The organism is Streptomyces sp. NBC_01320 (assembly GCF_035974375.1).
Taxonomy (GTDB): Bacteria; Actinomycetota; Actinomycetes; order Streptomycetales; family Streptomycetaceae; genus Streptomyces; species Streptomyces yanii.
The window spans coordinates 573982-616489 of the sequence record NZ_CP108391.1; the positions used below are offsets into that span (position 1 = coordinate 573982).

At 66.4% G+C, this 42508-nt stretch carries 35 protein-coding genes and 8 pseudogenes (1 of these 43 cut by a window edge); 14 read left to right on the forward strand and 29 right to left on the reverse strand.

The window, feature by feature from the left end; genetic code table 11:
• A protein-coding gene (locus tag OG395_RS57715; RefSeq protein ID WP_327250120.1) for a Mu transposase C-terminal domain-containing protein crosses the window boundary here: on the forward strand, positions 1-230 show its final stretch. Its footprint begins 391 nt before the window's first position; 230 of the gene's 621 nt are visible here — the last part of the coding sequence; its start codon lies off the left edge, out of view; it ends in the stop codon at positions 228-230.
• Between the two features lie 74 nt (positions 231-304).
• Here OG395_RS57715 and OG395_RS57720 read toward each other — a convergent pair whose 3' ends face one another.
• The 10 genes and pseudogenes from OG395_RS57720 to OG395_RS57755 form a co-directional block, all read right to left on the reverse strand.
• A complete protein-coding gene (locus tag OG395_RS57720; protein WP_327250121.1) occupies positions 305-499 on the reverse strand; it encodes a hypothetical protein in 195 nt (64 codons plus the stop codon).
• Between the two features lie 159 nt (positions 500-658).
• A pseudogene (locus tag OG395_RS57725) lies at positions 659-889 on the reverse strand (ATP-binding protein); the annotation flags it as partial.
• Between the two features lie 731 nt (positions 890-1620).
• Entirely contained in the window at positions 1621-1848 is a 228-nt protein-coding gene (locus tag OG395_RS59085) for a hypothetical protein (protein ID WP_442818834.1), read from the reverse strand.
• Positions 1818-2843 (reverse strand): annotated as a pseudogene (arc, locus tag OG395_RS57730) (proteasome ATPase); the annotation flags it as partial. The pseudogene arc and the gene OG395_RS59085, both read right to left, overlap by 31 nt.
• Positions 2844-2880: 37 nt before the next feature.
• A complete protein-coding gene (locus OG395_RS57735; protein ID WP_327250122.1) occupies positions 2881-3123 on the reverse strand; it encodes a hypothetical protein in 243 nt (80 codons plus the stop codon).
• A 475-nt stretch (positions 3124-3598) separates the two neighbouring features.
• Entirely contained in the window at positions 3599-3961 is a 363-nt protein-coding gene (locus tag OG395_RS59090) for a lantibiotic dehydratase C-terminal domain-containing protein (RefSeq protein ID WP_442818835.1), read from the reverse strand.
• A gap of 86 nt (positions 3962-4047) precedes the next feature.
• On the reverse strand, positions 4048-5520 hold the full coding sequence (tnpC, locus tag OG395_RS57740; RefSeq protein WP_327249919.1) for an IS66 family transposase: 1473 nt from the start codon (positions 5518-5520) through the stop codon (positions 4048-4050).
• Positions 5521-5560: 40 nt separating this feature from the next.
• Positions 5561-8425 (reverse strand): lantibiotic dehydratase, encoded by a 2865-nt coding sequence (locus OG395_RS57745; RefSeq protein ID WP_327250123.1) that lies wholly within the window; start codon positions 8423-8425, stop codon positions 5561-5563.
• A gap of 15 nt (positions 8426-8440) precedes the next feature.
• Positions 8441-9775, reverse strand: a complete 1335-nt coding sequence (locus tag OG395_RS57750; RefSeq protein WP_327250124.1) for a lanthionine synthetase C family protein — start codon at positions 9773-9775, stop codon at positions 8441-8443.
• A 127-nt stretch (positions 9776-9902) separates the two neighbouring features.
• Complete coding sequence (locus OG395_RS57755) at positions 9903-10739, reverse strand: hypothetical protein (RefSeq protein ID WP_327250125.1); 837 nt, start codon at positions 10737-10739, stop codon at positions 9903-9905.
• A gap of 525 nt (positions 10740-11264) precedes the next feature.
• Here OG395_RS57755 and OG395_RS57760 point away from each other — a divergent pair.
• Positions 11265-11444: pseudogene (locus tag OG395_RS57760) on the forward strand (ISAs1 family transposase); the annotation flags it as partial.
• 18 nt (positions 11445-11462) lie between these two features.
• Here OG395_RS57760 and OG395_RS57765 read toward each other — a convergent pair.
• Together OG395_RS57765 and OG395_RS57770 are read right to left on the reverse strand one after the other, a co-directional pair.
• The gene (locus OG395_RS57765; RefSeq protein ID WP_327250186.1) at positions 11463-11642 is read right to left on the reverse strand and encodes a hypothetical protein; all 180 of its coding nucleotides are present in this window, start codon (positions 11640-11642) and stop codon (positions 11463-11465) included.
• Positions 11643-11752: 110 nt separating this feature from the next.
• Positions 11753-12484, reverse strand: coding sequence for a DDE-type integrase/transposase/recombinase (locus OG395_RS57770; protein WP_327250126.1), 732 nt, complete (start codon positions 12482-12484; stop codon positions 11753-11755).
• Positions 12485-12956: 472 nt separating this feature from the next.
• On the opposite strand from OG395_RS57770, the gene ltrA (OG395_RS57775) reads away from it, so the two are divergent.
• On the forward strand, positions 12957-14216 hold the full coding sequence (gene ltrA / locus OG395_RS57775) for a group II intron reverse transcriptase/maturase (protein WP_327250024.1): 1260 nt from the start codon (positions 12957-12959) through the stop codon (positions 14214-14216).
• Positions 14217-14252: 36 nt separating this feature from the next.
• Here the strand turns inward: ltrA (OG395_RS57775) and OG395_RS57780 are convergent, their stop codons facing one another.
• Both OG395_RS57780 and OG395_RS57785 read right to left on the reverse strand, forming a co-directional pair.
• Positions 14253-14696 carry a hypothetical protein gene (locus tag OG395_RS57780; protein WP_327250025.1) on the reverse strand — a complete coding sequence of 148 codons (444 nt, stop codon included), beginning with the start codon at positions 14694-14696 and terminating at the stop codon, positions 14253-14255.
• A 20-nt stretch (positions 14697-14716) separates the two neighbouring features.
• A complete protein-coding gene (locus tag OG395_RS57785; protein WP_327241097.1) occupies positions 14717-15100 on the reverse strand; it encodes a hypothetical protein in 384 nt (127 codons plus the stop codon).
• Between the two features lie 108 nt (positions 15101-15208).
• Here OG395_RS57785 and OG395_RS57790 point away from each other — a divergent pair, with 108 nt between their 5' ends.
• The 5 genes from OG395_RS57790 to OG395_RS57810 all read left to right on the forward strand — a co-directional run bounded on the left by OG395_RS57790 (position 15209) and on the right by OG395_RS57810 (position 22458).
• The gene (locus tag OG395_RS57790) at positions 15209-15781 is read left to right on the forward strand and encodes an ISAs1 family transposase (protein WP_442818848.1); all 573 of its coding nucleotides are present in this window, start codon (positions 15209-15211) and stop codon (positions 15779-15781) included.
• Positions 15782-16230: 449 nt separating this feature from the next.
• Positions 16231-16509 carry a transposase family protein gene (locus OG395_RS57795; RefSeq protein WP_327250127.1) on the forward strand — a complete coding sequence of 93 codons (279 nt, stop codon included), beginning with the start codon at positions 16231-16233 and terminating at the stop codon, positions 16507-16509.
• On the forward strand, positions 16497-17276 hold the full coding sequence (locus OG395_RS57800) for an ISAs1 family transposase (RefSeq protein WP_327250128.1): 780 nt from the start codon (positions 16497-16499) through the stop codon (positions 17274-17276). The genes OG395_RS57795 and OG395_RS57800 overlap by 13 nt, the downstream gene beginning before the upstream one ends.
• Positions 17277-17888: 612 nt before the next feature.
• Positions 17889-21452 carry a hypothetical protein gene (locus tag OG395_RS57805; RefSeq protein ID WP_327250129.1) on the forward strand — a complete coding sequence of 1188 codons (3564 nt, stop codon included), beginning with the start codon at positions 17889-17891 and terminating at the stop codon, positions 21450-21452.
• 286 nt (positions 21453-21738) lie between these two features.
• A complete protein-coding gene (locus OG395_RS57810) occupies positions 21739-22458 on the forward strand; it encodes an IS6 family transposase (protein ID WP_327250130.1) in 720 nt (239 codons plus the stop codon).
• Between the two features lie 288 nt (positions 22459-22746).
• On the opposite strand, the gene OG395_RS57815 is transcribed toward OG395_RS57810, so the two are convergent.
• The 6 genes from OG395_RS57815 to OG395_RS57840 form a co-directional block, all read right to left on the reverse strand.
• Complete coding sequence (locus OG395_RS57815) at positions 22747-22869, reverse strand: hypothetical protein (RefSeq protein WP_327250131.1); 123 nt, start codon at positions 22867-22869, stop codon at positions 22747-22749.
• A gap of 489 nt (positions 22870-23358) precedes the next feature.
• On the reverse strand, positions 23359-24438 hold the full coding sequence (locus OG395_RS57820; protein ID WP_327250132.1) for a hypothetical protein: 1080 nt from the start codon (positions 24436-24438) through the stop codon (positions 23359-23361).
• A 717-nt stretch (positions 24439-25155) separates the two neighbouring features.
• A complete protein-coding gene (locus OG395_RS57825; RefSeq protein WP_442818836.1) occupies positions 25156-25650 on the reverse strand; it encodes a DUF2231 domain-containing protein in 495 nt (164 codons plus the stop codon).
• Between the two features lie 282 nt (positions 25651-25932).
• Complete coding sequence (locus OG395_RS57830) at positions 25933-26991, reverse strand: hypothetical protein (protein ID WP_327250133.1); 1059 nt, start codon at positions 26989-26991, stop codon at positions 25933-25935.
• Between the two features lie 29 nt (positions 26992-27020).
• A complete protein-coding gene (locus tag OG395_RS57835; RefSeq protein WP_327250134.1) occupies positions 27021-27797 on the reverse strand; it encodes an ATP-binding protein in 777 nt (258 codons plus the stop codon).
• A complete protein-coding gene (locus OG395_RS57840) occupies positions 27787-28881 on the reverse strand; it encodes a Mu transposase C-terminal domain-containing protein (protein WP_327250135.1) in 1095 nt (364 codons plus the stop codon). Before OG395_RS57840 ends, OG395_RS57835 begins: the two co-directional genes overlap by 11 nt.
• 101 nt (positions 28882-28982) lie before the next feature.
• Here OG395_RS57840 and OG395_RS57845 point away from each other — a divergent pair, with 101 nt between their 5' ends.
• From OG395_RS57845 to OG395_RS57855, 3 genes and pseudogenes are all read left to right on the forward strand, one after another.
• A complete protein-coding gene (locus OG395_RS57845; RefSeq protein WP_327250136.1) occupies positions 28983-29594 on the forward strand; it encodes a hypothetical protein in 612 nt (203 codons plus the stop codon).
• A gap of 227 nt (positions 29595-29821) precedes the next feature.
• Positions 29822-29962 (forward strand): annotated as a pseudogene (locus tag OG395_RS57850) (IS6 family transposase); the annotation flags it as partial.
• A gap of 66 nt (positions 29963-30028) precedes the next feature.
• Complete coding sequence (locus tag OG395_RS57855; protein ID WP_327250137.1) at positions 30029-30340, forward strand: integrase core domain-containing protein; 312 nt, start codon at positions 30029-30031, stop codon at positions 30338-30340.
• Between the two features lie 150 nt (positions 30341-30490).
• On the opposite strand, the pseudogene OG395_RS57860 reads toward OG395_RS57855, so the two are convergent.
• Positions 30491-30667 (reverse strand): annotated as a pseudogene (locus OG395_RS57860) (IS256 family transposase); the annotation flags it as partial.
• 47 nt (positions 30668-30714) lie between these two features.
• Here OG395_RS57860 and OG395_RS57865 point away from each other — a divergent pair.
• A complete protein-coding gene (locus OG395_RS57865) occupies positions 30715-31872 on the forward strand; it encodes an IS30 family transposase (RefSeq protein WP_442818837.1) in 1158 nt (385 codons plus the stop codon).
• 29 nt (positions 31873-31901) lie between these two features.
• Here OG395_RS57865 and OG395_RS57870 read toward each other — a convergent pair.
• The 6 genes and pseudogenes from OG395_RS57870 to OG395_RS57890 all read right to left on the reverse strand — a co-directional run.
• Positions 31902-32357: pseudogene (locus OG395_RS57870) on the reverse strand (transposase); the annotation flags it as partial.
• Between the two features lie 606 nt (positions 32358-32963).
• A complete protein-coding gene (gene tpg, locus OG395_RS59095) occupies positions 32964-33362 on the reverse strand; it encodes a telomere-protecting terminal protein Tpg (protein ID WP_442818838.1) in 399 nt (132 codons plus the stop codon).
• Positions 33362-33418 (reverse strand): annotated as a pseudogene (locus OG395_RS59100) (hypothetical protein); the annotation flags it as partial. The gene tpg and the pseudogene OG395_RS59100, both read right to left, overlap by 1 nt.
• A 537-nt stretch (positions 33419-33955) precedes the next feature.
• The gene (locus tag OG395_RS59105) at positions 33956-34156 is read right to left on the reverse strand and encodes a hypothetical protein (protein ID WP_442818839.1); all 201 of its coding nucleotides are present in this window, start codon (positions 34154-34156) and stop codon (positions 33956-33958) included.
• Between the two features lie 46 nt (positions 34157-34202).
• Positions 34203-34664 carry a hypothetical protein gene (locus OG395_RS57885; RefSeq protein ID WP_327250140.1) on the reverse strand — a complete coding sequence of 154 codons (462 nt, stop codon included), beginning with the start codon at positions 34662-34664 and terminating at the stop codon, positions 34203-34205.
• A gap of 441 nt (positions 34665-35105) precedes the next feature.
• Positions 35106-35561: pseudogene (locus OG395_RS57890) on the reverse strand (helicase associated domain-containing protein); the annotation flags it as partial.
• Positions 35562-36343: 782 nt separating this feature from the next.
• Here OG395_RS57890 and ltrA (OG395_RS57895) point away from each other — a divergent pair.
• Positions 36344-37603 carry a group II intron reverse transcriptase/maturase gene (gene ltrA / locus OG395_RS57895; protein WP_327250141.1) on the forward strand — a complete coding sequence of 420 codons (1260 nt, stop codon included), beginning with the start codon at positions 36344-36346 and terminating at the stop codon, positions 37601-37603.
• A 227-nt stretch (positions 37604-37830) separates the two neighbouring features.
• Here ltrA (OG395_RS57895) and OG395_RS57900 read toward each other — a convergent pair whose 3' ends face one another.
• Positions 37831-38586, reverse strand: coding sequence for a hypothetical protein (locus OG395_RS57900; protein WP_327241061.1), 756 nt, complete (start codon positions 38584-38586; stop codon positions 37831-37833).
• Between OG395_RS57900 and OG395_RS59110 the strand changes: the two genes are divergently transcribed.
• Positions 38575-39048, forward strand: coding sequence for a mycothiol transferase (locus OG395_RS59110; protein WP_442818840.1), 474 nt, complete (start codon positions 38575-38577; stop codon positions 39046-39048). The two genes, OG395_RS57900 and OG395_RS59110, sit on opposite strands and share 12 nt — an antisense overlap.
• A 445-nt stretch (positions 39049-39493) precedes the next feature.
• Here the strand turns inward: OG395_RS59110 and OG395_RS57910 are convergent, their stop codons facing one another.
• Positions 39494-41956, reverse strand: a complete 2463-nt coding sequence (locus tag OG395_RS57910; protein ID WP_327250142.1) for a DEAD/DEAH box helicase — start codon at positions 41954-41956, stop codon at positions 39494-39496.
• Between the last annotated feature and the right edge of the window lie 552 nt (positions 41957-42508).

Below are 42508 nucleotides of genomic sequence, written 5' to 3' on the forward strand. Positions count from 1 at the left end.
GTCTCCGGGTCCGGGTGCGTTTCATGCCGCACCACGATCACCGCATCGAGGTGTTCGACGCCGCCACCGGCCGCTACCTGGGCCCTGCGACCCTCGCTGACCAAGCCAGACGACGTCCCGGACGACGAGGACTACACCCGGCGCTGGGTTCTGGCATGGATCGACGACCGCGGCTGGTTTACCTTCCTGGAGCCCGGCCCGGGCGAGTCCCTCGGCTCGTGCGTCAGTGAACTGCCGTCCTCGCTGATGGAGCTGCCCGAGGACGTCGCGGTCGCCGTCGCCGCCGCCCGCACCGCCCGGTCCGTCACCGTTTGAGGATGCCCGCCCGCAGCAGCAGCGCCTCCACCAACAGGTCGAACACCTCGCGCGGGCGGGGGGAGGCGGGCTCCGAGATGTACTGGAGGACCGCGCCGTCCACCGCGGCGATGTAACCGCGCGCCAACACCCGGGGGTCGACGTCGGAGTGCTCGCCTGCCGCGACCAGCGTCCGAATACGCACTGGAGAAAGCCACCTGATCGGGCTGTGCGGAAGCGCTAAGCCCAGCGCATGCCGAGCGTGGACAGCGCCTCGTGCCGTTCGGGGTCAGCTTGTCGGCCCGTCGGCGGGCGTTGTCGACGAACATGCCGAGCTTCACCCCGGCTTCATCCCCAGCGCCCAGAGAGTCCCGCTGACGTAGTCGAGGATCTGGGCTGCTGTCTCCACCACCAGATGGCGCCATGGCCTCCAGTCCTGGAAATCTCGGACGGGGACGACCGACCCGAGGACAGGACCGAGCATGAGTCCGACTGTCTCGGAGTCGAAGATCCGCGCGTCGGGCAGCGCGGCAGCCAACTCCTTCGAGGTGGTGGTCTTGCCGACGTCGAAGGTCCCGTTCAACCAGATGATCACGCCGGTGAGCCTTGCGACGTCGCTGCGGCACTGAGGAAAGACCCGCGATCTGGCGCATCATGCCTGAAGGCCGTGCTCACGGAGATGTCGTTGCAGGAGGAGGATCTCTCCGTGCGCGGCGGCCAGCCGCTGTTCGAGCTCTTGGACGCGCTCGCGGGGGAGGTGCGTTCCCGACGGGGGCTTCCAGTCCGTCGGACGCAGGCGAACGGCGGGCAGTAGCCCGCCGCAGCCTTCTTTCTGTGGACTCTAGGTGATACCTCCAAGGCCGCCGGAGATCAGCTCATGGGCCTCTGCAGCGATCTTGATGCCGTAGTAGACCATGGCCGAGAAAGCCGCCCCGATGGGGGCATGAACGCGCATCCGGACGCGCCATGCGCTGCGATGCGGCTTGCTCGGTCTCGGGCAGCGACATGACCCATGCGGACACTCGCGCCCGGTGGTACGTTCAACCATTGGGGTTCCTCGTAACAGGATGAGACTCCATTACCGGGGCAGGTGGCTTAGCCGAGCGACCTGCCCCATTGCTTGCCCTCTCGGGCGACCGATGCGCTTGCCCCTCGCATGGGGGCTCGATATGGAACCTACCTGGATCGTCCGCAAGTGAGCCCGATCTCTGTGGAGAATTTAGAACCCTCCCCGACACCGGTCCTCGAGTGCGCAAGTACCGCTCCTCGACGTAGTACTCCAGCTGGACCTGCACCGCGATGGAGTCCGGCCGCTACGGAGCGTGTTCAGATCCCGGACCGGGCCGATTCCGACGCGGCGGGCACCGGTGACGAGGGTGCGGATGAAGACGATCCGCTCGCCCTTCTTGCCGGAGATCCTGGCCCAGTCGCCGGGAGTGGTTCGGCGAGCCGTACCACTCGTTCCTCGTCGGTGTGGCCGATGACCAGGGCGCGCTCGCCGTCCTCAAGGATCTCCTTGAGGGTGACGATGTCCCCGGCCCGCTCGAATTCCATGGCCTCGACCACGTTGAGCGCTCGCCCTTCTTGCCGGAGATCCTGGCCCAGTCGTCGGGGTTGGTGGTGTTGGGAAGGTCCTCGTTCTCCTTGAACTCGTCCACGCACGCCTGGAGGAGATGGGAGACGCGAAGGCCCTTCTGGCCCTGGTCGAGGAAGGCCTTGATGGCCATCTTCTTGGCCCGGTCGACGATGTTCTGGATCATCGCGCCGGAGTTGAAGTCCTTGAAGTACAGGACTTCCTTGTCGCCGTTGGCGTACGTGACTTCGAGGAAGCGGTTCTCCTCGGACTCGGTGTACATCCGCTCGACGACGGACTGGATCATGGCGTGAGCTGCGGCTTCCTTGGAACCCGTGTGCTCGGCGAGATCGTCGGCGTGCAGCGGCAGCGAAGGCGTGAGGTACTTCGCGAAGATGTCCTTCGCCGCCTCCGCGTCCGGACGCTCGATCTTGATCTTCACATCGAGACGGCCGGGACGCAGGATCGCGGGATCGATCATGTCCTCGCGGTTGGAGGCGCCGATCACGATGACGTTCTCCAGGCCCTCCACGCCGTCGATCTCGGCGAGCAGCTGGGGGACGATGGTGTTCTCCACGTCCGAGCTGACGCCGGATCCGCGGGTGCGGAAGAGGGATTCCATCTCGTCGAAGAAGACGATGACGGGGGTACCCTCGCCGGCCTTTTCGCGGGCCCGCTGGAAGACGAGACGGATGTGCCGCTCGGTCTCACCGACGTACTTGTTGAGGAGCTCCGGGCCCTTGATGTTGAGGAAGTAGCTCTTTCCGGCGGGCTGGCCGGTGACTTCCGCGACCTTTTTGGCGAGGGAGTTGGCGACGGCCTTGGCGATGAGTGTCTTGCCGCAGCCGGGCGGACCGTAGAGCAGGATGCCCTTCGGTGGCCGCAGTTCGTGCTCCTTGAAAAGGTCGGGGTGGAGGTAGGGCAGCTCGACCGCGTCCCGGATCAGCTCGATCTGGTCGCCCAGGCCGCCGATCTTGCAGGGGCATTACAAGATCGCGATCTGTCCTGGTTGGTCAGGTGAGTCCGAGGGCCTGTAGGGGCCGGTGGTGGTCGCGGCCGGTGCGTCGCAGGGCGGCGGCGATGTTGGGGTGGCTGTCCTGGCGGAGGACGCCGATGGCGAGGTTGCGCAGGGTGGCCGTGGCGCGGGGCAGTGCTGCGGACCTTGGAGTCGTCCGTTCGGTCGCGGACGTGGTGGAGCTGGTTCTCGATATGCCAGTGGCCTCTGATCCAATCTGCCAGTTCAGCGGGCGTGGCATCGAAGACGTTCAGGCTGGTGACGAGGTAAGACGAGCTCGATCGTCAGCTTCCCGGCGGACAGGTCGCGGCGCCAGCGCATGACCTGGATCGCCTGATGGACTCGGCCAGGAGGCCACCCAGGCAGCGCTCTTCGCCTCGGATCGGGCTTCCTGTGGTCAGCCAACTTGTCTCGCACCACGAGGACGTTGGATCGGAGCCCGGTCCAATCCCGTACGTGGCGGACCTTGGAGTCGTCCGTTCGGTCGCGGACGTGGTGGAGCTGGTTCTCGATATGCCAGTGGCCTCTGATCCAATCTGCCAGTTCAGCGGGCGTGGCATCGAAGACGTTCAGGCTGGTGACGAGGTAAGACGAGCTCGATCGTCAGCTTCCCGGCGGACAGGTCGCGGCGCCAGCGCATGACCTGGATCGCCTGATGGACTCGGCCAGGAGGCCACCCAGGCAGCGCTCTTCGCCTCGGATCGGGCTTCCTGTGGTCAGCCAACTTGTCTCGCACCACGAGGACGTTGGATCGGAGCCCGGTCCAATCCCGTACGTGTTCGCAGCAGCAGCCCGAGGACCTGTTCCTCGGAAGGCCAGCTTGGGCCGAGCAGGCGGTTGCAACTCAGATGGACAAAGCTCGCGCATAGCTGCGGCAGGGGAATCGTCAATTCTCCGTTCTCTTCGAGAGCGTTGAGGCGCATCCGCACGGCGGCCAGCTCTTGTCGTCGTGCGGTGAGGGCGCGTTCCGCGACAGCGCCGCCTACTCGGGACTCCAGCACTTCCGGCTCTGCCAGGAGCCGGCGAAGGTCAGCCTTGCGCTGCCTGTACTCCGGCCCGCTCTCAGGGGCGGACGTCACGCGTTCCCGGTACCATCCGAGTCGCTCGGCTTGTAGGCATTCAGAAGGAATGCGGCTGACTGATGACGGTGTGTGAGACGTGCTGGTCAAGCGGCTTGTTCGATCGGGGGCATCCAGAGGTTGCCGGTAAAGGCGTGGTGGATGGCCTCGAAGGCGCTCAGGCCGTGCTTGCGGGCGGAGTCGAGGTAGGAGCGCACGGCGAGCCAGGCCGTCGCACCGTGTTCGGACTGGTGGCAGCCGGAGATCTTCAGCTGGGTCTTGACGGGCCGCAGCGCTCGCTCGCCGCAGTTGTTGGTGAAGGGCGTACGTCGGGGGTCGTCGGCGAACCGCAGGATCGAGTGGGCCTGGTCCCGCAGGCGTTCGAGCAGGTTGCGGGCCGGGGACTGTTTGCGGCCCGGTGCTCGGGGGTGCTCGGAGAGTCCGACGGTGATGCCGTGGTGGAAGGCGCCTTGGTGCAGCAGCAGGGCCTCGGGGGTGATCTCGCCGATCTCGCCGGCGCGTACCCGCAGGGCCTGGATGTTCAGCCCGGCCAGGGCCCAGCGGATCTGTTGGTGCCACTTCTGGTGGGGGAAGTCCTCCTCCGCGGCGGTCAGTTCACGGATCAGATGGGCACCGCACAACTGGTGGCTGCAGTGCGGATAGCCCGCATACAGCGACAGTGAGTCGTGGACCAGGACGCCCCGGTAGTGGGGCAGCACCCCGCCCGCGTCCGCCCCGGCGCGCGAGCGCGGGGCGAGATGGAGCAGGGTGAGGAGGTCGGTGCAGGCCACGTGCAGCCAGCGCCGCACGGAGCCGATCCGGGTGGTGGTCTCGTCCGCGTGCAGGACGTGCCCCATCACCAGCAGGGCCCGGATCAGGTTCACGGAGTCCGCGACCAGGCCGGCGGCCTCGGGAAGCAGGGAGGCGACCCAGCCGGTGGAGACCTCCGCCCCGGTCACATCCCTGACCAGCTGCGCGGTCCGCTCAACAGGAATGTGCTGGAAGACCAGCAGATAGACGGCGAGCGCGCGCAGGTTCGGCCCGTAGGAGGACGGGGACCCGGCGATCCGTCCGGGCATCGGCTGGGCGGTGATGGTGCCGCAGGCGCACCGGCAGCGGTGAGCCCGGTGCTCGGTGATCTTCACCGTGGACAGGGGAATGTCCCGGACCTGGCGCCGCTCGAAGCCGACGCTGTCGCCCTGGCCCAACGTGCTTCCGCAGCCGGTACAGGCCGCCGGGACATGGTCTTCGGTGGCATCGGGCCTGTCGGTCATGGCCAGACCGGACCCGCCGGAGCCGGGCTGACGGCCCCGCTTGCGTCCGCTCTTGGGCTGCGGCTTCTTCTCCGGACGGCCGAAGGTGTCCGAGGAGGGCGGCATCGAGGAGTTGCCCGAGTTGCGGCCAAGACGCCGCTCCAGCTCCGCCACCCGAGCCGTCAACCGCTCGTTGGCCACCGCGAGTTCGGCCGCCCGGGCCTCCGCCGCATCGGCCCGCGCCTCCGCCGCTGCCACCTGCCGCTGGAGCAGCCCGATCAGCATGAGGAGATCCTCACGCGATGCGGACTCCAGAGCGGACGACATGCACGGATCCTGCCGCACCCACACCACACCTGTCACATCGTCAGGAGACTGACGCACAGCCGACCTTCTGAATGCTTACCTCGGCTTCGCTCAATCCGAGTCCAGTGAGGAGGTCATCAATGCTGAGGACGGCCAATGTTGTGCGGTCGACCTCCGATCCTGCCTCCTGGCTTAGCCGCAACAGCTCCACGGCAGCGCGGCTGTCCGCCGCGAAGAGCGTCTCCGCTGCTGCGGTCCCGCCAGGCCCGCCGTAGCGGCTCACTTCGCGTTCGTAGGTGTCGAAGCAAAATCGGGAGCAGAGCCCGGCCCTGATGAGTTCCTGTGCCCAAGAACACAATTGGGGGAACAGCTCGCCGACCAGCCGATCGGGGTTACCGCGGAAGCGGAGCCGCACGTGGAAATCAGGGTCGGAGTACCGTACGAAGAACCAGTCCTGAGCCGAACCATTGGATCGAACCCATTGGCAGAAGTCAGGCATCGGACCCGCGATGAGATCTTTCTCGAAGGCGCGTGGGCAATAGAGCTTCGTGAAAAGCCACTCGCTGCCCGGTGGGCGCAGGCGGCTGGTCACGGCCGCCAGCGGTCGAGGCGTTGGTGGCGTGACGGCCGTGACGTTCCCAGTGGTCGTGCGGCGTAGTGACAGCGGAACCATGAGTTCCAGTACGTAGCGGCCTCCCGGACCTTCGGTCCAAGCCTGATGGGGCGCGGGAAGGGCTTCTTGTAGCAAGAGGTAGCTCCCCGGCGGCAGTCGGCGAATCTCGACGCGGAGTTCTTCGATCTGCGCGGCATTCTCAAGGTCGAGCAGCAGGCGGTTATCCCCGACTGTGAGGTATACGTACCTGGGTACCTGCCAGGCCACACGCCACTTCTGTAGCGCCGGTTCGAAGTCATCGGGAGATTCGGATGGCAGATGGTCGCCGAGGCGCCATCGGGCCAAGCTTAGTACGAGGCGTCCACGCTCCATGCGAGGAAGGAACGGAAAGTCCGCGGCTGGCCCCCAGTCGAAGTCGCTGAGGTGGGTGACGCCGTCCTGTCGGAGGTCTTCGAGGAAACGGCACGCGGCGGGCGCCTGAGACGTGTTCAGCATGTGGCCTGCGCAGGGAATCACATCGGTGTTCCTGGCTGGCCAGCGGACATAGAAACGGCCGTCGCGGACTCCCACCGCCAATTCGTTCAGCGGGATCACGTTCCGGGAGGAATCGTCCCCCGTCGTGCCGACCGTGATCTCATGGTCGCGCGCCAAGGGGCGGATTGTCACGTTGGCTGAGCGGAACCGATGTGGCAGATAGGAAACTTCAGCCCATAGAGCGTTGGGGGCATGAGCCTGTTCGGCGCGGGCGGAGTGACGTAGCACCGCTTCGGCGTCGGGACCGAGCAGCCCGGCGAAGCGGCCCAGGTTCCGTCCCGCCGCTTGCGCTCCGACATTGGGCCCCAGGACGATGCTGAATTCGCCGGCATCGATCGCCGCCGCTGAGTCCGCAACGACGAATAGCGAGATGTCAAGGGACGGGGGAAGTGTGGCTGTGCCGGGGGAGCGGTTGTCCAGTCGTGCCAGAGTGTCATCGTCCAGTTGGACGACGAGGCGGCGCTCGCGGAGAGCGTCGAGAGCGAGGTCGCGTAGCGTGAGCTGCCGCGTCGCATACCTGCTGGGGTCCATTCCAGCTGGTAGACCGCCCTGACCCCAAACTGAGGGCGGACCGAGCCCAAAATCCGGGTTGAGCACTTCCAAGAGCCCGACCTCGCAGCCTGGACCGTAACGGTGCTCGAATGCTTGCCGGTAAGCATCGATGTGGGCAGGTCCCCTGGGCCAGGGTGTCAGTCGAAGGAGCAGCTCGGCGGCGGCAACAGCCTCCTGTGCGACAGTGTCGCCAATGCAGCAACCATCGAGCGTGAACGCCATGTCAACCTGCGCCGTGGATTCGGCCTGAACGGTAGTGGCCGACCTGGCCAGCGTCACCAGATCGCGAAACTTCGTCGGTTGTTGCTCAACAGGTAGAGCATCCCAGATTGCCATGGCGCTCAGCACTCGTTCGAGTAGTGCTCGAGCCTCCACGGCCGCTGGGATGCCGTCGAGCCGCTGCGCCACGTACCGGGCCGGGCAGGCCACGGTGAGGGGCGGACGGAGGTCGGTCAGGAGGATTGTCTGCTCCCACAAACTCGTGATCATTCTTTCGACTTTGTCCGAGGTCGCCCCGGGGACCGAGAGCAGGTCAGCGACGAGCCGGTGATATGGGACAGGGGAACGGGCGATTGTGAGTGTGCGGCGCACCGCTTCCGTAGCGCGGAACGAGACAGAATCTTCTGGCGTAGTCGCCCGGCCGCCTGGTGCTGGCTCCGTCAGGAACACCCGGCCGGCGTGGATGAACGCGTTGGAGTTGGCGAAGAAGTGTAGATCCTTGCGGATCTCTGGCTGTGCTTCCAAGGCGAAGACAAGTTGCAGCAGCCACTCCATGTCCGGTCTGGTTTGGGTTTGCGGTGCGTGCGAAGCGAGGGCGATATTGGTGCGTGATCCCCATCGGGCAAGCGCGACTCCAGCGAACATCCCGTACGGTGTCGGCCGGGTCGACATCCGGATCATGTAGCGCAGGAGCTTGCCATGAAGGGCAGCGAACTCCCCCTCGTTAGCCTCTGCTCGCTCCATGGCATCGAACAGGTCGCGGCTGCCGACGGCGAGGGCACTGCGGATGCGAGGATCGCGTCGCAAGAGAGTGTCGCTCTCCAAAGTCTGCGGGCCCTGGCCAGCGTCCCCCTCACCGACCTTCGCCGACCCGCCCAGGGAGAGATATGCCTCGACCGGCAACAGTGGCGCGCGGACCAGCACCGCATCCAGGACCTCGTACAGGGTGCTTACCCCAGACTTCGACGTGCGGGTATCCCGGTTATGTCCGACGCTCCGAATCACCACGGTGAGGTCCTTCCATTAGGAGAGAAGAAACACCCGGTCCCACGTAGGCTCTACACCGGTACCTGCGGCCAGGAGCGCCAGCGCCACGCCCGGCGAGCCGGTCAATAGGCCCGGCCGGTCGACCCGCCCCCCACTCGGTTCCACGTCGCGGTATCCGAGCAGGGAATCGGGCTCGTACAGCGCGAGCAGCTGCTCGATCAGCCCGGCCGCCGACCGGGCGAACAGCGGAAGTCCGGTGTCGTGCGCGAAGCGCAGCGTGATCTGCAGCAAACCGGCCGCGCCGTGGCAGAACGTGGGCGAGCCAATGCCGCGCTCTTCCGTGGGCCGCCGGTAGACCGCCGCCATTGCGTCGATCGCGCTCTCACGCCACGTGGGCTCGTTCAAGGCCCGGCCAGCCAGCCAGAGGGAACGCGCCACGCCCGGGTTGCCGTAGCACCATGCGGTGCGGCTTGTGTCCGGTCGGCCGTACTCCCCGTCGGCGGTTAGGGGAACCATCGTTGGCCAGTCCGCATCCCCGGCACTGTCCAGCCGCTGTGCCACTAGCCAGCAGGCCAACCGCTCGACGGCGTCGCGTAGCCCCGGAACGTGAACGCCCCCTTCTATGGCCAGCGCCATCAGCGCCAGAGGGCCGGGGATTCCGTGCGCGAGCCCACAGTTGAGATTGCCGTAGGGATACCGGCTCGCGAGCGACTCGTCGCCCATCAGGCGGGCTGGGGTGTGCCAACGGGGGATGCCTTCCTCCTGCCCGGTCATCGAGACCAGGCCACGCAGGACAGCCAGCAGCGCCCCGGTAGGACCGTCCTGCTCTTTCCGGCTCAGTAGGTAGGTGCCTATCCCGGTGATACCGGCTATCAGGTCGAACTGGCCGTACGCCAGGCCAAACTGCTGGAGTGCTGGATCCTGGGCGAGCGCCACCGCCCGGGGCAGGAGAGCACCCTCGATGGTCGTCAACAGCTTCCGGTAGCGCGTTCCTTCTCGGGACAGCGACCGGGCGGCGAACGCGAGGCCGCTCATTCCCTCGAAGAGACCTGCGGACGGCCATGCCATCCGCTCGATTCCGCCCGCTGCTGCCTCGAGGTAACCGTGGCCGGTGACATCCCAGCCATCGTCCGGGAAGCAGGAGTCGAGGTATCCGCACATGAGTGCCAGACCCGTATCCCCCTGAGCCAGGCTGTGGGGCTCCCAGCTGGCGGACGGCGGAAAGTCTGTTTGCTGTACCGACGCATTCACCGCGGCCGCGACCCGCTTCCTGCTGCGCAGGCGATCGGCCACCTCCAGGCCTACGACCACCGCCGGAGCCAACTGGTCCGTCGCGAGCCCGGGGGCCCACACCTTGGTTGCTTCAGGCAAGACAACTCCTCAGCGCCGCTCTGGGGTAGCGGCCAACGGTGAGGCAGACCGCCAGCTGGGCGGACAGCCCGCATAGTGGTCCAGCGGGCACGGCAGGCGGCGTTGGTGCGTGGTCTGATCACACATGTCAACAACCCACAACGGTGCGCGGAATGCAATGCACAAGCGGTGACGTCTGGTGGCAGGCCATCTGGTCGCACATGGTCAAGACGGTGTCGTGGAAGGGTACGCAATACACCAGCGGTGATGTGTGGGGCTGACAGGCCCACTGGCCGCACAAGGTCAGGCAGGTCCGGCAGGTCGCCTGGTCGCATTGGGTCTGGCACGTGTCGCACGTATGGCAGGTGTCCTGCTGGCACTGGGTCTGGCACGTGTTGCAGGTCTGGCAGGTTCCTTGCTGGCACTGGGTGTTACACGTGCCCGTAGCGCATCCATGGCAGGTGTTCCAGCCATATTGCGTAGGACAGAGGCCGCCGCAGGAGGCACCGCACGTGTTGTATGTGTCGTCCGGCGGGATGGTCAGCGGGTGCACGGCGGAGGCCATGCCTGGAGAGCCCAGCCTGACATCGAGGTCGAACTCGTCGCCTGGCTGTCCCGTCGTAGCCCAGGTGTATTCGACGGATGCGTCCCGCGTGACGCTCACGCTGGTCGCATCCAGCCCGATGAAAGGTTGCCGGTCGGCGGGGATCGGCTCGGTGGCGACGACGTCCTCGGCCTTGAACTCCGCGTATTGGTCTAGTTTCCTGGAGAAATACAGCCGCTTGTACCCTTCGCGGTCGCTGTTGCCCAACAGCCCGAGAAGGGTGATGACGCGTTGAGGCGGCGTGGCCGGATCGGGCCTGAACCGTTCGACGTACGGGTCTTGGCGCATTTCGTCGCCGTCCGCTTCGTTACGGTGAGACTCTCGTTCCTCATCCACCTTGCCCTCACCCGATTCCCAGGCGCGCCGCTGTCGGCCGGTCACGCCGTTCGGTATTGGCAGGCGACTGTCCTCAGTGCTCAAGAAGAGCTGAGCGGGTTCGGCGCCCAAAAGGCTCGACCCATTCCTAGAGCCTCCGCACCGGTTCCCAAACGGGTGGATCAGCTCGTTGGGACATGCCAACACAGATAGCGATGACCACCGAACAAGGCGTGAGCTCGGTCCTCTAATTGGCAGGTTCTTCTATTCCACGACAACACAGCTCCTTCAACTGTGCAACCGGCAGACCAGTCTGCTCCCAGGTCGGGGCGGTTGCATGATCGGGGTTTGGGCGGTTCGCCGGAGGTGACGTCTCGTCAGGGCTGAGGGCCCCGCATAGCAGTGCAGGCACGGCGCCGGTGATCATGTGGTTGTCGAGACCCATGAGCGCCGAGCGAGACCGTGCCTGCCCCTTCATCATCGCCCATCCCTGCCCTGTTGCGTCAACTGCCTGCCCACCGCACACCTCTGTCCGAGCGGGAAGCCACTGACCTGCGCTGTTGCCTGCGCCTGGTGCCTGATCCGCGCGGGGTGCGAGGGCGGCGGTATCCGGCCCTCGCGCTGTTGACCGCCGCGGTCGCGGCCGTGCTGGCCGGCTCCCGTTCGCTGGCGGCGATCGGCGAGTGGATAGCCGATGCCCCCGGCTCGGTCCTGGCCGCACTCGGCTTTCGTCCCGATCCGCTCACCGGTGTCCTGCACCCGCCCCATGCGTCGACCGTGCGGCGGCTGCTAGAGCGTGTCGACGGTGACCAACTCGACGCCGTCATCAGCATCTTCCTGACCGCCCGGAGTCGGCCCGATGCGTCCGATCAGGCCGCGCGGCAGGCTATCGCGGTCGACGGCAAGACACTGCGCGGCTCCCGCACCCGCACCAGGCGCGCCATCCAGCTCCTGGCGGCGATGGACCACCGCGGCACGGTCCTGGCCCAGCGGCAGATCGCGACCAAGAGCAACGAAATCCCCGCCTTCCAGCCCCTGCTCGACCGGTGGATTTCAAGTCCAGTGAGACGTTTGTGTGGCTATGAGATCTGTGGTGTGGTTTCCCTGCGCTTGGCGGGGTCGTTGATCCACGCTTGCTGGGGTATCTCGGGCGGTGTGGGGCGGCGACCGAAGCGTTCGGGGTGGCGGGCGAACGCTTCGGCGAGCGTGACGGCTCTCTGGGCGCGGACCTCCTCGGCGGTGCCGAAGTGGACGCTGGCGGGCGTGTGCCATCCAATGCCCGAGTGCCGGTGCTCGTGGTTGTAGTACGCGATGAACGCGTCGAACCAATCACGGGCGTGGGCCAGGGAATCGAACCGCTCGGGGTGGTCGGACATGTACTTGGTGGTCTTGAAATGGGCCTCGCTGTAGGGGTTGTCATTGGAGACTTTCGGCCGGGAATGGCTGCGGGTGACGCCGAGGTCGATCAGCAGCTGGGATACCTTCTTGGAGGTCATTGAGGTGCCCCGGTCGGCGTGGACGGTCTCGGGCACGATGCCGTTGCGCTCGATGGTGTCCCGGATCAACTCCTCGGCACGCTCTGCTGATTCGGCGCGTTCGACGGTGTGGCCGACGATGTAGCGGCTGAAGATGTCGATGACGACGTAGGCGTGGTACCAGGTGCCCTTGGCCGGTCCGGCGAGCTTGGTGATGTCCCTTGTGTCCTGAACACGGAAAGGAAGCGCGTATAGGCGGCTTTCTGTAAGTGATGCTGTACGGATGATGAAGGTTTCGTTGGCCCTTCGAAGTCGCCCTGCGGGGGGAGATTTCAAACCGCCTCATGCTGCGTTGGCTGAAGACCGTCGTGGTGAGCGATGAGGAAAAGGCATCGGAAGAGATGTCAGGTGGGGACCGGGAAGACGAACGCAAGTGAATCGCTGCTGACGTGTCGTAAAACAATCAGGTGGCGTCAAAACCGGGGTGTGGGATAGACCCCGGGATGAGCCTGACGGGAGCCCGTCTATTGGTCAGGTGGCGTCCGGCATGTAGGCGACGTGAGCCCGGTCTGCGGCGTCCGTACGGAACAGGAGAAGGCAGGTCCCGGTACTGTCCGGCGCTCGGCGGTGGACGAGAGGGAGAACTTCGAGCAGCGGAATCTGCAAGGAGCTGAGTACCGACCCGGGTCCTGCTGGCGGACCGGCCCGTAGTAGTGGGGATGCCCCTGTAACGGGGGCGGAGCGAAGGGGCCGGGTCGTTCGTGACTGTGTTGATCGCGTCAACCGGAAGCACTCCGGGAGGAATTCGGTGGGCCAGTTGAAGTCGAGGACCAAGCCGTTTGAAATTTCCAAGTGGGAGATCAAGGAGGCATGGGAGGAAGTCAGGGCGAACAAAGGCGCCCCGGGAGTGGGCGGGCAGAGTATCGATGACTTCGAGAAGGATCTGAGAGGTAATCTCTACAAGATCTGGAACCGGATGTCATCGGGCTCATACTTCCCGCCTCCGGTGCGCGCGGTGGAAATTCCAAAGTCGCAAGGAAGCGGCACGAGAATGCTCGGCATTCCCGCTGTCGCGGACCGCGTGGCGCAGACCGTCGTGGCCCGGCACCTGATGCGGCGGGTGGATCCAGTGTTCCACTCGGACAGCTATGGGTATCGGCCGGGGCGGTCCGCCTTGGACGCCGTGGAGAAGTGTCGGGAACGCTGCTGGAAACGGGATTGGGTCGTCGAATTCGACATCGCCCGGTTCTTCGACAGCGTGCCCTGGGATCTCCTGGTCAAGGCGGTGGAGGCTCACACCGACGCCGTTTGGGTGAAGTTGTACGTGCGCAGGTGGCTCGCCGCCCTGCTCGTCATGCCCGACGGCTCCCTGCTGCAACGGGAGCGCGGAACCCCACAAGGGGCTCCGGTCTCACCGGTGATGGCGAATCTGTTCTTGCACTACGCGTTCGACCTCTGGATGGACCGGGAGTTCCCGTCCGTCCAGTTCGAGCGGTATGCCGATGACGCGGTCATGCACTGCGTCACGGAGCGTCAGGCCCGCGAGGTCCTGGACGCGCTGCGGAACAGGATGGTCGAGGTCGGGCTGGAACTGCACCCGGACAAGACCCGGATCGTGTACTGCAAGGACGCCAGGCGTCGCGGCTCGCACGAGCACGAGGCGTTCACGTTCCTGGGCTACACCTTCCGCGCCAGAATGAGCCGCGACCGGCAGGGAGTTCAGTTCCTGTCGTTCACGCCAGCCGTCAGCAAGGAAGCCCTGAAGAAGATGGGGCGGGAGGTGCGGTCCTGGAGGCTGCACACCCGCTCGGACCTGTCCTTCGTGCAGCTCGCCCGCAGGATCAACCCTGTGGTGGCGGGCTGGGTCAACTACTACAGCCGGTTCCGGCCGTGGGAGATGAACCCCGTCCTCAGGCGCATCAATGCCTATCTGGTGCGCTGGATCCGGCGGAAGTACGAGCGGTTGGCGCCGAAGCGCAAGGCCATCGCGAAGTTCCAGGAGATTGTGAAGCGATACCCGAGGATGTTCGCGCACTGGCGAGTGACGATGGCGATCTCGGTGGTCTGACGATCAGGGCGACAAGAGCCGTGTAACGGGAGACTGTTACGCACGGTTCTGTGAGGGCCGGGAGGTGAGATTCCTCCCGGCTACTCGGCAGGTGAAGACCTGGGATGGGGCGGTGGCGACCAGTTCGGGCACGGTCTTGGCCGGGTGGGTGGCCTGACGGCGACGCTCGCCGGACTGGCCCTTGTCACGCAGGATCCGGTACATCGTGGAGACCGAGCAGTGATAGCGGCCCGCGTCCAGCTCACGGGCCCAGATCTGCGCGGGCGGCAGCTCCACGTACTCGGCGCTGTTCATCAATTCCAGTACTGCCGCACGCTCTTGATCCGTCAGCGCCGAGGGCTGGGCCTGGACGTGGGAGCGGGGCGTGCGGTCGGTCGGGGGCTTGAGCCTGCGGTAGTGGGTGGCCCGGGAGCGGCCTGTCAGCCGGCACGCGGCCGTGATGCCCAGCTGGCCCTGAACGCCGGTGAACGCGGTGTCCATCACGGGGTCGGTGGCGTGTTTCAGTCCGCGCTCTCGGAGATCATTTCCAAGAGCGCGGAGGCTTTTCCCATCACCTCGAGTGCGGCCTTGTTCCGGGCCAGGTCCTTCTGCAGCCGCTCCACCTGCTGTCGCAGCTTCTCGTTCTCCACCTCCGCGGCGGACTTCTTCGTGCGGGCGGGGCTGGTCCGGCGGTCGACCAGGTTTTCCAGGGCCCCGGCATCCCGGGCGGCCCGCCACTCCTTGACATGCGAGTGGTAGAGGCGTTCCCGGCGCAGGACCGCGCCCTTCTCGTTCCTGGGCGCGGCGTCGTACTCGGCGACGATCCGCAGTTTGTACTCCGAGGTGAAGGTACGGCGCTTCGGCCTCGGTGCCGGGTCGGACCCGACGGGCTCAGTGCTGGGCATAAGGGGCGGTTCTCCTGTCGTGCCCTCTCAGGCTAACCCCGCAGAACGGGACGTCTCACCCGAGGCTGACAGAGAGGGACGGCCTCGACCTGCGGGGAGCGGGACGCCCTGCACACCCAGCACGACCACGGCTCCTACCTGCGCTCCCGGGGCGCCCACTACCTCGCGGTCGTGAAGAAGAACCATCCCGGCCTGTACACCCAGGTCAAGAAGCTGCCCTGGCGGGACATGCCCCCGGATCACTACACCCGCCGCCGGGCCCACGGACGGGATGAGATCCGCCGCTTGAAAGTCGCCGCCTTCCACAGCATCGACTACCCCGGCGCCCGCCAGGCGATCCAGGTCGTGCGCCGCCGCCACGACCTGGCCACGGGCAAGCTGACCATCGAACGCGTCTACCTCGTCACCAGCCTGGGCCTCTTCGACGCGACCCCGGCCGAACTCGCCTCCTGGATCAGAGGCCACTGGCACATCGAAAACCACCTGCACCACGTTCGTGACCGCACATTCCGCGAGGACGACTCCAAGGTCCGCACCGGCACCCTGCCCCGCGCGATGGCCAGCCTGCGAAACCTCGCCATCAGCGTCCTGAGACAAGACGGCCAGACCAACATCGCCGCTGCCCTCCGCCGCACCGGCCGCGACTACACCCGCCCGCTCCAGCTCCTCGGCCTCACCTGACAAAACCGGTCAGATCGCGATCATGCAATGCCCCTGCCCGGGAGAGGGCTCGGGTTCGCACCGCGCTGGAGGCCAGCTCAGTCTGAGACCGTCCATGAATTTTTCCGTGCCAGCGGCGCCAACAACCCCCGCAGGTCAGGGGCATTGCGTGATTGGGATTGGTCCGGTTCGCCGGTCTCGTGAGTGACGTGGCGTCATGTCCGTTGTGGGGCAAGGGGCCCGGGAGAGCAGAGCAGGCACGGTGCTGGTGATCATGTGGTTGTCGAGACCCATGAGAACCGAGCGAGACCGTGCCTGCCCGAACATCATCGCCCATCCCTTCCGCACTGGAGCAACTGGGCTCCCCGACTGATCCCCTCACCTCAAGCGATGTCGCTGACCTGCGGCGATTCCTGATCCTGGTTACCGATCCCCGCGATGCGCGAGGACTGCGGTATCCGGCCCTCGCGTTGCTGTGCGCAGCCGTCTCGGCGGTGCTGACCGGCGCTCGCTCGCTCATCGCGATCAGCGAGTGGATCACGGATGCCCCGCAACATGTGCTGGGCGTCCTCGGCTTCGCTGCCGATCCACTTACCGGTCTGCGGCCGGTGCCGCACGCCGCAACCGTGCGCCGCCTGCTGCAGCGTGTGGACGGTGACGCGCTGGACGCGGCGATCAGCGCGTATCTGCAGGCCAGAACGCCGCCCCGGTCGAGCCGGAGGCGGAGAAACGGCCGGTGCGACGGGTGATCGCGGTCGACGGCAAGGTGGTCCGCGGATCGCGAACCCGGGCGGCCGCGGCGATCCAGCTGCTGGCGGCGATGGACCACCACGGCGTGGTCCTGGCCCAGCGGCAGGTCGCTTCCAAGAGCAACGAGATCCCCTCCTTCGCGCCGTTGCTGGACGGTCTCGAGCTGGAGAACACGGTGGTGACCGCCGACGCCCTGCACACCCAGCACGACCACGGGGCCTATCTGACCAGTCGCGGCGCGCACTACGTGGCCGTCGTGAAGAAGAACCATCCGGGCCTGTACGCCCAGGTCAGGAAGCTGCCCTGGCGGGACATCCCGCTCGGGCACCGCGCTCGCGACCACGCCCACCACCGCGACGAGATCCGCCGGCTCAAGGTCGCCGCGTTCAGCCACCTCGACTACCCCGGCGCCCGCCAGGCGATCCAAGTCGTACGGTGGCGACGCGACTTGAGCACCAGGAAGCTGACCATCGAGCGCGCCTACCTGATCACCAGCCTGAGCGTCTTCGACGCCACCTGCACCGAGCTCGCCACCTGGATCAGAGGCCACTGGGGTATCGAGAACCTCCTGCACCACGTGCGGGACCGCACGTTCCGCGAGGACGACTCCAAGGTCCGCACCGGCACCCTGCCCCGCGCCATGGCCTCCCTGCGCAACCTCGCCATCAGCGTCTTCCGCCAGGACGGCCAGACCAACATCGCCGCCGCCCTCCGCCACACCGGCCGCGACTACCACCGGCCCCTACGAGCCCTCGGTCTCACGTGACGAACCCAGACAGATCTCGATCATGCAATGACCCTGCCCCGCAGGTACTGCCGGAAATGCTCACGCGACTCCGTTCGGTACCATCGCGCTTCGAATCGTGCGCATACCGCCTCAAATTCAGAATTCCACTCATCCAGATCCGTGGCCGTCACCGCGCCGACGATCTCACAAAGGTCAGACAAGCAGATACCGTTGCACCACCCGGTGTGATCGCGCAGAGCAATCCCTCGATCGTCCCACCAAGATCTAGGCATGTAGTACTAGTCGGTGTGCGCGCCGCTGTTGTATCGCACGGGCGTCAAGCCGCCCCCGAACGAACCGGTCGCGTGGACCGAACCGCTGCTGAGCGGTACCGAGCACGATCCGGTATGAACCGCCTTCCGATCGCTCGAAGAAGCCGTGCTGCGCGCCTGGTCTGCCAACGCGCCGTACGCTGCGGGAAGCGCCCCGGTTCGGGGTACGGACATGCCGGTCTGTGGAGCTCTTCCCGTTTGCAGAGTCACCCGGATGGTGGTGTGGTGGTAACAGTAGCGAACGAGAGCAACGGCGACCCAGGAGGTGAACCATGGGTGCAAGGTTGCATCTCCATAAGCTTCGCTGTGTGAGGTTCAGATGACTGACTCACTGGACTGGCATTTCCTCCTTGACCCCGTTGCTCTTGGGGGTTCAGCCGCCCAGGCCCAGGTCAGTCATGAAGCCCGGGCGAAGGGGATTGCTAAGTTTTTTGCCGCGACCCGTCCGCTCGACCAGGTGCACGGCCCTGCGAACGAGGACAACGTGGTGGCCCTGTTGGCGCACTTCGCCGCCGCTGACGCTGACCCCAACTTCACCGTCGACGGGGTAGTGAGCCGGCTCGAGGCGCCTCAGGCCTTACTGCGGCTGGAACTAGACGGCCATGTGGGAAGCGGCCCCCTCGGTAAGGGAAACTACGATTTCGCCCTTAGGGGATTGATGACGATCGCCCACCGATACGGGCAGCTGTTGGATGTCCCTGGCAGTCAACCGCGGAGCGGTGTCCGCTTTATTCTCGACAAGCTCCTTCCTTCTGATTTTTCGGGCGGCCATAACCCGTCCATCGATGAGGTTGTGGTCCTGGTCAACGACCAGTTCGGGACTATTGGATTTCCCGAGTCAGAGAATCATCTGCTGATGATCGAGACCAGCCGGTATCTCGCGAACCAGCTGCGGCATGAGTCGATTGACGGCCACGTCTCCGACAACCAGAAGAGCCTCACCGACTGGTTGCTCACGCACCTCCAGATAATCGCCCAGCACGACTTCCTCGAGTTCAGTGCTCGCCCCTACGCCAGGATGTCGCTTCACGCACTGCTGAACCTCTACGAGTTCGCCAGTGAACCGCTTCTTAGGACCGTCGCGCAGAACATCCTCGACTACACGTTCACCAAGTGCGCGCTCTCGGCCAGTCGCGGTCGGCGAGTGAATCCGTACCGCCGCCACCAGAATCGCATTAACCACGCGGCCAACTTCACCAACGACCTCTACGCCGACCGGTGTGACACGGTCACCAGTTTCTTCCTTGCCTACACCGGGATGACCGATGAGCAGGGTGTACCAGCACGGTTCCCCGACACCAAGGTGTACGAGGCGATGCTCGCTGCGACGTCAACTTACCGGCCCCCGGCGGTCGCGTACCAGTTGGCCCTCGAGGGGGACGTGCCGCCGCACCTGCACCGGTTCTACCACGGCATCCGGCCCGAGCTTCCGAAGGCGGGGAACACCGCCGACGCTGGCATTGAGATCTATTACCGGTCACCGTCGTTCATGCTCACGGCTGGCGGATGCTTCTTCAACAGCGGGTACGGCAGTGACGAAACCACCTTCGGCGAGCACAAAGCCTGGAGAGAGACGTCCCGCGCGCAGTCCACCACCCTCATCCCGACCCGAGTTCCGGCGCTACGCTTCAGCGACCTCATCCGCTTTGACCCCTACACCGACCCGGCCATCAATCCCGAGTTCAAGGACGATGACGAAAACGCCCTTCTTTTCCACACCACCGCAGTGAACATGGGCGTGAATCGCGGCATCGCCGCCGGCGGCAACCTTCGCCCCGCACCGCACAAGGTGGTCCTCGAGCATTTCATGTCGGAGTCTCTGGCGTTGGCCTCCCACCACGGCCGGCTTTGCGTCGCCTGGAAGGCAGACAACGACGAGACCCTGTTCGTCGCCAAGGTCATGACGACCACCGCAATGGGCATGGACGGCGTCGAGGGAGTCGAGGGGGTGGTCACACTCGATGGCACCTTCACCTCCGATGCCGCCCCGGCGCTGGCCTCCCACAACGGCCGTCTGTGGCTGGCATGGCGGGGATCCGGCAACGAGGAGCTAAACCTGGCGTTCTCCGACAACGACGGCGCCAGCTTCCAAGGCATCCACACCTTCACCGACACCAGCGACCATGCGCCCGCGCTGGTCTCTCACGCGGGCCGGCTCTACCTGGCCTGGACGGGGCAGGACAAGAGGCTGAACATCGCCAAGGTCGCTCTGTTCGCCAGCACTGCCGGCGCGTTCGGCATCGAGGGACTCGAGGACCCCGTCATCCTGGACGAGTCCAGCGAGCGTGGGCCCGCGCTCGCCGACCACGCCGACAAGTTGTGGTTGGCGTGGCGGGGGCGACAGGCGAAGTCCGGCGACGAGCAGTTGAACCTGGCGTTCTCCGCCGACGACGGCGCCCACTTCCAGGGAACGCGCACCTTCTCCGACACCAGTACCCACGCTCCGGCCCTGGCCTCCCACAAGGGCCGGCTGTACCTGGCCTGGAAAGGACTGAACATCGGCAAGGTGAACCTCGCCCGTGTAACCCTGATCGGCAGCACCGCGGGCACGTTCGGCATCGAGGGACTCGAGGGAAAGATCACCTTTCCCGAAGGAACCCGCGACGCCCCTGCCCTCGTGTCCCACGACGACGGGTCGCACGACAACATACTCTGTCTGGCCCGAAACGGGCCCGGCGACAATCCCACCGAGCTGACCTACGGCCGACCACATTTCCGCATCAGCCGCGACGGCTCGTTCATCACCGAAGGACCGTGGCGATTCCTCGACCTCGGCCAATTCGGGTTCTACGTCGCCGTGTACTGGACCCCGCCCGCCGGCCAGCTACCCTCCCAGACCCAACCGCTCAGCAACCTGGCCATCGTCTACGCGACCGAGTCCGCAGGCGCCAACTTCGACACCTTCAAGGCCACACTGCAGAACCTCAACCCGAGCCTGCCCGCCCGATTCGAGTACGGCAAGAGCTACGAGTTCCACGCCCCCGACGGAGGCCACTTCTCATGCTCGTTCAGCCTCGAGGCCAGCACCGACAAGTACACCGAACGCGTCGTGGACCTCAACGCCCCGATCAATAACCTCGCGACTCTTCCGCTGGTGCGCGGGGAGTACATGAAGGCAACCGACCACGTGGGGCACATCGAGATCTGGGCCCCAGGCCACACCGACGTCCCGGCTCTGGTACTGGACCACCAGGAGCCTGCGAAGCCCGAACGCATCGACAACGAAGCATCGTGGCCGCAGTTGCAGCGCGAGCGCGCTCAGGCCGCACTGGACTTCGCCGCGGCCATGTCCAACCGGTCTCGGAACCTGGCCAACGAACTCGACCTGGTCGGCGCGGCACTGGCAGCGCTGGACTCCGTCAGCGGTCTCGAACGCGTGACCGCGCCGGCCGAGCTGCTTCTGCCGCTCGCGCGCACTCGGGCGGCGAACGCCCACGACGCAACGTTTCGCTTCCTTGCGATCCACGACACCATCACCGCAGTCCGGCTGTTCCCGATTGCGGTCGACGGGTACAGCGACTGGGCAGCCCAGGACCGATCCAGTGTCCTGAATATCGCCGACCTGTTGATGAGCCTGTCGTCCAACCTTGCCGACAAGCTGCTGTTCGCCGAGGCAGTGACGCCTGCGAGGACCGCCCTCGACGTTCTCGAGCACTTCACGGCCCGGACTGAGGAGGCCGCCAGGGCCGAGGAGACCCGGGCACGGGCGACGTTCACGCTGGCATTCCGGCTGAATGCCGCTGGTCACCCGGAAGAGGCACTGCCTATCGCTGAGGAAGCTCTGAGACTTTATCGACGCCTCGCGGAGCACGACCCGTCCCAGGCCAAGTTCGTGGACACCGTGCAACAGCTGGTCGACTCGCTGCGACCCCCCAGCGGCTGACGTACGGCGGATGCCTCCATGAGGTTGAATCTCCTGTTGGGGTGACGGCTGCCTCGATGCCGCGCCGCCAGTGCTCGTGCTCGGGGTTGAGACCCGCACGTTGATGAACGCGGCCAGCTGCGCCGGGTCGCGCGGTGTGCTGAACTTCAGCAGCTTGCGCGCGGATGTCGACGGCCCGTCGGACCCGTTTCCCTCGCCCGGCTCTCTTGGCCCTGCGCGGGGTGCTGTCACGTTGACCGGCGGGTGAGATGATCTTCAGGTTGATCGTGGCTGGGAGGGGCCTGTCGTGGAAAGCGCGTCGCCGTCGTACAAAGGCCATCGCTACCCGGCAGAGATCATCGCGCACTGCGTGTGGCTGTACTTCCGCTTCCCGCTCAGCTACCGCGAGGTCGAGGAGCTGATGCTCCAGCGCGGTGTGATCGTCTCCTACGAGACCGTGCGCCGCTGGTGCCTGAAGTTCGGCCAGGCATATGCCGCAGGGCTGCGGCGCCGCCGGCCCCAGCCCTGCGATAAGTGGCATCTCGACGAGGTCTTCGTGAAGATCGACGGCGAGCGGCAGTACCTGTGGCGGGCCGTCGATCAGTATGGCGACGTCCTGGACATTCTCGTGCAGTCCAAGCGTGACGCGAAGGCCGCGAAGCGGTTCATGGCCAAGCTCATGAAGAAGCAGTGCCGCGTCCCGCGGGTGCTGGTCACCGACAAGCTGAAGAGCTACGGCGCTGCCCATCGGGAACTCATGGCCTCGGTCGAGCACCGCTCCCACAAGGGACTGAACAACCGGGCCGAGAACAGCCACCAACCCACCCGCCAACGCGAGCGGGCCATGAAGTACTTCCGCTCACCCGGCGCGGCCCAGCGGTTCCCGTCCGCGTTCAGCGGCATCTCGCCCCACTTCCGGCCCCGACGCCATCTTCTGACCGCCACTCAGTACCGCTTCGAGATGACCCTCCGCTTCACTCTCTGGGACCACATCACCGGCGCGGCCGTCCGGCCCACCGCGGCCTGACCCGGGGTCCCACCACACCTCGGCACACCGTCAGACGATCACGCGCCCGACAACGTGACAGCACCGTTGCCGATTCGCGGCTATCGGTTCGCCGGTATCGCTATGGTGGGGTCCAGAAGTTGCTTTGCCTTGCCGCGCAGCCGAAGCAGTCCTACTGCATCGACGCTTCCCTGGCAGCGGATGGAAGATGTGCCGGACACCCGAGGGCACGGGTGTCCGGACTGGCTCGAGTCTTAGCCTTCAAATTGCCATGACTCTTGCCGAGTTAGGGCCTCGGCAGCGGACGCCTTAGTCGCGGTACCAGATCACGAAGATCTGGATCAGCGCCCAGGCGAGTCCGCGGCCGAGGCCGTTCATCCTGACCGACTTGCCGCCAGAGCGCGCGTGACGCGGTTCTTTACGGGGACACATACGCCCACCCCTCACTCGTCAGGCACCAGTGGCTCGGCAGGTGTGCCCGATTTGATGTATGCCGAGCGAGCGAGTGGTGGGCGCGTCGGCTGTGCAGCACGCTATGTCACATTCCCTTACGGAGAGGTCCGCTTGGGGGAAATCGCCCCAAGCAGAGAATCCCTGAACTGGGCCGGCAGCACTGATCGGCGGCAGGTGGTGCGCACCGCGGGTTGCGCAAGGCGCGTTGGGCGGAGTTGCCCACACCCTGTTCGATGTCAGACGGTCCGCGCAGCCAGCGAGGCGTAAAGGGCAACGACGGTGTGTCCGAGCCCTGTCACGGCAGCGAAGACGGCGGTGACGACCAGGGCGTGGGTGGCTCTGCTCACGAGAACCGACAGCAGATGTTCAGCAGTTCCGACAGCACCCCGGCGCACTCCGTGTTCGATAGGGGGACCGGGGCCGAGCTCCGCCTTCTGGCCACCTCGCAGTGGCGGCCGGTTCATTGAGTCAGGAAGCCTGAGAGGTCCCGTTGCCGGACGAGGTGCGGGCGAACCAGGTTCGCGCCTCGTTGTCGGACAGGACGCGGGTCAGCTCGGCCGTACCCGGGAGATAGGGGAAGAACCGGTCGGCGTTCCAGCTGCGTTGGTACAGCGGTTCGTCCAGCACGAGCAGACGGTATCCCTCCACCACGGGGATGTCGTCGGGCAGCCCCTCGTTCCAGATCCGTTCGCCGTCCGGGGCGAGGAGTTCGAAGGCCCCGGTCGCGACGGCCTCGGCGCGTTCTCGGGCGGGCTCGGGGTCCGTGGCCAGGCGGACGCTCTCAGCCGAAGGGGCGGTACCGGGCACGTGGCCGCCGCCGACGAGTACGTGGGCGAGCAGCGTGTGCAACTGGAAGTTGTCCCCGATGCCGCCGATGCGTACCTCGAACCCGCTCCCGGTGGGCCGGTGCAGCACCACCAGGGGCTCGTCGTCCAGGACCGCCAGCGCGTAGGCCAGGCACTTGAGGTCATGCCGCTCCAGGGCTGCCAGGTCGCGGCAGGCGGGGAGGAGCGTGGATGCGTGCCGACGGCGCACCTCTGCGCTGCGGCACAGTACGGCCAGCGCGGGCGGCTGCCATTCCTCGACCGAGCACCAGGCCAGCGCCAACCGCGTGGTCTCGTACGCGTCGCCGCCCAGGCGGGCCAGGAGCGCATCATCGATGATTTTCTCGTCGGGCTCCGGCAGTTCGTCCGCGGCTGCGCCGGCGGCGGTCCAGCGGCGGGCGAACTCCAGGGCGTCGAGCAGGTCTCGGTGGACGCCGCCGAGGATCGGCTCCGCGCAGGCCGCCGGATCGGCGCCGCTCTCGACGCAAAAGCCGGCCGCCGATGCCAGGAGCGGGCGCGGGCCGGTGGGCGGGAAAGCAGGGAGCAGCGCGGCCAGCCGGGGCCCCGCCAGCACGCGTTCGGTGTTCGTCGCCTGCTGCAGAGCCTTCAGCGCGGCGGTGAAGGCATGTTCGGTGCGGGCACCGTCGCGAGCGTCAACGGCCTGCTCCAGCTCGGATATGACGGCGCCGAGGTCCGAGGCCTTCTGCTTCCTCTTGAAGATCACTGGCACACCTTAGGCCCAAGGGCTGACAGGCGTCACCGTTCGAATCTTCCGGACTGCTCTGTGCTGTCGAAATCGGTGAACATCCGCTGTCGGTTCTCGTGGACAGAGCCACCGCACGGCACTACCGACCGCCAGAGGCGTCGCGTACAGAGCGGAGAAGCAGCGCCTGGCTGGAACCAGGAGGAGCGCGAGCACGAGGACCGGCGCCCGGTCCGCGGCAGCAAGTGCGCCGGCCGATGGACGCAGGAAGTACGTCGCAGCGGTAGCCCGGTGGCAGGGCGCGAAGACGCACCTCAACTGTGCGAGGAATTTCAAGGCCAGGCCGTGACCGCCGCACGGCAGGACCAGGCCCTGCCCGAGCAGAAGGCCAGCGGCTGGCTCTCGCGCCTGCGGACCTGAACCGGGCAAGCCTCCCCGGCGGGACGGGCAAGCCCAAGGCGCCCCTGGGCAAGCCCGGCCGTGCTGTGATTCCCGCATAGACACATCCGCCGTCACCCGAAGAGATCGAGGCCGCCCGCTCGCCTGATGATCTGCGGGGTTTTGTCGGTGCTGGCTCGGCAGTGTGATGTCAGTGCGTCAGGTATGGGGTTTGTTCTGTTCAGCTTGTTGTGGTTGGTGATTCGAGTGGTGACACGAATGCCGGTCTGGGGCTGATGCTTTTGGCGATGATGCAGGTCAGTTGGTTGCTGGTCGGTGCGGGCCGGCCGATTTCGTCGGTCAGTCTCCGTCGCTCGGCTTCGTGGCGGTCTTGGAGTATGCGTCGTGCCAGGCGGCCTTCGCGCCCGAGTCGCCGATCCGGTACACGTTGACGATCGCACCCGCGGCCACCACCACGGACAGGACGGCCGCGGCGACGTGGAGGACCGACCACGACCGCGCTCCCGACCGAGCCCCGGAAAGCTCCCGCGACTGCGGCGCACCCGTACGGCGGGAGATCCACCACACGCCGGCCGCCAGCACGAACAGGCCCAGCGCCCAGGGCAGCATTCCGTCGCCCAGCTCGGCGTGCCGCCGCACCAGCGGGTCGCTGTCCACGTGTCGCTCCAGCCACTCCCCGGCCTGGGTGGCCAGCGGTACGGTCGCCAGCGTGACCAGGGCGAGCAGCGGCAGTGCCAGTCCGAGCCGCCGGGCGGCCTGCGGCCACAGCGCGCATATCACGAGCATCAGCGCGCTGAGCGGGACCAGGACAACGACGGCATGGACCAGCAACACGTGCGCGGGCAGGCCGTTGATTGATGATCTGCGGGTGTTTGGGAGTGGTGGATCGTCATCGTGTTGGGAGTGGAATGTCGGGGGTTTGAGCTGTGGGTCTTCCGTAGATGGGACTCTCATATGTTGACGATTCCGGACTCTTGTTTTTGACGGTGTGTCATGTCGGTTTGGTGGAGACTGCAACGGAGGGGCCGGTAACACGGCAGGTCGATAGAGGGGCCGGGGCGGGGCGAGGGCTGTCTGGTCTCCTGGTGGGTGGGCCCGGTGGCTACCGGTGGGGGCTCAGCGGCTTGGCTGCCGTGTGCGCGGGGTGTCGGCCCGGCGGGCCAGGTTCACTCCACAGGCGTCGGCGTGGGTGGTGAGTTCGTTACCGCCGCGCATAGTGATCATGGGGAACAGTGCTGCGCTGACGGGGCGGGCACTGAGTTGGTGGTGGGCTGCCACGGCCAGGAGCAGAGGCCGGGCCCAGCCGGGTACGGGGTGGATCCGGCAGGCGTGGTGGGAGGTGCGGCCGTGGGTTTTCAGTACGCAGGCGTGTTCGTCGAGATCGACACCGCGGATCTGCGCGAGGCGGTCGATGTCCAGTCCGGTGATCACAGCAGCGGCCAGCGCTCCCGCGTACACCGGGTGCGCGACCCGGTGGAGCCGCGTGAACAGTTCCTCGGCCAGCGGGTGGCCGGGCTCCGCATCGGCCTCTGGCACGGGCACGGCCCCAGCGGCGGGTGTGTGGCCGGCGGGCAGCGCCGCATCGGCTCCCGCGCAGGGGGCGCGCCGGGCCCGGGTTACGACAACGCCTCGGTCAGGGGCCAGAACAGCGATCCGCGCGTCGCTTTCCCGCACCGCCCAAGCGGCCCGCTGCGGCACCCGGCGTGCCTGTGCCGATCCGGTGTCTCCTGCGGGTTCGGTCAGGATGCAGCGGGCCTGTTCGAGGTCCTCGATCACCTGGTGGGGGAGTCCTGCCAGCAGTGCGGTCAGCGCGTTTGTGGGTGGTGCGTGCCACACCATCGTCAATCGGATTCCGGTGCGTGTCTGCAGGCTGGATAGCTGCGCCCAGCGCCGGTGGGTGAGGCGGTCGGTGCGGGTGACGATCACGTGCTCGATCCGGTGGGCGAGGATCCAGGCGGCGGCCGCGTCCCAGGCCGGCTGGAGGGAGTCGGCCCACGTCCCGTACCCGTCACCGGGCAGGAGTCGTTTGCCCAGCGCGTACAGCAGGTCCTGCGCGAGGGAAGCAACCGTGGTGGTGGCCGGTGTCGGCTGCACGGTGACGCGGCCGGCGGCGGGGCAATGGGCGTTTAATGCGGCGGCGTTGTAGGCACGGTGGTCGTCCCGGTCCACGATCACGGTGACTGGGGGCGGCGCCCCCGAGCGCACTACATGCCGCCGATCTTGCTGTAGACCCAGTGCACGAGGTCCTTGTCGACCGCGGTGAGGTTCATCTTGTCGATGCCGTTCAGAACGTGCTTGGTGATGTTCGCCCAGTTACGGAAGCTGCCGTGGGCGGCCTGCTTGTCGATCGCGTCGATCAGCGTGGTGTCGACGTCAGCCCAGACGGGGTGGAAGGCGGGGATCGTGGCCCGTACCTCGTCCTTGGACATGCGGGTGAACTCCTGCCAGATGAAGATCCTCGAAGCCAGCATGGGTTCACGTCGTAGGACCTTGTAGCAGCCGTCGCCTCCGGCGAAGATCACGGCGATGTTGGTGCGTTTGTCGTCCCACAGGTGGCGCCAGAACTCGAACCCGGTCTTCTTCATCCACTGCGCCTCGTCACAGACCAGGACCCGGAACTCCTCGGCGAGTGCCTCCTTGAGGAGGGTGTCGAACTCGATCGGGCGGGCCGGCGGTTCACCCGGCAGCCCCAGCGCCTGGAAGAGACCGTGACGGATGTCCCGGGGGGTCGGTCCGGCCCGCAGTTCCAGGCGGTGGGTGATGTCCGGGGCAAGGTGTCGCAGGGCGGAGTTGACCGACATCGTCTTGCCAGATCCCGCAGGCCCGTAGACGCACATCATGGCCTTGGCCTCGATGACCGCCTCGATGTTGTCCCGCGTGGTCAGCAGCGTGTCGGTGCCGACCAACTGTGCCTGCTCCAGGCCCAGGAAGTGGTCTTCGCTCTCGTCGGGCAGCAGCCCGTAGTCCAGATCAGCGATCATCAGCTTGGTCCTCATCAGCAGTAGGTGTGCGCGCCGTCCTGGGGCGGGCCCAGGTATCGGGCGCGGGGCCGTGCGGAACGAGATCGGGACGGGCCAGCGCACGGCGGTCCGTCTGCGCCGCCGCGCCCAGTTCCTCTTCGGCCTGCGCGGAGGTCGAAGAAGTGAGAGGCCTGGGCGGGGCGGCGGTGGTGAAGGCTTCGAAGCGCTGGCGGCGCAGTTTCTCCGCGGCCTTCAGATCGGCCTTGAGCCGCCGGGCGGCCGCGGTGCGTGCGGCCTGGACGGAGCGGATCTGCTCCCGGCTCGCCGCGGCGGCCAGGAACGTCGAACCGAGGTGGTGGCCGGTTGCGGCGTCGAAGACTTCGATGGTGTCGTCGTGATGGGGAAGGTGGCGTACCGAGACTTTGGTGCCGGTACGGCCGTTCATCCAGGGGGCGAGGTAGTCGCGGCGGCGCCACCGCACTCCGCTGGTGCTGATCGTGTACGTACGGCCGTCGTCCTCCAGAGCGAACGTCGCCAACTGCCCGGCGGACACATCCGTCAGCGGCGTCGCGTCGGCCTGCCACGCCTCGACGGGGGTCTTCCCGTTCAACGCGGACGGGTGATGGCGGGTGTTCCACCAGGTCACCCAGTCCAGCAGCAGCCCCACGAACGCTGTATACGTCAGGGGCGGGGCATCGGGGTCGGCGAGCCGACCGCCGGTGAGTTTCTGGCGGCCGGTGTACCGGGGGAGGGAGACGAGGAACAGCTCCTCGACCGCGTCGTTCAGCGCCTCGATGGTGCCCTTGAGGTGCGGGGTGTAGGCGGGCAGGTCGGTGACGGGGACGGCGAGCGCGCCCATCGCCGCGGTGACCGTCGCGCACAGGAACTCCTTGCCGCGGTCCACCCGGATCTGACCGGGCAGCCCGCCCACGGGGCCGAACGGCTCGCTGCGGGTGATCGCGATCCGTAAGGAGGCCAGCACCGCGTCGCGGCTCGGAGCGTGCGCGGTGACCGCGGCCCCGGTGATCGCTTTGGTGGCGCAGTCGATGAACCAGGTCACCCACGGTGTGGCCAGCTCACTCTCGACGTCGACCTCGACGGGCACGTGCTTGTGGTCGCCCTCCCACACCGCGTTGCGGTGCGTGCCCGGACGCTGCCCGAAGTGTGCCCGTACCCTGGCACCTTCCCGAGGAAAGGACACAACACGTGGAGCTGCGCAGCATCCTGGCCGACCTCGATCGCTGGTTGGCAGAGCATGCTCCGGGCGACTACCGGCAGCTGATGCCGCCAGCGGATCCGGCGCGGGTTGCCGCCCTGGCAGCGGGGGCCTTCCGGGTTCACGAGGACGTGCTGGTCTGGTTGTCCACGCATGACGGCTCGAAGCGCGATCCGGTGCCAGCCGCAGGTGCCTTCGTCCCCTCGGACTTTCCGCTTCTGGGGGTGTCCGGCATGACGCAAGGGCTGGCGGACATGGTGGATGACGTCGAGCGGGCCGTCGCCGACGGCGAGGAGGAGTTCATCGTCGGCCTTGAGGCGCACGAGCTATGGCTACCGGTCGCGAGGAACCACACCGGCGGCGAACTTATTGTTGATCACCGGCCTGGCGGTGACCACGGGGCGGTCCTGGAGGTGGACCCGTCCATCGGTGTGGACGGAGTGAAGCGGTGGGACAGCATGTCCCACATGTTCGGCTCGATTCTGGGAGCCCTGCAAAACGCATCCATGCTCGTGACCGGCAGCGGAGTGAAGACTGCGCCCCGCATCGAAGACCCTGGCGATGCCCTGCCCCACGTTGTCTGGGACCTCTACTTCGGCTAGAGGGGTAGTGCGCTTGGGTCCTGTCCGGCGGATCCTGGATGGTTGCTTGGCTTTGTTAGTGAGTCTCGAGAACATCTGTTGCTCAGTGGTGAGATCGCCTGATGCGATACGAAAACGGTGTCGCCGAGTTCCGAGAACGCGTGGATGCTTGCTTCGGGACCACTGGTGTGCTGCGCACAACGGCGACGGATCGAGCCACGGGGCCCGATGCGCGCGTTGTCAGAGGGTCCGCGTTCAGCGGCATCTCACCCCACTTCCGCCCTCACCGCCACCTGATGACAGCCTCCGACCACCGAGCCGAGATGACCGTCCGCTTCGCGATCTGGGACCAGATCACCGGTGCTGCCGGCCGGCCCACCACGGCCTGACCACAGGCCCGGACCGCGGGCCCCACCAGGCCACGACGTACCGTCAGGCACCTGCAACCCAACAACGTGACAGCACCCATGGAGGTGCTGCTCAGCGCGCCACGCGCGCCTCGGATGAACGCGCACTGCGAGCGGGTGATCGGCACCGTCCGCCGCGAGGCGCTCGACCACCTCTTGCTCATGAATGAGGCCCACGCCCGGCAAGTCCTTGCCGACTTCGAACGGCACTACAACACGCATCGACCTCACCGGGCCCGAGATCAACGGCCCCCTCACGCCTCCGGGCAGCCAGCCACCGTCCACGGCCTCGACGGCCGCAGACTCCTGCGCACCCGCATCCTCGGCGGTGCTATCAACGAGTACCGGTACGCCGCTTGACCTGCGCCGATGACTTTTCGAGCCCCACACGTTCACGGCTTCATCCTGACGCGGACTCGCCGACGTGACGGCTGCTTCGACCGCTCTCGCCGCGCCATCCGGGCTCTTTCGGGAGTGTCAACTTAACGGCTGATCCGGGTTGTTGAGGTTCTAGTTGTTGGCGGGGGTCAGGCGTCCTTCGAAGGCGATCTGGAAGGCGTTCAGTGGGGCCTTCCAGCGCATGGTCCACCTCTTGCGGCCCTTGCCGGTCGGGTCGAGGCTCATGAGCGCCATGTAGACGCACTTGAGGGCGGCCGCCTCGTTCGGGAAGTGTCCGCGGGCCCGGACCTTGAATTCCATCGGTGGTTGCGAACGTCCGAGGGGAGATGGTTCGCATGCCTCGTGGAGGAGCCAATCGCGTGCCGTCGTCGGCCAGACGGCGGTACTTCGAGCTGCGGCGCAAGGGCCTGAAGGGGGCAGCGGCCGCCCGCCAAGTGGGCGTATCGGTGAGCTGCGGGTCCAACTGGTTCATCGATGCTGGAAGCATGCTCATTCCTGACCCTCCCATCTCGCCACGCTTCCTGACCCAGGACGACCGGATCGCCATCGCCGACGGTCTGCGCGCCGGGCGGAGCCCGGCCGTCATCGCCGCCGAGATCGGCAAGAGCGTTTCGACGGTCTACCGGGAGATTGGACGCGGCCGGAAGGAGAACGGGGAGTACGAACCCTGGTGGGCACACAACCAGGCGCTCCTGCGTCGCCAACGCCCCAAAGAAGAGAAACTCCGCGACCACGGACCCCTGCGCGCGGCAGTGCGCGAGAAGCTCGACGAGAAGTGGTCCCCGCAGCAGATTGCTCGACACCTCGCACGCGAGCACCCGGACAACCCTCGCATGCGGGCCTGTCCGGAGACGATCTACCGTGGCCTGTTCGCTGGCCTTCTGGGCAAGGGTGAGGGCCGACTGCGCACCGGACGCACCCGCCGCAAGCGGCAACGCCGTGGCGTCGTCTCACCCAACAAGATCAAGAACATGACGCTCGTCCATGACCGACCCGCCACGGTCAACGATCGTGAAACGCCCGGCGATTGGGAGGGAGACCTCATCATCGGACGCGCTCAGCGGTCCGCTATAGGCACCCTCGTCGACCGCACGACCCGCTTCGTTCGCCTGATCCACCTGCCGCACGGCTGGAAGGCCCAGCCGATGCGCGACGCCCTGGTCTCGCAGACCGCCGATCTGCCGCCAGCGTTGCGGCGGACCCTGACCTGGGACCAGGGGCGCGAGCTCGTCCTCCATGAAGAGATAGAGGCCCTCTCCGGCTTCCGGATCTATTTCTGCGATCCTCATTCTCCCTGGCAGCGCGGCACCAACGAGAACATCAACGGGCTGCTGCGGCAGTACTTCCCCAAGGGCACCGACCTTACGGTCCACTCCCTGCGCAACCTGACGGCCGTGGCCCGTCAGCTCAACGACCGCCCCCGAATGGTCCTGGGAGACCGTACTCCGTCCGAGGTCATGCAAGACTGGGGCATAGCATCACAATTTCCGTGATTCGCAATCACCGCTAGAAACCGCCCCCGGTCGAGAGGCCGGTTCTGCCACTCGGCCATGCCTTCCATGACTTTGTCGGTGATGTTCGAGATCGTCTGCTTCGACACCTCCGCGCCGTAGATCTCGGCCAGGTGGGCCGAGATCTCGCCGTGCGTGAGGCCCTTCGCGGACAAGGACAGCACCATCTCGTCAACGCCGCCCAGGCGCCGCTGGCGCTTCTTGACGATCTGCGGCTCGAAGATGCCGGCCACGTCACGCGGGACCTTGACCTCGACCGGTCCGACGTCGGTCAGCACCGTCTTTGCGCGGGTGCCGTTGCGGCTGTTGCCGCTGTTCTTCCCGGCCGCCTCATGCTTGTCGTAGCCGAGGTGATCAGTGATCTCGCCCTCCAGGGCGGATTCCAGCACCCGCTTCGTCAGCTGCTGCAGCAGCCCGCCCTCCCCAGTCAGCTGCAGGCCCTCCGACCGGGCCCGGTCTATCAGCATCGAGATCAGCTGGTCATCCGGCACCCCTCCGGGAACTGCCGGACCAGTGGCCTCGATCGAATCCAACTCCACACCCTGCACAGTCACTTGGCGTCTCTTCCTTGATCAGCAGATCCGCCGTTAGTTTTACACTCCCGCTGCACGCGGCGACCGCACATCCCCGCCTGGCCGCGGCTATCGCCGCCGCGCTGTTCACCGGCGCCTCCCTCCAGCAACTCGCCACCGCACGCCCCCGCGACTACGACGACGCCGCGGCCACGCTCGCCCTGCACGACCGCACCCGCTACACCGACGGCTGCGCCGCCTACCCCGTACCGCCCTGGACGGGCATCTTCCTGCGGGCTGCGGCCTGCTTCACCCGGCTGGTGTCCGGCGAGGAGCAGGAACTGCTTGCCGCGCCGGGAGACCGTGGGCACCTGCTGCGCATGGCGGAGACGACCAGGCTGCGCCCGCCCCAGCCGCCCGCAGCCCGCCGCCAAGGCCCGGCCGGCCGGAGTGGGACTGGCGTGAGCGGAAGGAAGCCGAGAGGTACGAAGCGATGCCGACCAGTCGCGTCAGGCCCTCGCGACGCTGAACACCCTGACGTTGTTACGCGACGGGCCAGACTCAGCCGATCGAGAAGTCGGCGAACTCGATGTCGCTGAAAGCGATATGCAGACCGTGGGCCCGGCCCCATTCGCGAAAGTAGGCGTGCCCCAGCGCACGGGCGAGAATGACCGTCTGCTGCTGCTCGCCCGCGCCGGCATCCCGAGCGGCGAACAGTTCCCGGGCTACCTCTCCCGGCAGGTCCTGGGTGATCCATCGCACCCGCGGATCGTCCGAAGACCCTGCCGGCGCGGCAAACCCGAATCGCGCCCTGGTGTGGAAGACGAAGCCTTCCGCCTCGGCCTGGGCACGCCGACGGGCCCGTACCGGGGCTGCCACCGAGCCAGGACCGCTTCCTCGATCGCCTGGACATGCTGCGGACCCGGCGGACGACGTGCTCCGGACTTCTTTGTCACCCACCGCTGCACGGTGCGCTGTGAAACGCCCAGAAGGCGTGCCACCTTCCTCGTGGAGCCCTTCTCGGAAACGCAATGCCGAGGCGCCTGTAGGTACCGGGCGTGTCAGCAGCGCTCGCTCAATTCCGTCGCTGATCTCCCCCACGACTCTCCCCGGCGCTTGACCCCTATGGCTGTTTGCGCTGCCATACCTCTCACAGACGCGGCCTCCCACGATCGAGATCCGCCGTACAGGGCACACGATGGGCAAACCTGGGCTACAGACGCAGAACGGGAGACAGGGACGGTGACGGACCGAGGGCAGAGCGCCCCGGTTCGACCCGCCGATTGTCAGTGCTGCGTGGGCGTCTTTGGGTACGCAACAGGGCAACGAGCAAAGTGCTGAGGTGCATGCCATGGCTGTGCGTGCACCCACTGCGCGAGTGCCGTCGGCCCGCACTGGAACGCCTGCTGCGCCTTGCTCGGGCTCTTTGTCGCAAGGCCGCCCGCAGGGGCAGGAGACGGCGACTGGGCGGGCTTGATGCCCAGCACGGTCAGCCGCTCCTGCTGCTCGGACAGGAGCCGCGCCCAGGTGCCCGGCCGCTTCTGCTGCTCCAGTCACAGTCCGATGTCGTCGCCGTCCATGAGGACGCCGGGTGTGATGCCGGGCAGCTGGCCGTCGGCATCGGCCAGGTCGGCGAGGACGCGGTGGTGGCGTTGCCAGTCCAGTGGCCAGGGGCAGTTCCAGTCCGGGTCGATCGCGGTGAGCTGCGCCGCGCGCTCCGCCGCCCGTTCCGGGTCCTGTGCTGCCCACTTCAATCCGAGGTCGACGAGGGGCCTTGACCCCGGAATCCTGCTGATGCCTCTACGCCGCTGCGCCTCCGAGGATCCTCAGTGAGTACCTCTCGTATGCGCGGTGCAGAACCATCCTCACCGGGCCCGAGACCAACACTCCGCTGACAACGTACTCCTTTTCGATTCCCGTCTTGGTCACCTGCTTCTCGTACAGGGAGTCGGTCTCCTTCTTCGCCCGGTCGAGCCACGAGGACGCCTTGTCATGGTCGATTCCGGCGACGTCGAGACCTGTGCAGGAAGCCAGGAACTCGAAATCGCCTGGTTCCTTCGTACCCGCGCGGCACAGCAGGGAGGACATGTTCTTGTGATCGGCGTAGCCGGCCGACACGGTCATCCCGTTCTTGCCGCGCCCGTGAACGTACGTCCTCATTTTCCCGTCGGGCATCTCCTGCTCGACGGGCTTTTCGAGTCGGATCTTCCAGTCCTTCGCCAGTCCGGTGAGGAAATCGTTCCCGGTGTATCCCGTGGCCATCGTCCTTGCTGGGCTAAGCGTGGCCTGTTTGTCGCTGGTCACCGCATGCTTGGGCAGATCGGAGGCCTGCGGCAGGGGCTGTGTTGCGGACGGCTCGGGACGAGGTGCCACTGTCCTCGGCGCTTGTGGCGATGCCACGCCGGGGCTGTCCTGGCCACAGGAGGCGGTTCCCACCGCGCCGGCGACGAGAGTTATCAGTACGACGGGAACGCGGAGGGCGGCCCGTGTCCCGAGCCACTGTCCACCCGAACGCGCCCTCTGGATCTGGGGTATCACCGAGAGCCCACTCCTGCCGGGAACTTGAAGCCGTCCTGGACGACAGCCGCCAGCATTCCGGGTACGGCCATGATTCTCTTGCGTACTTCTCTCATGTGCACCTGCTCTCCGAGGGTGTTGTCTGCCGATGCGGAAGCGACTTGCTATGGAAACCAGCACCGCACGCTACACGGCCCACTCCACCCCGAGCTTCCGTAGTGCGTCGAGTTGTTCGGCGGTGAGCTTGTTCCGCCTGGACTTGGTGTTGCTGTACCAGATGCCGAGCTTGGTCTCGCTTCCGTCGGGCAAGGTCTCCATCGCCTTCCGGGGTACCGGTCGGCCCACGCCTTCCCGCTCCACCCACTGCGCAAGGGCCGTCAGGCCGCGTTGGAACGCCTGCTGCGCCTTGCTCGGACTCTTCGTCGTACGCGCCGCCGCCGGGGCGGGGGACGGCGCCTGGTCGGGCTGCATGCCCAGCTTCGAGAGCCGTTCCTGCTGCTCGCCCGTCAGCTGTGTCCAGGTGCCCGGATTCTTCTGCCTCTGGAGCCACTTGCTCAGGTCATCACCCTCGAACAGCACCCCAGGTGCGATGTCGGGCAGCTGGCCGTCGGCGTCGACCAGATCCGCGAGGACGCGGTAGTTGATGATCTGCGATTTTTTGGCGGTGGTGGTTCGGCATCGTGATGTCAGTGCGGTAGCTGCGGTGTCTGTGCTGTTCAGATGGTCGCGGTGATTAGTTCGGGTGGTGACACAGTTGCCGATTTGGTGCTGACGTTTTTGGTGATGATGCGGGTCGGTTTGTTGCCGGTCGGTTCAGCATGGGTGTGTTGTTGCTGGTCTTGTGTCCTGAACATGAAAGAGAGTTGGTCGTAGGCCCACTTCTGGAAATGATGCTGTGCGGAAGATGAAGGTATTTGGCCCTTCGAAGTCGCCCTGCGGGGGGAGGCTTCAAACCACCTCATGCCGCGTTAGCTGAAGACTGTCGTGGTGAGCGATGAGGAAAAGGCGTCGTAAGAGGCGTCAGGTGGGGACCGGGAAGACGAACGCAAGTGAATCGCTGCTGACGTGTCGAAAAACGAATAGACGACATCGAAACCGGGGTGTGACCAGAATCCCGGGATGAGCCTGGCGGGCGCCCGCCTATTGGTCAGGTGGTGTCCGGCATGTAGGCGACGTGAGTCCGGTCTGCGGCTTCCGCACGGAACAGGAGAAGGCAGGTCCCGACACTGCCCGCCGCGTAGCGGTGGGCGAGAGGGAGTTCCCCAAGCAGCAGACACTGCAAGGGGTCGAGTACCGATGCGGGTCCTGCTGGCGGACCGGCTCGTAGTAGTGATGAAGCCCCTGTAACGGGGGTGGAGCGAAGGGGTTGGGTCGTTCGTGACTGTGTTGATCGCATCAACCGGACGCTGTCCGGGAGGAGTTCGATGGGCCAGTTGAAGTCACAAGTCAAGCCGTTTGATATTTCGAAGTGGGAAGTCAAGGAGGCGTGGGAAGAAGTCAGGGCGAACAAAGGCGCACCCGGGGTGGACGGGCAGAGTGTCGCCGACTTCGAGAAGGACCTGAAAAACAATCTGTACAAGGTCTGGAATCGGATGTCGTCAGGCTCGTACTTTCCGCCTCCGGTGCGGGCGGTGGCCATTCCCAAGCCGCACGGCGGAGGTGAAAGAATGCTAGGCATTCCCGCTGTCGCCGACCGTGTGGCTCAGACTGTGGTGGCCCGGCATCTGATGCGCAGGGTGGAACCCATTTTCCATCCTGACAGTTTCGGATACCGACCCGGACGGTCCGCTTTGGACGCAGTTGAAAAATGCCGGAAACGTTGTTGGAAACGGGACTGGGTGGTGGAGTTCGACATCGCCAAGTTCTTCGACAGCGTGCCCTGGGACCTGCTGGTCAAGGCGGTGGAAGCGCACACCGACGCCGTCTGGGTGAACTTGTATGTGCGGCGGTGGCTTGCTGCCCCGCTCGTCATGCCCGACGGCTCCCTGCTGGAACGGGAGAAGGGGACCCCGCAGGGCGCCCCGGTATCTCCCGTTTTGGCGAACCTGTTCCTGCACTACGCGTTCGACACCTGGATGGCCCGGGAGTTCCCGACCGTCTGGTTCGAACGCTACGCGGACGACGCGGTGCTGCACTGCGTCACCGAGCGCCAGGCCCGCGAGGTTCTGGCCGCGCTCACGGACAGGATGGTCGAAGTCGGACTACAACTGCATCCGGATAAGACCCGGATCGTGTACTGCCAGGACGGGGACCGGCGGAGCTCCTTCGAGGACACGGCGTTCACCTTCCTCGGGTACACGTTCCGCGCCAGGCGCTGCCGGAGCCGACACGGGAACCAGTTCCTGGGGTTCGAGCCGGCGGTCAGCAAGGACGCCCTGACGAAGATGGGGCGGGAGGTGCGCTCCTGGCACCTGCACACCCGCTCGGATCAGTCCTTCCACGAACTCGCACGCAGGATCAACCCTGTCGTGGCGGGCTGGATCAACTACTACGGCCGCTTCCGGCCATGGGAGTTGCAGTCCTTCTTGATGCGCATCAACGCCTACCTGGTGCGCTGGATCCGCCAGAAGTACAAACGGCTCGCGGCCGAGCGGAAGGCCATCGCGAAGATGCAGGAGATCGCCCAGCGATACCCCCGTATGTTCGCGCACTGGCGCTGCACCGTGAAGGCCGTGACGACCTGATGATCAGAACGACAAGAGCCGTGTAAAGGGAGACTTTTACGCACGGTTCTGTGAGAGCCGAGGGGTGAGACTCCCCTCGGCTACTCGGCAGGGCTGTGCTGGCAGGGACTGGTGTCCCGCCTCAGACGATCTGGTCCCTGTCTCAGATGACCTGGTCCGTTGGTGCTGCTGTCCGGTCTCACTGGGCCTGGGGGCATCTCACTTCTGAGTCCGGGCAGGCTGACGAGCTAACCGTCGTCGGAGTCCCCGCGCAGCGAGCGTGCCAGCTCGGAGACGTGTCGCGCCTGGTCAGCGGACAGCCGTCGCGCCCCCCACAGCAGCGCTGCGGCGTCCACGGCCTCCGGGGACGGAGGGGGCGGCACCTCACGCAGGGAAACGCCCGTCAGCGCGGCCAGTTCGCAGGCGTCGATCCCCAGCAGGGCAGCGAAGTCCGTCACCAAGCGCGGGGTCAGCTCCTTGCGACCGGAGCCGATCACGCCGTAGGTGGCCGCCGACAGGTACGTGGGCGTCACGAACGCAAGCGTCCTCGCTATGCCCATCCAGTTCAGGTTGCGGTACTGGAGCATGCGGATGACGCAAGCGCCCGGGCCGTCGGCGAGGGGCATAAGCGGCTTCGGGGCGAAGCTGGAACGCCGTTCCTCCTGCGGCAGCGAGCGGATCATCTGTAGAAGCTCACGGCGTCGCGCTTCGGGGAGGCGCACCGCATCCGTCACCATGGTCGCCGCCCACTTCACGGCCGTGGCGTCCAACGGCGCCAGGTCGTCCGGGACCGCTCGCCCCGCGAGGATGAACAGATCGACAGCGTGGAATCCCAGCGCGGGCGCAAGCCGTCGGAGCAGCCCCTCGCCGGGGCTCTCCCCCGCGAGCACCGCCCGGACCTCGTCTGCGGTCGACTCAGCGCAGTCGGCCAACTCCTGGGCGCTGAGCTCTCTGTGGTCCAGCAACGACGCCAGCATCGCACCGAACCCGGGATGCTCCATCATGCCCGCAGACTAGCCAGAACAGCGAGTACAGCGTCGGCTTCCACCCGGATCGGTTGCCTTGACCTCCTGCGCTCGGACTTCGATCTCAAGGCTGTCCGTCCTCGACCCGACTCTCACCTGGACCTGACACCTCGCAGGCTCATCGCCCGAAGCACCCAGCGCCTCGCCCAGCTCAGGACAGCCCAAGCTGCCCAGGCCAGCAACCGGGCAGACCTCGGTGCACAACTGGACCGAGCAACGGCCACGTTGCTGCTCATCACGGTCCGCGGCATCACCGACGCGCAGGCTGCGCAGCGCGCAACCGTGCGTGAACTCACGCTGGGTGGGATCGTCAAGCACATGGCCTGCGGCGAGCAGGTGTGGACGCAGATCCTGGTCGAGGGGACGGAGAGCTGCCGGAGGGCATGCTCGACACTGGGCAGTACCGCATGGCCGAGGGTGAAACACTCCCTGGGTTGCTGAAGCTCTAAGCGGGCGCGGCACAGGCGACCGAAGAGGCTGTGAGTGCTCTGGAGGACTTGGACAGGAGCGTGCCCCTTCCCAGGACTCCTTGGTCCCCGCCGGAGACGGTCTACTGGCCAGTGCGCCGGGTCCTGTTGCACCTGATCAGACGGCTCAGCACGCCGGGCACGTGGACATCATCCGGGAAGCACTGGACGGGGCCAGCACCACCGCTCAACGGTGATCGTACGGGTGGCCTGTGTCCGGACTGCGAGCACACCCGCCGCGAAGCCGAACGTGAGCGCCAGGCTGCCGAGGAAGCCGCCCGCAACAACGGCATCCTCGCCCGGATCCGCGCCCGCGCCGTTGACCGGTAGGCGCTCAGCCGAGCTGCGTCGGATGGCCCGAGACGAGTATGGCGATGCCTGCGCCGGACATGTTCCGTGCGGGCATCGCCATTGTTCCGTCAGGCAGCCCACCCCAGCCCGAGGTTGGCGAGGGCGGTGAGCTGGTCCTCACTGAGCCGGTCCCGCCGGTTCTTCTGGTTGCTGAGGAACACACCGAGTCGTACCGATGTGCCGTCGGGAAGCTGTTCGACGTGCTGGCGGCTGACGGTGGTCTTCCCTTCCCGTGCGATGTACTGAGCGAGGGCTGCTACGCCTCGCTGGAAGGCTTCTGTACCGCGTGCTGCGCCCTTTCCTGCCCCGGTCTTCGTGCTGGTTCGCGCTGGGGCCTTCTGGGGTCGTTCAGCGGCTCCCACACCCAGCTCTCCCAGGCGCCGTTGCTGCTCCAGGTTGAGTTGCGTCCAGTCGCGGGCTTGCCTCGTGGTCCAGCGTCCGATGTCGTCGCCGTGGTGGGTGACGCCGGGCTGGATGTCGGCGAGGCCGGCACTGCCCGCGAGGAGCACGCGCAGTCCGGCCCAGTGGCGTTGCCAGTCGACGGTCCACCCCAACTGTCCCGGGTTCCAGTCCGGGTCGATCGCGGCGAGCTGCGCGGCTCGCCGCTGCGCCCGCCCGGGATCCTTACCGAGGCCCCCGGGCCGGCGCAGGTTGGTGAGCCATTGCCCGACCGGCTTGTCCAGCGCAGTCGCGTGCCGGGGCGCGGCCAGCGTCCCGGCTTCGGCGTAGTACGCGCGGGCCGCAGCAAGGTTCTCGGCGAACTGGGCATCGGCGGTGTCCCAGACGATCCCGAGTTCTTCGAGTTCCTCGGCCCGTTTGGAGGGCATGGTCCCGGCCCGGTACGCCCGCCGCTGGTCAGACAGCCATCTCCCCAGCGGATACGCACCTTCCTGGTGCTCGTAGGGCACGTCCAGCGAACCTTCCCGCTCCCAGTAGCGGCGGGCGGCGTCGTAGCCGCGCTGCCAGTCCTGCCGCTCGGTGCTGATGACGTTGAACCGCACCCACTTCGCGATCATGACGGGGTCTCTGGGGGCGGCGAAGCGGAGCAGCAGCCGTGACTCCTCCTGGCCGTCTTCCGGCTCCGGACCGATGTACTGCGACGGATCAACGACCTTCTTCTGGGTCTCCTGCGGCACAGCAAGCATTTCCACCGCACGCTCATCATGCGCCCGCAACCCCTCAAGAACCTTCACCAAGGGGCGATAAGAAGAGGAAGTGAGCATGTCTTCCGGCTGTTCATCCCGCGCCAAAAACACGGGCACAATCAGCGTCGCCACCTTACCCTGACCGGGTTTCTGACGCAGCGCCCGGCCAATAGCCTGCACGATATCCACCGCCGACCCCTTCGGGTCCAACAGCGCCACGGAATCCACCGCCCTGATATCAACGCCCTCGCCCAGGACCCGGCAGTTCGACAGCACCGCACGCCCCGCCCGGCGCCCGAAGTCCCCCAGCACCTTGCGCCGGTGGTCCGCCTCGTGCTCCCCGCACAACCAGTCGGCCCACACACGCTCCGGATACCGCTCCGGGTCGGACGCGTGCAGCCGCTGCGCCACCCGCGGCAGCCCCTTCGCGAACGCCGCCGCCTCTATCGTCCGATGATGGAACGTGATCGTGGTCTGCAGCTGATGCACCGCCATCGTCTCCAGCAACGCGGCCTGCAACGCCCCCATCCGCTCACCCCGCAGCTGCTCCTCACGTTTCTCCTGGCCGGCCAGGCGGGCGGGGGTGACCACCGGGTCGGCCAGTTCCACCACCACGATCTGATACCGCGCCAAAAGCCCACGAGACACGGCTGATGCCAGCGACAGCTCGTAGACGACAGGGCCGAAGACTTTGGGGTCGTCCATGGAGCAGGCCAGCTCCTGCGGCAGGGCATCCCGCGCGTTCTCGAAGCCCTCCTGGCGTTCCGCCCACCGGGCCCGGGGTGGGCGTTCCTTCCAGATCCGGGGTGTGGCGGTCATGTAGAGCCGGCGCATCGCAGGAATGACGTCCTGGTCGTGAATCGCGGCCCACGCCTTCCCTGCCGATCCGCTTGTACGGTGCGCCTCGTCCACGATCACGAGGTCGAAGACGTCCATGGGAAGCCCGTACGCGCCCTCGTGCGCCTCGGCCAGTACCGGCAGGGAGGCGTAGGTGGCGTAGACGGTCACGGGTCCGCGGCCGTGCCACAGTGCCAGCTGCGGTGGGCTGGTCGTGGACCGCACATCCAGGTCCCACAGGTGCGGGTCGTCGTCCAGCGAACACACCGCCACCGCGGGCCCGGTGTGCCCTGCGGATCGCCATTCGCGCACGGTCTGGGTCAGTAGATCCAGGGTTGGCAGCAGTACGAGAACCCGGCCGTTACGTGCGAGCCGCAGCGCGGAATGGGCGGCAATGAGGGTCTTTCCCGTACCGCACGCCGCCACTACCGTGGCGCGCAGACCATGACGCGGGATCCGCTTCATCGGAGGGATATCAAGACCGCGCACCACAGCGTCAACGGCTTCAACCTGATGAGGCCGAAGCGCAATCTTTTCTGTGCTCGTCATATCCGTACTCCAGAATTCACGAGAGGGGGTGGCAAGTCCTAGCGGAGGGGGTAGCGGTTCCTTCGGGATGCTACACACTGCATCCCGTGATGCATCATCGTGATGTGTGCGGGCATCACTCTAGCGCAACAGGGTCCGACGGGAGGGGCTTTCGGGCAGGCTCATACGTATGCTGAGCGTTGTTCAGAAGGTGAAAGGTCATCATCACACCGGATGGAGCGAAGCGGAGTCCGGTGCGTTCCATCCGACAGGGCCGGCCGCCGGTCCCCGGTGACGTCACGTCACCGGATGGGGGTGCTGTTTTCTTCGGGATACTACACAGGCCTGCACTGATGCACCCTCACCCGGTAGCCAGCCGTTCCGGCGAAGCCGGAACCAAGGGTGTGGGAGCGAAGCGGACACGCCCGCCTGTCAGGAATTTAAGCGAAGCGTAATTCCAATTCCCGTGCGAAGCACGGGAATTAAGGCGTGAAACGCCGTCAACGAATTGCTAAGCAATTCGTCACGCCGTGCGAAGCACGGCGTTTCGCTTGCACAGCGCGCAGCGCTGTG

Excerpts from the sequence above, each read along its gene's own strand:
- ltrA (WP_327250141.1), top strand. The coding sequence starts at position 36,344 with ATGGGCCAGTTGAAGTCACAAGTCAAGCCGTTTGATATTTCGAAGTGG.
- OG395_RS57835 (WP_327250134.1), bottom strand. The coding sequence starts at position 27,797 with ATGATCGCTGATCTGGACTACGGGCTGCTGCCCGACGAGAGCGAAGAC.
- OG395_RS57885 (WP_327250140.1), bottom strand. The coding sequence starts at position 34,664 with ATGGCCACGGGATACACCGGGAACGATTTCCTCACCGGACTGGCGAAG.
- OG395_RS57735 (WP_327250122.1), bottom strand. The coding sequence starts at position 3,123 with ATGCCACGCCCGCTGAACTGGCAGATTGGATCAGAGGCCACTGGCATA.
- OG395_RS57785 (WP_327241097.1), bottom strand. The coding sequence starts at position 15,100 with ATGCCCAGCACTGAGCCCGTCGGGTCCGACCCGGCACCGAGGCCGAAG.
- OG395_RS57865 (WP_442818837.1), top strand. The coding sequence starts at position 30,715 with ATGCCTCGTGGAGGAGCCAATCGCGTGCCGTCGTCGGCCAGACGGCGG.
- OG395_RS59085 (WP_442818834.1), bottom strand. The coding sequence starts at position 1,848 with ATGGAATTCGAGCGGGCCGGGGACATCGTCACCCTCAAGGAGATCCTT.
- OG395_RS57815 (WP_327250131.1), bottom strand. The coding sequence starts at position 22,869 with ATGTGTCCCCGTAAAGAACCGCGTCACGCGCGCTCTGGCGGCAAGTCG.
- tnpC (WP_327249919.1), bottom strand. The coding sequence starts at position 5,520 with ATGTCGTCCGCTCTGGAGTCCGCATCGCGTGAGGATCTCCTCATGCTG.
- OG395_RS57900 (WP_327241061.1), bottom strand. The coding sequence starts at position 38,586 with ATGATGGAGCATCCCGGGTTCGGTGCGATGCTGGCGTCGTTGCTGGAC.
- OG395_RS57780 (WP_327250025.1), bottom strand. The coding sequence starts at position 14,696 with ATGGACACCGCGTTCACCGGCGTTCAGGGCCAGCTGGGCATCACGGCC.
- OG395_RS57910 (WP_327250142.1), bottom strand. The coding sequence starts at position 41,956 with ATGACGAGCACAGAAAAGATTGCGCTTCGGCCTCATCAGGTTGAAGCC.
- OG395_RS57805 (WP_327250129.1), top strand. The coding sequence starts at position 17,889 with ATGACTGACTCACTGGACTGGCATTTCCTCCTTGACCCCGTTGCTCTT.
- OG395_RS59110 (WP_442818840.1), top strand. The coding sequence starts at position 38,575 with ATGCTCCATCATGCCCGCAGACTAGCCAGAACAGCGAGTACAGCGTCG.